This window comes from Aliiroseovarius sp. PrR006 (genome assembly GCF_010500215.1).
GTDB lineage: Bacteria > Pseudomonadota > Alphaproteobacteria > Rhodobacterales > Rhodobacteraceae > Aliiroseovarius.
Genome location: NZ_JAAGOY010000007.1, coordinates 879,946 through 934,732, shown reverse-complemented (window position 1 = coordinate 934,732; position 54,787 = coordinate 879,946). Strand labels below are relative to the sequence as shown.

The 54,787-nt window shown below is 58.9% G+C and carries 59 protein-coding genes, 1 tRNA gene and 1 pseudogene (2 of these 61 running past the window's edge); 26 read left to right on the top strand and 35 right to left on the bottom strand.

The annotated features are described in order from the left end of the window. The 4 genes from G0Q00_RS13070 to regB all read right to left on the bottom strand — a co-directional run. A protein-coding gene (locus G0Q00_RS13070) for an aminoglycoside phosphotransferase family protein (RefSeq protein ID WP_163039991.1) crosses the window boundary here: on the bottom strand, positions 1–959 show its 5' portion. Its footprint begins 34 nt before the window's first position; only the first 959 of its 993 coding nucleotides appear in the window; the start codon lies at positions 957–959; the stop codon falls past the left edge of the window. Continuing rightward, positions 956–1,450: a tRNA (adenosine(37)-N6)-threonylcarbamoyltransferase complex ATPase subunit type 1 TsaE gene (gene tsaE / locus G0Q00_RS13065; protein WP_163039989.1), complete on the bottom strand. Its 495-nt coding sequence runs from the start codon at positions 1,448–1,450 to the stop codon at positions 956–958. Before tsaE ends, G0Q00_RS13070 begins: the two co-directional genes overlap by 4 nt. Before the next feature lie 57 nt (positions 1,451–1,507). Continuing rightward, a complete protein-coding gene (locus tag G0Q00_RS13060; RefSeq protein ID WP_163039987.1) occupies positions 1,508–3,091 on the bottom strand; it encodes a PAS-domain containing protein in 1,584 nt (527 codons plus the stop codon). A 114-nt stretch (positions 3,092–3,205) separates the two neighbouring features. Continuing rightward, a complete protein-coding gene (regB, locus tag G0Q00_RS13055) occupies positions 3,206–4,618 on the bottom strand; it encodes a sensor histidine kinase RegB (protein ID WP_370458570.1) in 1,413 nt (470 codons plus the stop codon). 107 nt (positions 4,619–4,725) lie between these two features. On the opposite strand from regB, the gene G0Q00_RS13050 reads away from it, so the two are divergent. The 3 genes from G0Q00_RS13050 to G0Q00_RS13040 all read left to right on the top strand — a co-directional run bounded on the left by G0Q00_RS13050 (position 4,726) and on the right by G0Q00_RS13040 (position 6,330). After that, positions 4,726–5,352, top strand: a complete 627-nt coding sequence (locus G0Q00_RS13050) for an SCO family protein (protein WP_163039984.1) — start codon at positions 4,726–4,728, stop codon at positions 5,350–5,352. Between the two features lie 82 nt (positions 5,353–5,434). After that, positions 5,435–5,989 carry an ActR/PrrA/RegA family redox response regulator transcription factor gene (locus G0Q00_RS13045; protein ID WP_163039982.1) on the top strand — a complete coding sequence of 185 codons (555 nt, stop codon included), beginning with the start codon at positions 5,435–5,437 and terminating at the stop codon, positions 5,987–5,989. After that, entirely contained in the window at positions 5,986–6,330 is a 345-nt protein-coding gene (locus G0Q00_RS13040) for a hypothetical protein (RefSeq protein ID WP_163039980.1), read from the top strand. Before G0Q00_RS13045 ends, G0Q00_RS13040 begins: the two co-directional genes overlap by 4 nt. Before the next feature lie 30 nt (positions 6,331–6,360). Here the strand turns inward: G0Q00_RS13040 and G0Q00_RS13035 are convergent, their stop codons facing one another. After that, positions 6,361–6,957, bottom strand: a complete 597-nt coding sequence (locus G0Q00_RS13035) for an HD domain-containing protein (RefSeq protein ID WP_163039978.1) — start codon at positions 6,955–6,957, stop codon at positions 6,361–6,363. A gap of 135 nt (positions 6,958–7,092) precedes the next feature. Between G0Q00_RS13035 and ahcY the strand changes: the two genes are divergently transcribed. Continuing rightward, entirely contained in the window at positions 7,093–8,478 is a 1,386-nt protein-coding gene (ahcY, locus tag G0Q00_RS13030; protein WP_163039976.1) for an adenosylhomocysteinase, read from the top strand. A gap of 90 nt (positions 8,479–8,568) precedes the next feature. Here ahcY and G0Q00_RS13025 read toward each other — a convergent pair whose 3' ends face one another. After that, on the bottom strand, positions 8,569–9,450 hold the full coding sequence (locus tag G0Q00_RS13025; RefSeq protein ID WP_163039974.1) for a LysR family transcriptional regulator: 882 nt from the start codon (positions 9,448–9,450) through the stop codon (positions 8,569–8,571). Positions 9,451–9,605: 155 nt separating this feature from the next. On the opposite strand from G0Q00_RS13025, the gene G0Q00_RS13020 reads away from it, so the two are divergent. After that, positions 9,606–10,016: a GFA family protein gene (locus G0Q00_RS13020; RefSeq protein ID WP_163039973.1), complete on the top strand. Its 411-nt coding sequence runs from the start codon at positions 9,606–9,608 to the stop codon at positions 10,014–10,016. A 26-nt stretch (positions 10,017–10,042) separates the two neighbouring features. After that, positions 10,043–10,237, top strand: a complete 195-nt coding sequence (locus G0Q00_RS13015) for a DUF1059 domain-containing protein (protein ID WP_163039971.1) — start codon at positions 10,043–10,045, stop codon at positions 10,235–10,237. A gap of 43 nt (positions 10,238–10,280) precedes the next feature. On the opposite strand, the gene trpB is transcribed toward G0Q00_RS13015, so the two are convergent. Together trpB and lysM are read right to left on the bottom strand one after the other, a co-directional pair. After that, the gene (gene trpB / locus G0Q00_RS13010) at positions 10,281–11,489 is read right to left on the bottom strand and encodes a tryptophan synthase subunit beta (RefSeq protein WP_163039969.1); all 1,209 of its coding nucleotides are present in this window, start codon (positions 11,487–11,489) and stop codon (positions 10,281–10,283) included. Positions 11,490–11,642: 153 nt separating this feature from the next. Further along, positions 11,643–12,059, bottom strand: coding sequence for a peptidoglycan-binding protein LysM (lysM, locus tag G0Q00_RS13005; RefSeq protein ID WP_163039967.1), 417 nt, complete (start codon positions 12,057–12,059; stop codon positions 11,643–11,645). A 159-nt stretch (positions 12,060–12,218) separates the two neighbouring features. Between lysM and G0Q00_RS13000 the strand changes: the two genes are divergently transcribed. After that, positions 12,219–12,560 (top strand): DUF2853 family protein, encoded by a 342-nt coding sequence (locus G0Q00_RS13000; RefSeq protein ID WP_163039965.1) that lies wholly within the window; start codon positions 12,219–12,221, stop codon positions 12,558–12,560. A gap of 117 nt (positions 12,561–12,677) precedes the next feature. Here the strand turns inward: G0Q00_RS13000 and G0Q00_RS12995 are convergent, their stop codons facing one another. The 6 genes from G0Q00_RS12995 to tsaD form a co-directional block, all read right to left on the bottom strand. Further along, complete coding sequence (locus tag G0Q00_RS12995; protein WP_163039963.1) at positions 12,678–13,496, bottom strand: cyclase family protein; 819 nt, start codon at positions 13,494–13,496, stop codon at positions 12,678–12,680. Positions 13,497–13,834: 338 nt separating this feature from the next. Then, a complete protein-coding gene (locus tag G0Q00_RS12990; RefSeq protein WP_163039961.1) occupies positions 13,835–14,224 on the bottom strand; it encodes a DUF1761 domain-containing protein in 390 nt (129 codons plus the stop codon). A gap of 53 nt (positions 14,225–14,277) precedes the next feature. Next, the gene (locus G0Q00_RS12985) at positions 14,278–14,694 is read right to left on the bottom strand and encodes an EVE domain-containing protein (RefSeq protein ID WP_163039959.1); all 417 of its coding nucleotides are present in this window, start codon (positions 14,692–14,694) and stop codon (positions 14,278–14,280) included. Further along, positions 14,694–14,966, bottom strand: coding sequence for a YciI family protein (locus G0Q00_RS12980; protein ID WP_133485183.1), 273 nt, complete (start codon positions 14,964–14,966; stop codon positions 14,694–14,696). Before G0Q00_RS12980 ends, G0Q00_RS12985 begins: the two co-directional genes overlap by 1 nt. Then, positions 14,967–15,914 carry an NAD(P)H-dependent glycerol-3-phosphate dehydrogenase gene (locus G0Q00_RS12975; protein WP_163039957.1) on the bottom strand — a complete coding sequence of 316 codons (948 nt, stop codon included), beginning with the start codon at positions 15,912–15,914 and terminating at the stop codon, positions 14,967–14,969. Continuing rightward, complete coding sequence (gene tsaD / locus G0Q00_RS12970; protein ID WP_163039955.1) at positions 15,911–17,017, bottom strand: tRNA (adenosine(37)-N6)-threonylcarbamoyltransferase complex transferase subunit TsaD; 1,107 nt, start codon at positions 17,015–17,017, stop codon at positions 15,911–15,913. The genes G0Q00_RS12975 and tsaD overlap by 4 nt, the downstream gene beginning before the upstream one ends. A gap of 79 nt (positions 17,018–17,096) precedes the next feature. On the opposite strand from tsaD, the gene G0Q00_RS12965 reads away from it, so the two are divergent. From G0Q00_RS12965 to G0Q00_RS12950, 4 genes are all read left to right on the top strand, one after another. Next, complete coding sequence (locus G0Q00_RS12965; RefSeq protein WP_163039953.1) at positions 17,097–17,789, top strand: uroporphyrinogen-III synthase; 693 nt, start codon at positions 17,097–17,099, stop codon at positions 17,787–17,789. 117 nt (positions 17,790–17,906) lie between these two features. Further along, complete coding sequence (locus G0Q00_RS12960; protein ID WP_163039951.1) at positions 17,907–19,139, top strand: COG4223 family protein; 1,233 nt, start codon at positions 17,907–17,909, stop codon at positions 19,137–19,139. A 10-nt stretch (positions 19,140–19,149) separates the two neighbouring features. Beyond that, positions 19,150–20,625: a heme biosynthesis protein HemY gene (locus G0Q00_RS12955; protein ID WP_163039949.1), complete on the top strand. Its 1,476-nt coding sequence runs from the start codon at positions 19,150–19,152 to the stop codon at positions 20,623–20,625. 141 nt (positions 20,626–20,766) lie between these two features. After that, a tRNA-Thr gene (locus G0Q00_RS12950) sits at positions 20,767–20,842 on the top strand. 119 nt (positions 20,843–20,961) lie between these two features. On the opposite strand, the gene G0Q00_RS12945 is transcribed toward G0Q00_RS12950, so the two are convergent. Then, positions 20,962–21,915: a helix-turn-helix domain-containing protein gene (locus G0Q00_RS12945; RefSeq protein WP_163039948.1), complete on the bottom strand. Its 954-nt coding sequence runs from the start codon at positions 21,913–21,915 to the stop codon at positions 20,962–20,964. Between the two features lie 272 nt (positions 21,916–22,187). Here G0Q00_RS12945 and G0Q00_RS12940 point away from each other — a divergent pair, with 272 nt between their 5' ends. From G0Q00_RS12940 to G0Q00_RS12910, 7 genes are read left to right on the top strand one after another with little or no spacing between them, the layout of a single operon-like run. Further along, complete coding sequence (locus G0Q00_RS12940) at positions 22,188–23,939, top strand: hydantoinase B/oxoprolinase family protein (RefSeq protein WP_163039946.1); 1,752 nt, start codon at positions 22,188–22,190, stop codon at positions 23,937–23,939. 26 nt (positions 23,940–23,965) lie between these two features. Continuing rightward, positions 23,966–26,092: a hydantoinase/oxoprolinase family protein gene (locus G0Q00_RS12935; protein ID WP_163039944.1), complete on the top strand. Its 2,127-nt coding sequence runs from the start codon at positions 23,966–23,968 to the stop codon at positions 26,090–26,092. A gap of 47 nt (positions 26,093–26,139) precedes the next feature. Beyond that, entirely contained in the window at positions 26,140–26,844 is a 705-nt protein-coding gene (locus G0Q00_RS12930) for an ABC transporter ATP-binding protein (RefSeq protein ID WP_370458569.1), read from the top strand. After that, complete coding sequence (locus G0Q00_RS12925; protein WP_163039940.1) at positions 26,844–27,590, top strand: ABC transporter ATP-binding protein; 747 nt, start codon at positions 26,844–26,846, stop codon at positions 27,588–27,590. The genes G0Q00_RS12930 and G0Q00_RS12925 overlap by 1 nt, the downstream gene beginning before the upstream one ends. After that, positions 27,587–28,501 (top strand): branched-chain amino acid ABC transporter permease, encoded by a 915-nt coding sequence (locus G0Q00_RS12920; RefSeq protein WP_163039938.1) that lies wholly within the window; start codon positions 27,587–27,589, stop codon positions 28,499–28,501. Before G0Q00_RS12925 ends, G0Q00_RS12920 begins: the two co-directional genes overlap by 4 nt. 2 nt (positions 28,502–28,503) lie before the next feature. Next, complete coding sequence (locus tag G0Q00_RS12915; RefSeq protein WP_163039936.1) at positions 28,504–29,571, top strand: branched-chain amino acid ABC transporter permease; 1,068 nt, start codon at positions 28,504–28,506, stop codon at positions 29,569–29,571. A 32-nt stretch (positions 29,572–29,603) separates the two neighbouring features. After that, the gene (locus tag G0Q00_RS12910) at positions 29,604–30,752 is read left to right on the top strand and encodes an ABC transporter substrate-binding protein (RefSeq protein ID WP_239058437.1); all 1,149 of its coding nucleotides are present in this window, start codon (positions 29,604–29,606) and stop codon (positions 30,750–30,752) included. Positions 30,753–31,107: 355 nt separating this feature from the next. On the opposite strand, the gene G0Q00_RS12905 is transcribed toward G0Q00_RS12910, so the two are convergent. The 4 genes from G0Q00_RS12905 to G0Q00_RS12890 all read right to left on the bottom strand — a co-directional run bounded on the left by G0Q00_RS12905 (position 31,108) and on the right by G0Q00_RS12890 (position 35,403). Next, positions 31,108–32,526 carry an autotransporter outer membrane beta-barrel domain-containing protein gene (locus tag G0Q00_RS12905; protein ID WP_163039932.1) on the bottom strand — a complete coding sequence of 473 codons (1,419 nt, stop codon included), beginning with the start codon at positions 32,524–32,526 and terminating at the stop codon, positions 31,108–31,110. Between the two features lie 350 nt (positions 32,527–32,876). Beyond that, on the bottom strand, positions 32,877–33,314 hold the full coding sequence (locus G0Q00_RS12900; protein ID WP_163039930.1) for a hypothetical protein: 438 nt from the start codon (positions 33,312–33,314) through the stop codon (positions 32,877–32,879). A gap of 71 nt (positions 33,315–33,385) precedes the next feature. After that, positions 33,386–34,741, bottom strand: coding sequence for a HAMP domain-containing sensor histidine kinase (locus G0Q00_RS12895; RefSeq protein WP_163039928.1), 1,356 nt, complete (start codon positions 34,739–34,741; stop codon positions 33,386–33,388). Next, complete coding sequence (locus G0Q00_RS12890; protein WP_163039926.1) at positions 34,738–35,403, bottom strand: response regulator transcription factor; 666 nt, start codon at positions 35,401–35,403, stop codon at positions 34,738–34,740. The genes G0Q00_RS12895 and G0Q00_RS12890 overlap by 4 nt, the downstream gene beginning before the upstream one ends. A gap of 253 nt (positions 35,404–35,656) precedes the next feature. On the opposite strand from G0Q00_RS12890, the gene G0Q00_RS12885 reads away from it, so the two are divergent. Beyond that, positions 35,657–35,845 (top strand): hypothetical protein, encoded by a 189-nt coding sequence (locus G0Q00_RS12885; RefSeq protein ID WP_163039924.1) that lies wholly within the window; start codon positions 35,657–35,659, stop codon positions 35,843–35,845. 94 nt (positions 35,846–35,939) lie between these two features. On the opposite strand, the gene G0Q00_RS16015 is transcribed toward G0Q00_RS12885, so the two are convergent. Then, positions 35,940–37,181, bottom strand: coding sequence for a PqqD family peptide modification chaperone (locus tag G0Q00_RS16015; protein ID WP_163039922.1), 1,242 nt, complete (start codon positions 37,179–37,181; stop codon positions 35,940–35,942). 122 nt (positions 37,182–37,303) lie between these two features. After that, entirely contained in the window at positions 37,304–37,633 is a 330-nt protein-coding gene (locus tag G0Q00_RS12875; protein WP_163039920.1) for a hypothetical protein, read from the bottom strand. A gap of 209 nt (positions 37,634–37,842) precedes the next feature. On the opposite strand from G0Q00_RS12875, the gene G0Q00_RS12870 reads away from it, so the two are divergent. Further along, a complete protein-coding gene (locus G0Q00_RS12870; protein ID WP_203564983.1) occupies positions 37,843–38,478 on the top strand; it encodes a trimeric intracellular cation channel family protein in 636 nt (211 codons plus the stop codon). Positions 38,479–38,508: 30 nt separating this feature from the next. On the opposite strand, the pseudogene G0Q00_RS12865 reads toward G0Q00_RS12870, so the two are convergent. From G0Q00_RS12865 to G0Q00_RS12855, 3 genes and pseudogenes are all read right to left on the bottom strand, one after another. After that, a pseudogene (locus G0Q00_RS12865) lies at positions 38,509–38,640 on the bottom strand (carboxymuconolactone decarboxylase family protein); the annotation flags it as partial. Between the two features lie 23 nt (positions 38,641–38,663). Next, entirely contained in the window at positions 38,664–39,059 is a 396-nt protein-coding gene (cueR, locus tag G0Q00_RS12860) for a Cu(I)-responsive transcriptional regulator (RefSeq protein ID WP_163040396.1), read from the bottom strand. Positions 39,060–39,078: 19 nt separating this feature from the next. Continuing rightward, positions 39,079–41,589 carry a heavy metal translocating P-type ATPase gene (locus tag G0Q00_RS12855; RefSeq protein ID WP_163039919.1) on the bottom strand — a complete coding sequence of 837 codons (2,511 nt, stop codon included), beginning with the start codon at positions 41,587–41,589 and terminating at the stop codon, positions 39,079–39,081. A gap of 149 nt (positions 41,590–41,738) precedes the next feature. Between G0Q00_RS12855 and G0Q00_RS12850 the strand changes: the two genes are divergently transcribed. Further along, positions 41,739–41,939, top strand: a complete 201-nt coding sequence (locus G0Q00_RS12850; protein ID WP_163039917.1) for a heavy-metal-associated domain-containing protein — start codon at positions 41,739–41,741, stop codon at positions 41,937–41,939. A 1-nt stretch (position 41,940) separates the two neighbouring features. On the opposite strand, the gene G0Q00_RS12845 is transcribed toward G0Q00_RS12850, so the two are convergent. Beyond that, positions 41,941–42,393 (bottom strand): hypothetical protein, encoded by a 453-nt coding sequence (locus tag G0Q00_RS12845; protein ID WP_239058436.1) that lies wholly within the window; start codon positions 42,391–42,393, stop codon positions 41,941–41,943. Between the two features lie 163 nt (positions 42,394–42,556). On the opposite strand from G0Q00_RS12845, the gene G0Q00_RS12840 reads away from it, so the two are divergent. Continuing rightward, positions 42,557–43,159 (top strand): Crp/Fnr family transcriptional regulator, encoded by a 603-nt coding sequence (locus tag G0Q00_RS12840; RefSeq protein ID WP_163039913.1) that lies wholly within the window; start codon positions 42,557–42,559, stop codon positions 43,157–43,159. Here the strand turns inward: G0Q00_RS12840 and G0Q00_RS12835 are convergent. The 10 genes from G0Q00_RS12835 to G0Q00_RS12790 all read right to left on the bottom strand — a co-directional run bounded on the left by G0Q00_RS12835 (position 43,144) and on the right by G0Q00_RS12790 (position 51,623). After that, the gene (locus G0Q00_RS12835; protein WP_163039911.1) at positions 43,144–43,620 is read right to left on the bottom strand and encodes a DUF411 domain-containing protein; all 477 of its coding nucleotides are present in this window, start codon (positions 43,618–43,620) and stop codon (positions 43,144–43,146) included. The two genes, G0Q00_RS12840 and G0Q00_RS12835, sit on opposite strands and share 16 nt — an antisense overlap. A gap of 93 nt (positions 43,621–43,713) precedes the next feature. Beyond that, a complete protein-coding gene (locus tag G0Q00_RS12830) occupies positions 43,714–44,127 on the bottom strand; it encodes a c-type cytochrome (protein ID WP_239058455.1) in 414 nt (137 codons plus the stop codon). A gap of 74 nt (positions 44,128–44,201) precedes the next feature. Further along, positions 44,202–45,602, bottom strand: a complete 1,401-nt coding sequence (locus tag G0Q00_RS12825) for a multicopper oxidase family protein (protein ID WP_163039907.1) — start codon at positions 45,600–45,602, stop codon at positions 44,202–44,204. 4 nt (positions 45,603–45,606) lie between these two features. Continuing rightward, complete coding sequence (locus G0Q00_RS12820) at positions 45,607–46,506, bottom strand: cytochrome c (RefSeq protein ID WP_163039905.1); 900 nt, start codon at positions 46,504–46,506, stop codon at positions 45,607–45,609. A 9-nt stretch (positions 46,507–46,515) separates the two neighbouring features. Beyond that, a complete protein-coding gene (locus G0Q00_RS12815; protein ID WP_163039903.1) occupies positions 46,516–47,106 on the bottom strand; it encodes a cytochrome c in 591 nt (196 codons plus the stop codon). Between the two features lie 51 nt (positions 47,107–47,157). Next, complete coding sequence (locus tag G0Q00_RS12810) at positions 47,158–47,484, bottom strand: hypothetical protein (RefSeq protein ID WP_163039901.1); 327 nt, start codon at positions 47,482–47,484, stop codon at positions 47,158–47,160. A gap of 15 nt (positions 47,485–47,499) precedes the next feature. Further along, positions 47,500–47,934 carry a cytochrome c gene (locus G0Q00_RS12805; protein WP_163039899.1) on the bottom strand — a complete coding sequence of 145 codons (435 nt, stop codon included), beginning with the start codon at positions 47,932–47,934 and terminating at the stop codon, positions 47,500–47,502. A 23-nt stretch (positions 47,935–47,957) separates the two neighbouring features. Continuing rightward, complete coding sequence (locus G0Q00_RS12800; protein ID WP_163039897.1) at positions 47,958–48,527, bottom strand: L,D-transpeptidase; 570 nt, start codon at positions 48,525–48,527, stop codon at positions 47,958–47,960. Between the two features lie 592 nt (positions 48,528–49,119). Then, positions 49,120–49,998 (bottom strand): GTP-binding protein, encoded by an 879-nt coding sequence (locus G0Q00_RS12795; RefSeq protein WP_163039895.1) that lies wholly within the window; start codon positions 49,996–49,998, stop codon positions 49,120–49,122. After that, positions 49,995–51,623, bottom strand: a complete 1,629-nt coding sequence (locus G0Q00_RS12790) for an amidohydrolase (protein WP_203564982.1) — start codon at positions 51,621–51,623, stop codon at positions 49,995–49,997. Before G0Q00_RS12790 ends, G0Q00_RS12795 begins: the two co-directional genes overlap by 4 nt. Here G0Q00_RS12790 and G0Q00_RS12785 point away from each other — a divergent pair. From G0Q00_RS12785 to G0Q00_RS12770, 4 genes are all read left to right on the top strand, one after another. Beyond that, positions 51,610–52,650 (top strand): LysR substrate-binding domain-containing protein, encoded by a 1,041-nt coding sequence (locus tag G0Q00_RS12785; protein WP_370458580.1) that lies wholly within the window; start codon positions 51,610–51,612, stop codon positions 52,648–52,650. The genes G0Q00_RS12790 and G0Q00_RS12785 overlap by 14 nt on opposite strands. Positions 52,651–52,772: 122 nt before the next feature. Next, positions 52,773–53,771: a TRAP transporter substrate-binding protein gene (locus G0Q00_RS12780; protein ID WP_163039889.1), complete on the top strand. Its 999-nt coding sequence runs from the start codon at positions 52,773–52,775 to the stop codon at positions 53,769–53,771. 4 nt (positions 53,772–53,775) lie between these two features. Next, positions 53,776–54,264 carry a TRAP transporter small permease gene (locus G0Q00_RS12775; protein WP_163039887.1) on the top strand — a complete coding sequence of 163 codons (489 nt, stop codon included), beginning with the start codon at positions 53,776–53,778 and terminating at the stop codon, positions 54,262–54,264. Beyond that, positions 54,264–54,787: the beginning of a TRAP transporter large permease gene (locus G0Q00_RS12770; RefSeq protein ID WP_163039885.1), read on the top strand. Its footprint extends 736 nt past the window's final position; only the first 524 of its 1,260 coding nucleotides appear in the window; it begins with the start codon at positions 54,264–54,266; its stop codon lies beyond the right edge, outside the window. Before G0Q00_RS12775 ends, G0Q00_RS12770 begins: the two co-directional genes overlap by 1 nt.

The window sequence follows — 54,787 nt, the reverse complement described above, 5'->3', positions numbered from 1 at the left end:
AGATGGGCGGGGCTGGGTTCGGGCAGGATCGCGTTGAGTTGGGCGCGCAGTTTCGCAAGCGGCGGGTGGTGAAGGTCGGCTTGCAGCAGGGTCCAGACGCGCGGGATCAGGTCAACATAGTGCGGTTTGTCCATCTGTTGCGACAGCCGCGCGAAAATGCCGAGGATGCGCAGGTTGCGCTGTACAGCGACGAGGTGGAATTCGTCCTGAAAGGCGGTTTGATCGAGTCCACGCCGTTTTGCAAAGGCCTGCCGCGCCAACCCGGCCAGATCGTCCGATACATCGCGCCGCACATCGCGCAGAAGCGAGACTAGATCGTAGCTGGGCAAAGTGTTCACCGCGTCCTGAAAGTCGAGCAGTCCAACGCATGCGGTGCCATCGCGTTTTGGCAGCCAGTGCAGGTTCTGCGCGTGGAAGTCGCGCAGGGATGTGCGCAGGGTGGTGTCGAAGGGGGTGAGTGCGTCTTCGATGGCACCTAAAGCCTCGTTCATTGCGGTTGTGGATTGGGGCGTATAGTGCAGGAAAGCCAAGTCGCAAGCTTGCGCCATTTCGCTGATGCCATAGGTGACGACCGGCGCGGGCGTGGCGTCCAGAACGGTATGAATTACGTCGATTGCGCCAGAATAGAGACTATTTTCAAGCGATGCGTCGCGGTTGATCAGAGACGCGAAATCGTCATCCCCGAAATCCTCCAACAGCAGAAAACCACTTTGCAGATCCGCCGCATAGATCTTCGGGGCGGACAGGCCAAGTCCCGCAAGGTAACGCGCGATATCGACAAAGGATCGCATCGAGCCGCAGGTCGACGGCGGGGCGTCCATCAGGATCGCGGGGTGTGCGCCTTGCGCGCGGAAATAGCGGCGGGACGAAGCATCCCCGGTCAGGGGCAGAAAGGGCGCATCGGCCCAGCCGGTTGCGGTCAGAAATAGGTGGCGATCCTGCGCGCGGTCATCGCTCATGGCAGCGCCTTTTGAATGCGGGCTTCCCAGCTCTCTGCGGGGCCCGAGATCCGGACGTGTCTGAGATCGGGATCCTCGGAGGCATCACCCGATGAGAACTCCAGCAAAAGCGCGTTCTGCGGCATCAGTTCGCCCAGACGGTCGGGCCATTCGACAAGGCAAATGGCGGTCTCGAACGCGTCGATCAGGCCCAGCTCTTCCACCTCGTCCGGGTGCGTCAGGCGATAAAGGTCGGAATGCCAGATCTCGCTGATTGTGTCGTCATAGGTCTGGACCAGTGTGAAAGTGGGCGAGGGAACGTCCTCGGCCAGCCCTTGCGTCGCAAGGCGGAATTGGATCACCGCGCGGGCAAAATGGGTCTTTCCTGCGCCGATCCCACCAGACAGCAGGATCACGTCGCCCGGCACCAGTTGGCGGGCAAGTGCTTCGGCAAATGCGGTGGTTTGATCCGGGGTGGAAAATGCAAGATCATGATGAAAGGCGTGCGTCATGGCACGAGTTTTAGACGCCCTGCGCGTCGGTGCAAGGGTGGATCACCTCACCTTGTGTCAGGGGGTCAAATGCATCGCGGAATTCGGCGCAGGCTGAAGGTCGCGCTGGGCGGGGCGGACGTGGAAACGGGCCATTGTGGCGCCGCGCACCAAGGGGACAAAATGGCAGTCGACCTGCCGCCCGTCCAAAAGGGCGATATGGTCAGACCATATTTGACGTTCGCCGTGGGTGGCCACGAATTCCTTCAGCATGCGCCAGACCGGCGTGTCGCCAGCGGTGCCGCGCCATGTGCGGATCGCGTCGCCAAGATTGATGTCCTCAAGCGTGGTCGACGGGTCGTTGCCCCACAGCTTGGTATAGGCCGCGTTCGACATCGACAGCACACCGCCCGGCGAAAAGATAGCGATCGCGTCCTCGATGCAATCCAGCGCGGATTGGCCCATCTCAAGCTCGCGGCGGAAGCGGCGGGTTAGCGAGATTTCCGAGGTGATGTCTTCGAACAGGAAGGCCACAGCCCCGTCAGGATGCGGGCGTCCTGTGATGCGATAGGTCTGGCCGGTGGGCAAGGACCATGTTTCCTCGTACGTGCCATTCACGGCGGCGCTTTCCAAATCCGCCATCTGTTGCCGCCACGAGACATAGTCCTTGGGTTCCGGCATCATCCGCTTTTCACGCAGACGGTCGAGGAAGGTAAACAGCGTGGGTTTGCCCACAAGGAACGAGGCATCCAGCGCCAGAATGTCGGTCAGGGCCGGGTTGAACAGGTTCAGTTGTCGTTTGCGGTCGAAAATGGCCAGACCGATGGGAAGATGGGCAAAGGTTTTGGTCAGGGTCGAGACGAACTCGGTCCGTGACTTCTCGGCATTTACCACGCGATCCACGGGAATGGCGGTCAGCAGGGTCTCGGTCCCCACAGGGGCATCGTGAAGCTCGAACCAGTGGCGTTCGCCGTCGGTGGGCAGCTGGACGGCCACGCGGCGCGGGGTTTCCAGGGTTTTGGCATCCTCAAGCCGTGGCCGATCAAACAGCTTTTGCGGGGGCCAGCTGGCGACCTCGTCCGAGGCGTTCGGGTCGGCGGCCTGATCCAGATAGGTCTTGTTGGCCCAAGTGATTTTGCCGCTTGCGTCCTCGCGCCACATCATGACCGGTGCGTGACGCGCAATCGCGCGTAGCCCATCCAGCTCGTCCTGCATGGCGTCAAAGCTGATGCGGTCGACGATGGGGGCTGTGCCCTCGGTGCCGGACGTAACCAGTTGGATCCGGGCCAGCCCATCGCGCCATTCCGCGTCGATCCGATGCGCCCCGTCGATGGATGGGATGGAAAGCGAGCCAAGCTCGGCCAGATCCGAGATCTGCTCGGTCAGTTTGGGAAAACGGGCATTCAGGATCAGCGACAGATGCTGCCAGTCCGAGCCCGAACCGTGCCGCGGCAAGGCGTCAAGAATTTGCCGTCCTGCCGGGGTCACATCTGTCAGTGACTGATCATCGAACAGGAAGACGACGCTGTCCTTTTCCTGTGCGGTCCGTTTGCGTAGCTTTCGGTCCCGTGCTGGGTCGAGCAGCGACAGGATATAAAGCGCTGCAATCGAGATCGTGAGGGCCGTCAGCACCAGCCCCACCGCATAAAGAGTATTGATCATGTCCACACCTGTCGTTTCGGCGGTCTGCCACCCGCGTTATCAACGGGTTAACCTTAAGCTAGTGTGGTTAACGAAGGTTTAATCTGGCTGAACGCCTTGATCGCACAGGGTTTTTCAGCCCGTGTCGTGGGTAAAGTGGATATTCTCGCCCAGCGCGCCGCTGGTGTCCGCGGCCTCGAGCCCGCGTGTGTCGCGCCGCCACTCGACCTGTGCAATCGCGCCAGATTTTTCGCGCGGGTGAGGGCGACCGGTATAGGGCGACGAGGCGTTGGCGAAATGCAGTGTGGCCCCTGTGCGCTCCAACAGCGTCTTGGCGATGAACAGTCCCAGCCCCATGCCCTTATAGGCCTGCCGTTGGCCGCGTTCCGCCTGCGATTTGCGGCGGCGAATGAAGGGGTCTCCGATCCAGCCCAGAACCTGCGGGGAATACCCTTTGCCGTCGTCCAGAATGCGGATGGTGATGCGCTCGTCATTCCAGCACAGCTCGATCCAGACCTTGGTCGAGGCGAAATCCACCGCGTTCTGGATCAGATTGCGCAGCCCGTGAATGATCTCGGGGCGGCGCATCAGGATGGGCTGCTCAGCGGGATCCGCTTCGACACAGACAATTTCGATCTCAAGCGCTTTGCCACGTTCGCGGTGGGGCTCGGCGGCTTCTTCGATCAGTGCGATCAGGGGGGCGTGCTTGACCAGCATGTCATCTTTGCCAGCCCGGCCCATGGATTGCAGGATATCCCGGCAACGGTCGGCCTGTTCGCCGATCAGACGGGCGTCGTCGCGTAGTTCGTCATCGCCGTCCAATTCCTCGACCAGTTCAGACGACACCAGCTTGATTGTCGCCAGCGGGGTGCCGAGTTCGTGTGCAGCGGCGGCCACCACGCCGCCCAGATCGGTCAGGTTCTGTTCGCGGGACAGGGCCATCTGCGTGGCCAGCAGCGCTTCGGACATCGACCGCATCTCGGACGAGATCCGGTGCGTATAGAGCCCGATAAACCCGACCGAGATCGTGACCGAAGCCCACAGGCCAAAGACGAACAGGTCGGGCATCTGCAAAATGCCCGTCGCGGTTTGAAGCGGGATGTTGATCCATGTGACCAAGCTGGTCGCGGCAATAGCCACGGCCCCCACCATAATGGTCGAGCGCGTCGACAACGCGGTCGCGGCAACAGTCACCGGGGCAAGGATCAGCACCATGAACGGGTTATGAATGCCGCCGGTCAGGAACATCATCAGGCCCAACTGCAGCGTGTCGAAGACCAGAATGCCGGTGGCTTGACGTTCGTTTAGGCGGGTGTTGCGCGGGAAAAGCGTGCTGGACACTAGGTTGGCAATCACCGCGATGCCGATGGTGGCAGACACCAGGCCGAACGGGATCTGGACCGTAAAGAACTGAACAGCAACGGCAATGGCCGCGATCTGTCCCGCAATTGCTGCCCAGCGCAAAAGGATCAGCGTCCGCAGGCGCACCCAACTGCGTTGCTGGCTTCCAACGGCGGCATCAGTGGCCGGGTCTGTCTGGAGTTCCACCATTTGTGATCAGAAGAATTTGCTTTTTCGGTTGCGTCAATGTGTTCTCTTGCTAGTCGTGACGAAAGGCAGGATCAATGCCTGCGCGAACAAACCGGAGAATTTCTATGCAACGCATCTATGCTGTGACGGCCGCAACGGCGATTGTGGCGCTTGTCGGGGTGACATGGTTTGTCACCAGTGGGGAAGACGATGCCTTTGCCGAATGTCGTGCCGGCGCCATCGGAACCGGCGTTGCCTCGATCGGGGGTCCGTTCGAGCTGACGGATGAAACCGGTGCGCTCGTGACCGAGAAAGACGTGATCACCAAGCCCACGCTGGTCTATTTCGGCTATACGTTCTGCCCGGATGTTTGCCCTCTGGACAACGCGCGCAATGCCGCCGCGATGCGCATTCTGGACGGTCAGGGCTATGACGTGCAGGCGGCCTTTATCTCGGTCGATCCGGAACGCGACACGCCCGAGCATCTGGCGGATTTCACCAGCTACATGCATGACGATATGATTGGCCTGACCGGCACGCCCGAGCAGGTCAAAGCAGCCAGCCAAGCCTACAAAACTTACTTTCGCAAGCAAGAGCCGGAAGAAGGGATGGAAGAGTACTATCTGATGGATCACTCGACCTTCACTTATCTGATGTTCCCGGACAGCGGATTTGCGGATTTCTTCAAGCGGGATGAGACACCTGAATCCATGGCTAAGCGGGTAAGCTGCTTCATTGACGCTGGTGCATAGCAGGCATCGCAGCGTCAAAATTGACCTTACGGTCATAAATACCTACCTATCATGAAGCAGACGCAAACCGGAGGTTGCTGCGATGACCACTGAGGAACTCAAGCCAATTGGCGAAGACGCGTCCCTGTTGTTGGTAGACGACGACGAACCGTTCCTGCGCCGTTTGGCACGCGCGATGGAAAAGCGTGGGTTTGCGGTTGAGACCGCAGGATCAGTCACCGCCGGCAAGGCCATCGCCACCGCCCGCCCGCCCGCCTATGCCGTGGTCGATCTGCGGCTTGAAGATGGCAACGGGCTGGATGTGGTGGAAACCATTCGTGACCGGCGCCCAGATGCCCGCATCGTGGTTCTGACCGGCTATGGCGCGATTGCCACTGCGGTTGCGGCCGTCAAGCTGGGCGCAGCGGATTATCTGTCGAAACCCGCAGATGCCAATGACATCACCGCCGCGCTGCTTGCCATGCCGGACGAGCTGCCACCGCCGCCGGAAAATCCCATGTCCGCCGACCGCGTCCGCTGGGAGCACATCCAGCGCGTGTACGAGCTTTGCGACCGCAATGTCTCGGAAACTGCGCGCCGTCTGAACATGCACCGTCGCACACTTCAGCGCATCTTGGCCAAACGCAGCCCGAAATGAGGTCGCCGCTCGCGGGTCTGATGGGCCTCTTGCTGCTGTCCGCCTGCGTTCAGCCCGGCGCGCCTGTACGCCAGCCCCAGCAAACCGTCACCATTGCGCCGGACGCGCAGGGACTTGCCGTTCTGCCCAGCAATCAACGAGTGGATTTTGGACGCTCTTCCAAGGGTGTGATCCCCGCCTTGACCCGCGAGCTTGGTCGGCCAAATGCACTGCCGTTGACCGGGTGCCCCACCGACATCACCCACCGCCTGCGCTGGGCGGAATTGGAGCTTAGTTTCACACCCGAGCGGTTCGTGGGTTGGAAACGCGGTACAGAGCAGCGCGGGCGTGTCTGCGTCTAGGCGTTCTAGGCCGGATTAGTCTCTGAGTGACTACCCCATCAGCTCCAGCAGGCTATTATGGCGGGCGGTGAAATCCGCGCGGACCTCGGCCGGGGGACGCAGGGTGATATCCAGTCCTTTGGTGATCGTGGGATCCGGCACGCCAAAGAACTTTCCGGCCTCTTCAACACTGAACCCGGCGATCTGCGTGGCCTCTAGAAAGGCCGAGACCTTGTCCGCCCGTTTGATCGCCTTCTTCACGGCCACAGGGATTTTCGCAGGCAGGCCAAAGCGGATGTGGATGGCGGCGGTCAGGCGATCGTCCAGCTCTCCATACCCCGCACCGACCGAGGCTTTCACGGGTGAGATCATGTCGCCAATCACGTATTCCGGCGCGTCATGCAGAAGGGCGGCCAACTGCCATTTGACCGGCGCTTTGGGGTTCATCCGCGTGTACAGCGCTTCGACCAACAGGGAATGCTCGGCCACGGAATAGGGGAAGTCGCCATATGTCTGCCCATTCCAGCGCGCCACAAAAGCAAGACCGTGGGCGATGTCTTCGATCTCGATGTCCACAGGCGTCGGATCCAGCAGGTCCAGCCGCCGACCAGAGAGCATTCGTTGCCAGGCGCGGGGTTTAGCGGGCATTTTCGGTCCTTTTTGCGGGTTTCGCTTCGCAATGTCGCCTTTTTCACGGGCAAGTCAATTGGCCTTCATTGCGTGTTCGCGGTTAGAATGCTACGGCACGCGCAACAGTAACGGGATCAGGATCGGAGAAACACCGTGACCCAAGATTATATCGTCAAAGACATCGCTCTGGCCGAGTTCGGCCGCAAAGAGCTGGACATCGCTGAAACCGAAATGCCGGGCCTGATGGCCCTGCGGGACGAGTACGGCGAAAGCAAGCCGCTGGCGGGCGCTCGGATTGTCGGCTCGCTGCACATGACCATTCAGACTGCGGTTCTGATCGAAACGCTGGTCGCGCTGGGCGCCGATGTGCGCTGGGCGTCGTGCAACATCTTCTCGACGCAAGACCACGCCGCTGCCGCGATCGCGCAGGCAGGTGTTCCGGTCTTCGCGATCAAAGGCCAGTCGCTGGAAGAGCATTGGGATTATCTGGACCTGTCGTTCCAATTCCCGGAAGGCCCGAACCTGATCCTAGACGATGGCGGCGATGCGACGCTGTACATCCTGCTGGGTGCCCGCGCTGAAGCTGGTGAAGAACTGGGCGTTCCCGGCTCCGAGGAAGAAGAAGTCATCCACGCGCAGATCAAGAAGCGTATGGAAGCAAGCCCCGGCTGGTTCACCAAGATGCGTGACCAGATCCACGGTGTTTCGGAAGAGACCACCACCGGCGTGCACCGCCTGTATGATCTGGTGAAGAACGGCCAGCTGCCCTTCCCGGCGATCAATGTGAACGACTCGGTCACCAAGTCGAAATTCGACAACAAATACGGCTGTAAGGAATCGCTGGTCGACGGCATCCGCCGCGCCACCGACACCATGATGGCTGGTAAAGTTGCCGTTGTCTGTGGCTATGGCGATGTGGGCAAAGGCTCGGCTGCGTCGCTGCGCGGTGCTGGTGCCCGCGTGAAAGTAACCGAGATCGACCCGATCTGTGCGCTGCAAGCCGCGATGGACGGGTTCGAGGTGTTGGCGCTGGAAGATGCCGTCGCAGACGCCGACATTTTCATCACCACCACCGGCAACAAAGACGTTATCCGCATCGAGCATATGCGCGCGATGAAGGACATGGCGATCGTTGGCAACATCGGCCACTTCGATAACGAAATTCAGGTGGCAAACCTGAAGAACCACAAGTGGACCAACATCAAAGAACAGGTGGACATGATCGAGATGCCTTCGGGCAACCGCATCATCCTTCTGTCGGAAGGTCGTCTGCTGAACCTTGGCAACGCCACCGGCCACCCATCCTTCGTGATGTCGGCCAGCTTCACCAACCAGGTTCTGGCGCAGATCGAGCTGTGGACCAAGGGCGATGAATACAACAACGACGTCTACATCCTGCCCAAGCATCTGGACGAGAAAGTCGCCCGTCTGCACTTGGATCGGATCGGCGTGAAACTGTCGTCGCTGAACAAGGAACAGGCGGATTATATCGGCGTCTCGACCGACGGCCCGTTCAAGCCGGAACACTATCGCTATTAAGCGCGCCGCAATTCCTAAACCATAGACCGCCGCCCGGATGCTCCGAGGCGGCGGTTTTTTTTACCTCAGGCAAGCCTCGGGACGGAGTTGTTACGCCGTTACTGTTTCTGCCTGTGATCTCAACCACTTGATGAAGATTCGGGCCTCGGGTCTCAGGTGATCCTGCTGGGTTTCGATGTGGTAGGTTCCAAAGCAACGCTCCGAAAACAGCTCCACAACTCTGCCGGCGGCAAGGTCATTCTGAAAGAACGCGCGCGCCGTATAGGTGATGCCATCCCCCCGGCGAACTGCGGTCATGATAAGGTTCCCCGGCATGTGGTTCACCGTCAGCGGATGTTCCGGAACGACGCCATGGAAAGTGAACCAATCGGCCGCCTCGTTCGTGCCCAGTTCCTGAAGCCAAGGCAGATCAACCAGAGAAGCCGGATCGCGCAGATCCTGTCCCCCGACAAGCGCGGGCGCGCCGATCACGATCATGTCGGTGATCAGGACGGTATCGACATCCTCTCTGGGCCAACGATGGTCGTGATAGCGGATCGCCACGTCGATCCCGCCGGGTTTAAGCTCTACCACTTCGGATGTCGGGTTGAGCATCAAGGTGATATCCGGATGGGCCCGTTGAAATTCGGCCATTCGCGGCATCAACCACTCAACGGCAAAGGCTGGCGACATGGTCACCTGAACGGGACGGTTTGCCGAATCCTCGCGCAATCTTTCCACGCCCCGGCTGATGATCTCGAAACCCGTGCCCAGCTCGCGGGCCAAGCGCATGCCTTGATCGGTCAGTTCAATGCCCCTGCCAAGCTTCGTGACCAGAGACGTTCCCAGGTGCTTTTCTAGGGACTTGACCTGCTGGCTGATCGCGGCCTGCGTCACGTTTAGCCGCTTTGCGGCCAAAGTGTAACTGCCGGTGTCAGCGACGGCTGAAAAGGCGCGCAGGCTGTTCAGCGGTGGAAGTTTCATCCAGTCCATATAATAGATTCTCTAATGAGTACTTATGATTATTGAATCGCATGAGGCAGGCGTTTTGGCAATAAATGAAGGGAAAATCCACGGATAGATGGCCGAAATCCTTTGTTAAGTAAGAAATGTCGGCCAGAGATGATGAGCCTGAGGTCTTGGAAGCAATGGAAAAATTTAACGGTGGGTGTTACTGCGGCGCGGTCCGCTATCAGATCAATGGCAAACCCAAATGGTCCGGCCACTGCCATTGCCGCTCGTGTCAGATGGCGCTTGGTGGTGCCTTTGTCACATGGGCGAAGGTCGCGGGAAAAGACTTTACGGTAACCAAAGGCGTGATCAAGACTTTGGAGAAAACGCCGGGAATTATCCGCGGGTTCTGCGGGGACTGTGGGACCACACTGACCTATGCCGCCGAGACCGAAGTCGAGGGGCAGGATTGGAGCGCGGATGCCTGGTTCGCAGCTGCGACGCTTGATGATCCGTCAATCGCCGACCCAAAAAGTCATGTCTTCGTTTCTCATCAGCAGCCTTGGATCAAGCTTGACGACGGTCTGCCGACATTTCCGGAATTCTAACGCAACTCAGCATCAGGGAGAGCAAGATGACAACTGCATTTTCATACGCCTGCAAGGACTGTGAAGGCATGGAGGACTGTCCGGGAAAGGTCGTTGCCGCGACCGAAGACGAAGTGTGGAAGCTGATGGAGCTTCACGCGGTCGTCGCCCATGGTGAGGATCCCAGCTCGTGGGACACAGAAACGCGGAAGTACCTGAAAACGCTTATCAAGGAAGTTTAGACCGCAAACCGGCACGAACCGGTTTGCGGGACGTCTTATTTGATTACAGGTCTTCGCCAAACCCGAAGTTTTCGGTCACGTAATCGATGTCCTTGTCACCACGACCCGACATGTTGATCAGGATCGACTTGCCCGGATGCTTCGGCGCTTCGCGCATTGCGAAGGCAACGGCGTGGGCGCTTTCAAGTGCCGGGATGATGCCCTCGGTGCGGCTGACCGAGAAGAAGGCGTTCAGCGCTTCTTTATCGTCACAGGCGGTATAGTTCGCCTTGCCGGTGCGATAGAGGTGCGCGTGTTCCGGGCCAACACCCGGATAGTCCAGACCCGAGGCGACGGTGTGCACGGGGGCCGGCTCGCCGTTTTCGTCCTTCAGAACCATGGTGCGGAAGCCGTGGATGTCGCCGTCTTCGCCGAAGGTGATGGTCGCGGCGTGCTCGCCCAATTTCGACGAGGTGCCCATCGGCTCGACGCCATAGAGCTCCACATCATCATCGTCGATAAAGCCCGAGAACAGGCCCATCGCGTTCGACCCACCGCCCACACAGGCGGCAACGATATCGGGCAGGCCGCCGGTCATCTCAAGGAACTGATCGCGCGCTTCGACGCCCACGATGTGCTGGAAATCACGAACCATCATCGGGAACGGGTGCGGACCCACGACCGAGCCGATGGCGAATAGGGCTTCGTCAGCTTGCTCCATGTAGCTGCCGAAACAGCTGTCCACGGCCTCTTTCAGCGAACGGCCACCAAAGCCCACGGGAACAACCTCGGCGCCCAGCAGCTTCATGCGGGTCACGTTGGGGGCTTCCTTGGCGATGTCGATCTCGCCCATGTGGATTTCGCATTCCAGACCGAAGTAAGCAGCGGCTGTGGCCAAGGCCACGCCGTGCTGACCCGCGCCGGTTTCTGCCATCAGCTTTTTCTTGCCCATAAACTTGGCCAACAGACCTTCGCCCATGCAGTGGTTCAGCTTGTGCGCACCGGTGTGGTTCAGGTCTTCACGTTTGGCATAGATCTGCGCACCGCCGCACTGCTCGGACAGGTTCTTCAGGTAAGACACCGGGGTCGGGCGACCTTGGAAGTGTTTGCGGATGTGGCGCAGTTCGGCGATGAAGTCGGCCGACTTTGAAATCCGGTCATAGGCTTCGCGGATTTCTTTGAAATGCGGCTCCAGCGGGGGCGGCAGCATTGCTCCACCGTATTCGCCGAAGAAACCGTCACGTGTCGGTGTGGATTTAAGATAAGACGCCATTCCTGTGTTCCCTCGTGTCTATTTTGTCCACGGGATGAGACAGGGAAATGGCTTGCGTCACAAGTCGAAAGTTGCGGTTTACAACGATTATCTAGAATAAAATTGCGGCCTCGCGAATGCGAAGCCGCAGGAAATTGATGTGTGCTGCTGAAATCAGCTGGGAATACGCAGGTTCTGGCCCGGATAGATCAGGTCAGGATCCTTCAACATCGGTTTGTTGGCTTCAAAGATATCCTTGTAGCGGGCGCCGTTGCCCAGAGTTTTTTCGGCAATCGCCCAAAGCGTGTCGCCTTTTTCAACGGTGTGGAAGGTCGGCTCGCCCTCAAGATCGGCTTCGACCTCGGCCACGCCTTCGACATTGCCGACCGCCAGAATGACCTTTTCACGCTCTTCCGCGCTTAGGTTTTCGCCGCCTTTGACGGTGACTTTCTCTCCATCGACCTGAATATCCAAACCCGACGTGTCGATGCCCAGATCTGCAACTTCCTGGTTCAGCGTGTCAGCGGACGCGGCTTCGTCTCCGCCAAACAGCGATTTACCGGCACCCTTTACGAAACTCCAAAGGCCCATTTTGTTCTCCTAATGCAATATATGTCGCGGGTAGCCTGAGCCAGATAGGCGAAAAAACATAGGGGGAAAGCTGCGGCAAACTTTTCCTTTGTGGAAAATCGGATTGCGCCTAGAGTTTCGTGGAATTGATTTGAACGTCCATAAAATTGGGAGACACAGATGGGAAAGCGTGACGACTTGATCGCGAAATATGCAGATGATCTTAAGAATAAATGCGGCATGTCGCCGGATATGGATCTTTTGACCAAAGTGACGATCGGCTGCGGCCCGGCAATCTATAATGACGATGCTTCAACCGTGGCTGCGACGCAGGAAAGCGAGCTTGAGACCGTCAAAGAAAACTTCCTGATCAAGAAGCTGGGTCTGGCCGATGGTCCGCAGCTGATGGATGCGATCAACGCCGTGATAGAAACCTATGGCCGCAGCGAGCGCAACAAGTACCGCGCTGTTGTGTACTACATGCTGGTGAAGCATTTCGGCAAAGAAGCCGTCTACGGCTAAGCGCACCACATACCAAGGTATCACGCGGTCCAGAAATTGGGCCGCGTTTTTGTTTTCAGTTCATTGTGGTCGTCCGGGCCAAACCTTGACGAGAGGTTCTTGCCCGAGCCGAGAACCTTACAGCATTGCAAAAATTCGGGCAGGCCCGCCCGATCCACCGCGATGGGTCGGCGCGCCAATCACAAGGGTCGCGCCCGCAGCCGGCACCTGATCCAAGTTGGCGATGTTTTCGATGCAGAAACGACCCGCTGGCAGCCACGCATAGTGGGTGTCGAAAGTCGTCGAAGCACCGATATCAATGGATAATGTGTCTGAAGCAAGCGAGGCGGCTTTGGTCTCTTCAAGCAACATCTGGGTCGCCTCGATGTGAAAGCCCGGATAGTGCTGCATGCCTTGGTCATCTGCACCGCGATACTTATCGGTTGCAACATGTGCCCCCCATCCGGAATGCATTGCGACACAGGCCCCGTCAGGAATTGGCCCATGGCTGGCGATCCAAGCCTTGATGTCATCCGGCGTGACGCTAGTGTCAGCATCTTCGGCGGCTCTTGCAGCGATGTCCACGACGCATAGCGGTGCAATCAGCTGAGAGACCGGAATTTCATTCACTGCAGCGCCATCAGCCGAGAAATGTAGCGGCGCATCAATATGCGTTCCAGTGTGCTCGTTCAGTGTTATCCGAGAAACATTGAACCCGTGTTCTGCAAAGTTGAACATCGCTTCTGATGATATGCCGGGTGTTCCGAAATATGTCGGGAAGTCTTCAGAAAGCTCATACGTCATATCCTGAACCGAGTCGTGCCCTGCGGCCATGGCAGGTGTTGTCTTGGATGCTCCTACAGCTGCGACTGCGCCCATTGCGGCTGCGGTTTTGAAGAAACTTCTTCTTGAAAGCATCCGATCCTTAACGGAGTTAATAATACATAGATCACACATGTTATTTCTCCCCAAAGAAAACATTATAGCACATTTTGAGTGCTCGAGAGAGTGTCGGGTGTTTCCGGTGCCTAGTCATCGCCAGAGCTTCGAGGTCAGGGGTTTTTGATCACATGAACCGGCGGGACAGATCTATTGCCGGGTTAACAAAACCTTCGAATAACATATTGGTTTTGAATAGTTTTGAATGTGAAACGAGATTGATTTTCGCTTAGATATCCCGCTACATAATACACGAAGACCAGGACGGTCGGACCTTGAATTCAGAGACACGTGCGGTGCTGAGGGAGCACGTGGGGTGAGGAAGGGGTCCGAGACGTCGGGCCCCTTCTTGTTTCTCACATCACGCCCAGAACCAGCCCGATGATGGTGCAGCCTCCAACAGCATAGCCCCCATCCATCCAGATTAGAGACTTCGAGCGGTCGCTGAACATGACGTTGTTGATCATCCACGGCGCGACCACAAAAAGCCCAAGGCCCAGCCCAGCGATCAGGCTTTTGCCGGCGCCATCAATGCCCGCCATGCTGAACATGTGCCGCATCATTCCAGCAACAACCAACGCGCCCACAAAGGCCACGATATAGGGTTTTGGGTCGGATGCGTTATGGGGCTTGCCTGCGTCGTCCGTTTGGATGCCTGAGGCCGCAACCCATTGTTTTGAAAGTGCCATGTACCAGACCGCGCCGAACGCGTAACCCGCGATGGCGGCGACGATGACTTCCAGCATGTGATTTCCTCCTGTTCGACTAATCTTATGCGACCAGCCGGGCAGGGGGGTTGTCAAGCGTCGCCCGCCAGCTCCAACACGATGGCCCATTCGGCCTCGGTCACCGGTTGCACGGACAAGCGGGTGTTGTTGACCAGCACCATATCGGTCAGACGCGGATCATCTTTGCACATGGCCAGCGTCACCGGCTTGGGCAGCGCACGCACAGCTTTGATGTCCACGCAATCCCAGCGTTCATCGTCGGTGGTGCTGTCCTGATGGCTTTCCGCGATCACCTCGACGATGCCGACGATCTCTTTTTCTTTCTGCGAGTGGTAGAAGAAGCCAAGATCGCCCACTTTCATCGTGCGCATGTGGTTGCGCGCCTGATAGTTGCGCACGCCGTCCCATTCCTCGCCTGCGTCACCCTTGGCGACCTGTTGGTCCCAGCTCCAGGTCGAGACTTCGGATTTGAACAGCCAATACGCCATTAGCCGACCACCCGGTTCCACTGCTCGATGCGCACGTCAGCAAACAGACCGGCCTTGGCATAGGGGTCGCCGTCCGCCCACGCTTGCGCGGCGGCCATGTCATCGACGTCCAGCACCAGAAGCGACCCGCACATCATACCGTCGGCATCCAGAAACGGGCCTGCCTGCGCGACAACGCCAGTGTCCTTGATATAGGCCAGATGCGCTTCGCGGTTGGCTTTGCGGGTTTCGATGGCACCGGGTTTGTCAGTGCAGATGACGGCTACGAGCATTCATTCCTCCTTGAGCGGCCGTGACAAGAGCATGTCGACAGCTTCGTTTATGGTCAGTTGATTGTCCAGCACGGCGACGACCATCTGCGCGATGGGCATTTCGATCCCGGCGTTTTGGGCAAAGTTAGAGACTGCTTTGGCGGTGGCGCGCCCTTCGACGGTCGTGCCTTCGGGCAGGGGGTCGCCGCGTCCAAGCGCCAGCCCAAAGCTATAGTTGCGGGACTTTTCGGACGAGCAGGTCAGCGTCAGATCGCCAAAACCAGACAGGCCGGACAGAGTGTCAGGCTGCGCACCTTTCAGGGCGGCAAAGCGTTGCATCTCGGCATATCCGCGGGTCATCAGGGCGGCACGGGCGCTTTCGCCCAGACCTGCGCCAATGGCGATGCCGCAGGCGATGGCGACGACGTTTTTCAAAGCGCCCCCGATCTCAACCCCGATCAGATCACTGCTGCGATACACGCGGATGTTGTTCGTGGACAGCGCGGCTTGCAGTGTTTCACCATTTTCACAGGCCAAGGTCAAAGCAGTCGGCAATCCGGCAGCGATGTCGACTGCAAAGCTGGGGCCAGACAGGATCGCCGGGGTGGCCGAGGGGCAGACCCGCTGAATGATCTCGGCCGGACCAAGCCCGGATTGCAGATCGACGCCCTTACAGCAGGCAACAAGCGTTTTGCCCTGAAATAGGGTCGTATTCTCTTCCAGAAAGCCGGCTAGCTTCTGCATCGGGACGGCCAATAGAATGATGTCGGACGCTTGCACTTCGTCGATGTTTTCAAGCACCGTTAGGCTGTCAGGGAATGCAAAGCCCGGCAGGCGGCGGGTGTTTTCGCGCGCGGTGGCCATGTCGCCCGGGTCGCGCGCCCACAGGCCAACGGCACGGCCGCTTTGCGCCAAAGAGATCGCCAAGGCCGTGCCAAATGCGCCTGCGCCCAGAACCGAAATGCTCATGCCTTTGCCCCTTTTTTTCCTGATCCCAACATTGCTGGGGCACGCTGGTCAAGCGGCCATCGCGGGCGGGCTTGCAGGGTCATGTCATCTTGCTGCCCCGCGCGGAACCGCTCGATCCCGGCCCAAGCGATCATCGCAGCGTTGTCGGTACACAGCGCCAGAGGCGGGGCCAGAAAAGCGGTGCCAGTTTGCGCACATACAGTCTCTAATTCGCCACGAATGGCCATATTTGCCGCCACACCCCCTGCCACGGCCAAGGTGGGCTGGGCGGGGTTCAGGGAAAGATATTCTTTCAGCGCACGGCGCGATTTCTCGGCCAGAACATCGCGCACGGCAGCTTGGAAGCCAGCGCAGAGGTCCGCGCGATCCTGCACCCGTAGCCCGCCATGTTCTGCCACCAGCCGGTCACGTTCGCGCAGAAGGGCGGTTTTCAAGCCCGAGAAGCTCATGTCGCAACCGGGACGATCCAGCAGCGGGCGCGGGAATTTGAAGCGTTTGGGGTCGCCGTTCTTTGCCTCGGCCTCGACCGAGGGGCCACCGGGTTGGGGAAGGCCCAGAAGTTTGGCGGTTTTGTCGAAGGCTTCGCCGGGCGCATCGTCGATGGTGCCGCCAAGGCGGGTGAACTCGTCGGACCCTTTGGCGATCAGGAACTGGCAGTGCCCGCCCGAGACCAGAAGCATCAGATAGGGAAACGCCGCCTGATCCGTCAGGCGCGGGGTCAGGGCATGGCCCGCAAGGTGGTTCACGCCGACCAAGGGTTTGCCCGAGCCGACCGACAATCCCTTGGCGCACATGACGCCCGCCAGCACGCCGCCGATCAGGCCGGGGCCTGCGGTGACGGCAATGGCGTCGACATCCGTCAAGGCCATATTCGCCTGTGTTAGAGCCTGCTCCACGCAGCTATCCAGCTTTTCCGTATGCGCCCGCGCGGCGATCTCGGGCACAACTCCACCGAAATCGGCGTGCAGCTCGGTTTGGCCAGCGACCACAGAGGACAGCACAACAGGCGTCTGTCCGGGCGTGTGGCTCACCACCGCCGCAGCCGTATCATCGCACGAGCTTTCCAGCCCAAGAACGGTAAGGGGTTGATCAGTTTCGGTCATTGCTCTTGCGATCTGTTGCGGGAACGGGTCGGTTGGGGGTAACACCTAGATAGTTCGCAGACAATCCCGGCCTCTTTATATGTCCAAGCTCCCGATCCTTGTCCTGACGCGCCCAGAGGCGGCGGCGCACCGGTTTTTGATGCAAGTCGAAGCGGCAATGGGGCGGGACGTGCCGCATGTCATCTCGCCGATTTTGCAGATTCAGCCTGTTGGAGTGTGGCCCGAGCTGACTGAGGTTGAGGTCATCTTGACTTCGGAACATGCAGTGCGTGGGGACTTGACCGGCATCACCGCCCATTGCGTCGGTAGTCGCACAGCTGAAGCGGCACAGGCGCAAGGTGCGCAGATTCAGACCGTCGCGATAAATGCAGAAGCGCTTTTGCAGGATTTGAGCACACGGCCTGCCGACTATGTACATCTCTGCGGCTCGCACAAAGCGGTCGATATCTCGGCCCGTTTGACTGCGGCGGGGCTGTCGTGTCGCGATCATCAGGTCTATGCGCAGGAAGCGCAGCCCCTGAGCGAACAGGCGTGCGCCGCATTGGAAGGGGAAGACCCCGCCCTGCTTCCCCTTTTTTCACCCCGTTCGGCGCGTTTGGTTGGGGAAGCCATTGCGAAACCGGGCCGGCACCTCCACGTAATTGGTATGAGCGATGCGGTTGCAGCGGAATGGCATGCGACCACCGGCAACACTGCAAAAATCGCCGATACCCCTACGGGTGATGCGATGGTGAGCGGGATTGTCGCAGCATTGGGCGGTCACGTCGCTTGAGCAGTAACAAGGCAAGCGATAGGCTGTTCTACGCAGCTGCAGCATTTTAGAGCAAGATTCGAGGGGTTCGTTATATTGGCCAAGTCTCCGAAAACAGCCAAGGCAAAGGCGGAAACGGTGGAAGACGCCGTTGTCGTTGAAGAAACCAAGCTGGACGAGGAACAGGATACGACTCCTGACAACCCGACCGAGGACGTGAGCGAACCGGAGTCCGAGCAGGATGAAACTGCGGGAACCGATGACGTCGAGGCGGCTGATGGCGAAGAACCGCCGAAAGAAGAAGATACCGCTGAGGAGGCTCCTGAAGAAGTTGAAGCCCCGGCAGAGCCCACCCCAACCCCTGTTTCCGCAGCCCCCAAGAAAAGCGGGTCCGGCTTTGTGCTACTGCTTCTGGGCGGCGCAGTCGCCGCTGCCATCGGATTTGGCGCCGCGCGCTTCCCCGATCAATGGCCGTTTGGGCAGCCTTCTGAGGACCCGATGGTCGCCGAGATGGCCGCGCTTCAGGACCGGATTGCAGGTCTGGAAAGCAACACAGCCGCGCAGGGCGACAGCCTGAGCGCTTTGGCCGCGGATGATGGGCTGGATCGGCTGCGGGACGAGACCGCAGGCACGATGGACCAGTTGCGCACGCAGCTTGACGGCATGACCGCCAAGCTGGACGAGCTTGAGAACCGTATTCACACAGTCGAGAAACTGCCTCAGGGTTCGGGCATGGAAGCGGCTGCGGCTGCTGCGGCTGCGTATGAGCGTGAATTGCAGCAGATGCGCCAGATGCTGGACACCGAGCTTGCGCGCATCACCAGCCAAAAAGAAGACGCGCAGACGTTGGAAGTTTCCGCTGCTGAAACCGCACGTGCGGCGGCTGCACGCGCCGCAATGGCGCGGGTGCATGCGGCGCTTGAAACCGGCCAGCCCTTTGGGGACGCGTTGTTTGATCTGACCGAGAATGCAGGCCTTGCCGCGCCGGACGCGCTGTCGGCTATTGCGGCAGATGGTGTCGCTACCCAACAAACGCTCCAGTCCAGCTTCCCGGAAGCTGCGCGCGCGTCACTGGATGCATCCATCCGCGCCGCTGTGGAAGCGGGCGAAATGGATCGGGTGTCTGCATTCTTCCGCACCCAGTTGGGCACCCGGTCGTTGGAACCGAAAGAGGGCGACGATCCTGACGCCATCCTGTCGCGCGCCGAAGCGGCATTGAAAGCTGGGCAGCTGGACACCGCGTTGACGGAACTGGCCGCGATGCCCGACGCCGGACAGCCAGCGCTGGCCCCGTGGATCGCAAGTGCTACGCAGCGCCGCGATGCCTTGGCCGCAGCAGCCGATCTGTCCCAGCAAATGAACACGAACTGAGGAACCGCCGATGCTTTGGTCTTTGATTAAGATTGTCCTTTTCATCGCAGCGATTGCACTTTTGACAGTGGGCGCTGGGATCCTCATGGAAACCGAAGGTGGCGTGCGCATTGCCATCGGCGGGACTGAATTCAACATGGAGCCCCTACAGGCCGTTATCGCCGGGGTGCTTCTGGTGATCGCGATTTGGCTGGCGCTGATCGTGTTTGGGCTGCTGGTTGCCTTTGTGCGCTTCGTGAATGGCGACGAAACCGCGATTTCCCGCTATTTCGACCGCTCGCGTGAACGTAAGGGCTACGAGGCGCTGGCCGAGGGCATGATGGCGATTGCCTCGGGCGAAAGCTCGACCGCGATGTCGAAAGCCGCCCGGGCTGAAAAGTATCTGCGCCGCCCGGAGCTGACCAACCTGCTGACTGCGCAAGCGGCCGAGATGTCGGGCGACAAGCGCAAGGCGGCTCAGGTCTATAAGCGGCTGTTGAAGGATGAACGCACACAGTTTGTCGGTGTGCGCGGGATCATGAAGCAGAAGCTGGAAGAGGGTGACACCGAGACCGCGATGAAGCTGGCCGAGAAAGCCTTTGCGCTGAAGCCGCGCCACGCGGAAACGCAGGACGTTTTGTTGGGTCTTCAGGCGCAGAACAACGACTGGGCCGGTGCGCGCAAGACGCTGGGGGCCAAGCTGAAATACGGCGCCTTGCCGCGTGACGTGCACAAGCGCCGCGATGCGGTTCTGGCTCTGTCTGAAGCCAAGGGTGTGATGAAGGAAGGCAACCCGATCGAAGCGCGTGTCGCTGCGATCGAAGCCAACCGCCTGTCGCCCGATTTGGTCCCCGCTGCCGTGATGGCCGCACGTGGGTACATTGCGGGTGGCAAACCGAAATACGCCTCGCGCGTGTTGGTCAAAGCATGGTCGGCGCAGCCCCACCCGGATCTGGCCGCGGCCTTTGCTGATATTGCGTCGGACGAAACGCCCGCCGAGCGGATCAAGCGCTTCCGTGCCCTGACTAAGCATCAAGACGGCAACCCGGAAACCCGCATGCTGCTGGCCGAGCTGAACATCACAGCCGAGGATTATCCCGCCGCCCGCACCGCGCTGGGCGATCTTCCGGACGCGATGCCCACCCAACGTGCGCTGACGCTGCTGGCGGCGATTGAGCGGGGCGAGGGCGCCTCGGGCCACGATGTGCGCGCCACGCTGGCCCGCGCCGTGACCGCACCGCGTGGACCTCAGTGGGTCTGCGAAAGCTGCAACCACGTACATGCCGCGTGGCTACCGGTCTGCAACAACTGCGATGGGTTTGACACGCTTGCATGGAAACAAGCGCCCGAAGCTGAAGGCGCCGTTCCGACAGGCGCCGAGATGCTGCCCTTGGTGGTTGGCGACGCCCCCGTGGCCGAAGTTGAGGATGCGGAAGAGCTGGGCGGCGAACCTGCGGTTCTGGACGGTGAAGTCGTGAAAGAGGCGGATGATAAACCCGCCGCATAACACTCAAGTCGGGCGGCGCGAATTTGGTGTCGCCTGATAATCTGACGGTCAGATCAGACGCATTGTTTTCGCTTGCGCAAAGATCGTGTCGCGTCTAAAACCCCCAACGCTGCGGGGCGGAAATCGCCCGGCAACATGTGGGCCGCTGTAGCTCAGCTGGTAGAGCACGTCATTCGTAATGATGGGGTCGTAGGTTCAAGTCCTATCAGCGGCACCACCCCTTCCCAAAACAGATCTGACGTTGTGCGCATTCGTGCGATTATTCAGGGTAAGATTGGCCTTTGGTCCACAGCCCGAACAATCGGTTTTTCTGATCGCTTTCAGAGATCCGGAAAGCTATCCGCTGATCTCTGCTTTGAAGGCAGATGGCGTAATCCCAAACTTGGTTTTGAACAAACGCGAGAACTGCGCCTGATCTGAAAAGCCAAAACGATAGGATACTTCCGAGATCGGAAGCCCGGGCGCAGAGGCCAGACGATCCCGCGCTGCGATCAGGCGCTGATCCCGTATTTGCTGACTGACCGTGCCATTCACATCCTTGAACAGGTCATGCAGATAGCGCTTCGAGATACCGCAGCTTTCGGCGATCAGATCGGGGGACAAGTTCGGGTTTTTCAGGTTCTCGCGGATGAATTTCTCGACCCGAGAAATATGTGCGGTGCGAACTGCAGAGAGATTGCTTGAACTTGCGTCGACCGTCTCGTCAAGGGCAAGCCCAAGCAGTTCCAAAAGCTGGCGCCCCACGGTTTCACCCGCAGCCGCTCCGAAATCCGCAAACTTCGACTGGGCCTGATCCACCATCGAGGCGAACAAGCCAGCCGTGCCAGAGGTTGCATTGAACACTTTTGCGCAAAAGCGGTCGGGTTGGCGCACACGCTCTTCCAGCGCTTTGCGCCCGACCTTCAGGACGAACAGGTCATTGGGGTTTTCATAGAGAAACCGATATGGCTCGTCGCCGCGTTCAAGGATGAAGCCGCCCGGATCGCACCGCACTTCGCGCCCCAACTGGCGGAACTCGACCGATGTCGCGCGTGGCAGGGTGATTAAATACTCTTCTTCCCGCGCCTCACGGATATGTGCGCGCCGCCGCTCGTAACTCAGCGGATCAGACGTCAGCCGGGACAGGCCGACATGCCCCATCGACATCCGGCTCAGCTGCCCATTGAAATGGATGGGATCACGGAACTGAAGTTCCAGTGGAAAATACGCATCGTTTACCACCGCGTTCCATTTACTGGAGCGGTGCTGCGGCTCTGTCGTGGCCGTCGAGAATGTGAACTCGGCGGTCATATGCGTCTCCTCCCAAGCCTGACCATAGCCAAGCCTCCCTATAAAACAAAGGAATTTGGATGTTCTGCACTCTGCTGCAAACGGTTCTGCGCTGAGCGGCAAATTGTTCTGCACAAAGTTGCAAACGCTTCTGCACTTAGCGTCAAGACGATCCCGACAAGTCGCGACAAGCTGGGATCACAAGTTCGACGTGCAGGAGGAGCACGCCGGATCGAGAGGTCAGATGCTCTCATCAGGCGGCCCCTTTGCGCCCATGCAAAGGACCAGAACGAATGGCTAATAGACAAGTTGACCCCATCACGCTTTCGGTGGTGCGCGGCGTATTGGAAACCACTCAGCGCGAAATGACGCTGGCCCTAGAAAAGACCGCGCGCAGCTCGGTTTTCAATTTGGCGCATGATTATTCTACGGCGCTGTTCAACCACACACCCGAGATGATTTTGCAGGGTCAGGATATTCCGATTCACCTTGGATCGTTGATCCCGGCGATGAAGTCAGTCGCCAATTTCTTCGAGGGTGACATCCATGAAGGCGACCTGATCCTACACAATGATCCCGCCTATGGTGGCAGCCACATCATCGACACCTGCATGTATTACCCGGTGTTCTATGAAGGCGAGCTGGTGTTCTGGACGGTCTGCAAGGGGCACCTGACGGACATCGGCGGGCCGGTGCCTGCGGGCTACAACCCCGAAGCCAAAGAGATCTTTGCCGAAGGGCTACGCATTCCGCCGATCAAGCTGTGGGACAAGGGCGTTCCGCGCGATGACATCATGAACATGCTGCTGACCAACATGCGCGCGCGGCGCGATCAGGAAGGCGACTTCAATGCGCTGATCGGAGCGTGTCAGGTTGGCGCGCGCAACCTGACTGCGTTGATGGACAAATACGGCAAGGACGTGGTGCAGGAATGCATTGCCGAACTGCTGGACATGGCCAACGCCCATATGAACGGCCTGATCAGTCAGGTGCCTGACGGTACCTATTCGGGGACCGCCATTCTGGAAGATGCAGGTCACGGCTTTGGTGATTTCGACATCACCGCGGCGGTGACGATCACCGGTGACAGCTGCCATATCGAGATCGAAAGCCCGCCGCAGATTCCGTATTTCATCAACTCTTACGAGGGGAACAGCTACTCAGGTGTTTACTTGGGCCTGATGATGTTTGCCCAGTTGCCGCCGCCCTATAACGAAGGGCTGTATCGCAACGTGACGGTCGATATGGGCAAGAAGGGCACCCTGTGCAACGCGCAGTCGCCCGCGCCGCATATGAACTGCACCACCACGCCAATGGAAACGCTGACCGACGCGGTGCGGCTGGCCTTTGAACAGGCCGCGCCTGACAAAGTGTCTGCCAGCTGGGGCCATGCCAACGGGTGTAACATTGCCGGGTGGGATAGCCGCCATGACGAAGAATACGTCACTATGGTGCTGGCCTCGATCATCTCAGGCGCGGGCGCCACGGCAAGCCAAGATGGCTGGCACGCCTGCGGACCGGAGTGCTGTTTTGGCGCACTGACCTCGGGCGACATTGAGATGCTCGAGCACTCTTATCCGATCATCATCCACGAATATGGGCTGATGGAGGACAGCGGTGGCGCGGGCAAGTTCCGCGGCGGATCCGGCACACGCTGGGCGGTCGAGCCGCTGGACACCGACATGACGCTGGTCACCTTCGGCGAAGGGCGCCGCATTCCGGCCATGGGGGCCGCCGGGGCAAAATCCGAAATGGTCCACAAGAAGGTTGGCCGTCTTGAGATCACCCGCGATGGCGAAACCCAGATCATCACCGACAACGTGATCGAAACCATCAAACCCGGCGAGATCGCCGCCAACCTGAACCCCGGCGGTGGCGGCTTTGGCAACCCGTTTGAACGCGATCCCCTGAAGGTGGTCGAGGACGTCCGCAATGGCCTCGTGTCCATCGAAGGCGCGCGGCTGGATTACGGCGTGATCATTGCCGACGCCGACACACTTTCCATCGACGAAGACGCCACAGCCAAAGCCCGCGCCGCGGCCTGAAGCCCCTGACTGAAAGGAACAATACTATGCGAACCCAATATCGTCTGGGCATCGACGCCGGCGGCACATTCACTGACTTCATTCTTGCCGACAAAAAGGGCGGGACACGGATCTTCAAGGTTCTGTCGACCCCAACCGAGCCGACCAAGGCCATCAAGAATGGTCTGGCTCTGATCACTGAAGAAACCGGGCTGACGGCGCAGGAAATCGTGTCGAACTCGGACCTGTGCATCAACGGTACCACGGTCGGTCTGAACGCGCTGATCACCCATACCGGGGCCAAAACCGGCCTGATTGCCACCAAGGGGCATGAGGACTCGATCGAGATCCGCTTGGGTCACAAGGAAGACGGCTATCGCTATGACCCAGACTATCCGCCCGCGACCATGCTGGTGCCGCGCCACCTGCGCAAAGGTGTCAGCGAACGGGTGATTTCAGACGGGTCGGTGAAGACACCGATCAACGAGGAAGACGTGCGCGACGCCTGCCGTTACTTCATCGCTGAAGGCGTTGAATCGGTTGCGATCAGCTTTGTCTGGTCAGTGCTGCACCCCGACCACGAAAACCGCGCCGCCGAGATCGTCCGCGAGATGATGCCCGATGTGCGCCTGACCGTGGGTAGCCAGCTGTATCCGCAGGTGCGCGAGTACACCCGCACCTCGACCGCCATCGTGAATGCCTATCTGGCGCCGATCCTGCAACGCTATGTCGAAGCCATCGACGCCTATTTCCGTGAATTGGGTAGTCAGCACCCGGTGCGGTACTTCCAGTCCAATGGCGGGCTGGCGCTGGGCAAAGTGGTGTCGGATCAATCCGTTTATGCAATCAACTCTGGCCCGGCATCTGCACCACAAGCGGCACTGGACGTGGCCGAGCCTTGGGGTGACAAAAACATCATCACCTGTGACATGGGCGGCACCTCGTTTGACATCACCCTGACCAAGGACGGGCAGGCCAACGTCAACAAGAACATCGATTTCCTGCGCTATCGTATCGGTATCCCGATGATCCAGGTGGAAACCTTGGGCGCGGGTGGCGGGTCGATCGGCTGGATCGACTCGATGGGCCTGATGCAGATGGGGCCGCAATCGGCTGGATCGGAACCTGGGCCTGCCTGCTATGGCCAGGGCGGTGAGAACCCGACGACGACAGATGCCAACCTTGTGCTGGGCTATCTGAATGCAGACGGGCTGGTCGGCGGGCGTCTTCCACTGGACATCGACAAGGCGCGTGGCGCGATCAAGACGAACCTTGCCGACCCGCTGGGCATTTCCGTCGAAAAAGCCGCCTATGGCATGTTCACCATCGTTAACAACAACATGGTCAACGCCATCCGCCGGGTGTCGGTCGAACGGGGCTACGACCCGCGTGATTTCGTGCTGATGGGCGCTGGTGGTGCCACGGGTGCGCATATCACCGCACTGGCGCGTGAAATGGGGATCTCGAAGGTTCTGATCTCGAAACTGGCCTCGGGGCTATGCGCCTATGGGCAGATCATTTCGGACGTCAAATACAACTACATGGCGCCCGCGCCGATCCGTCTTGAGGGGGCTGCTGCTGCAAAGAAACTGGACGATCTGTTCACCTCGCTCGAGGCGCGGGGCAGGGTTGATTTGGCGGGTGACGGTTTTTCAGAAGACCGCATCTCGATCCGTCGGTCGCTTGATATGCGTTATGTCGGTCAGGTGCATGAATGCACGGTCGAGATTGATCCGTTCGAGGTGACGGAAGCCACGATCGAAGACATCAAGGCCGCGTTCCACGCCCGTCACAAAGAGCTGTACACCTATGACGAACCGCATAACGCGGTCGAGATCGTCAACGTGGAAAGCACGATTGCCGGTCACGTGGACAAGCCTGAACGCATGACCATTGCTGCTGGCAAAGGGGCGCACGAAACCCTGAAGGACACCCGCCCGATGGTGTTCAATGCCGATGGCATCGCGCAGGACACACCAGTCTATGACGGGTCTGCGATGGGCGCCGGGGACACGCTGCATGGTCCTGCCGTGATCGAAGAGGTCACGACCACCATCGTGGTCGAGCCCGGCTGGACCGTGAACCTGCACGACACTGGCGTCTACGTTCTGACTGCGGATGCGGAAACCGATCGCGGCCCGCTGGAACAGATCAAAGAACTGGCCGAGGTCTGAAGATGGCGCGGCGGAAAGAAACGGGTTCCTCCCTGGCGGCGTCCGGGGTGACAGTGGCCTTCGGCGGGTTCAAAGCCCTGACCGATGTCACACTGACGATCACCCCGGGCGCGGTTCATGGGCTGATCGGCCCGAACGGGGCCGGTAAAACCACCATGGTCAACACGTTGACCGGGTTTCAAGCACCGACCTCGGGCACTGTGACCCTTGGGGACCGGAATGTCGGTACCTTGCCGCCGCACCAGTTGCGCCGGGCGGGCGTGGCCCGCACCTTTCAGGCTGGCCGCTTGTTTACCGGTCTGGACGTTCTGGACAACCTTGCTGTCACCGGCGTTGGGCTGGGGCACACCCGCGCGGCCTCGGAAGCCGAGGCATTGCGGTTGCTTAGCTGGATGGGCGTCCTCCATCTGGCCCAGCAACCCGCAGCGGGGCTCCCTTACACCGATGAGCGCCGCGTCGGCATTGCCCGGGCGCTTATGTTCTCCCCCAGCTTCCTTCTGCTCGACGAACCGGCGGCGGGCATGTCCGAAGCCGAGGCCGCCGATCTGGCCACGCTGATCAAACGCGTCGCGGACGAGCTGGGCATCGGTGTTTTGCTGATCGAACACAATGTTGGACTGGTTCTTAGCGTCTCGCACCACGTCTATGTCCTCGACGCAGGGCAGGTGATCGAAGAAGGCGACCGCGCGCTGATTTTGGCCAGCCAGAAAGTGCGCGATGCCTATCTTGGCGCCGATAGCGAGGCCGCGTGATGACCAAGCTTGGAGTATATGACCTTGAAGTGCGCTATGGCAAAGTTCCGGCGCTTGGCGGGGTGACGCTGCACCTTCAGGAAGGTGAACGCCTGTTCGTGTCGGGGCCCAATGGCGCGGGAAAATCCTCGCTGCTCAAGGCCATCGCGGGCGCTGTGTCCAGCAGCCACGGGCGGGTTGAGCTGGACGGCGACATCATCACCGGAAAAAGCGCCGAGGCGATTGCGCGATACGGCCTGTCGATGGTGCCTGAAGGGCGCGATATCTTCAGCACCCTGACCGTCGAGGAAAACCTTCGCGTCGGCACCGGTATCCGCGCCGACAAACAGGCCATTGAAGGTGACATTGCCGAAATTTACGACGCCTTTCCCATCTTGGGTGAACGCCGCCATGCCAATGCCGGGGCGCTGTCGGGCGGGCAGCAACAGATGCTGGCCATCGGGCGTGGGCTGATGACCAACCCGAAACTCATGATGGTGGACGAGCCCTCGCTGGGGCTTGCGCCGAACATCGTTGACCAAGTTTACGACACGCTTGTCGCCCTGCAACAGGAGCGCGGCCTGACGCTGCTGATCGTCGAGCAAAGCTCGGCCCGGGCGGCACGGGTTGGCGGGCGCATGGTGCTTCTGCGTGGTGGTCAGGTGGTGGGAGACGGCGACGCGGCCGAGTTCGCCGAGCGTGACCTTCTGAAAGAAGCCTATTTCGGTCAGGCCGATCAATCCAAATCTACGGAGGAAGCACTATGAATGCTGTCCCTCAGCTGTTCTTCGATGCGGCCTCGCTGGGTGGGATTTATGCCATGGCGGCACTGGGGATCGCGCTGATCTTCGGCGTGATGAACTTGGTGAATTTTGCCCACGGTGAATACATCGCCTTTTGCGTCTTTGCCTTGATCGTGCCGTCGTCGGATGCAGTGGCGGTGATGTTCTTGGGCAAGGCGCCCGCGATCCTGCTTATCCCTGTCCTGCTGGCGTTTGGGGCGCTGATCGCGGTGGCATCGGAATACGTTGTCTTCCGACAATTGCGCAACGCCAATCCGGTTGCGATGATGATCTCGTCCTTTGCACTTGGTTTTGTCATACAGAACGCCCTGTTGGCGGTCTATGGCAGTCGGCCCAAGGCAATCAGCTTGTGGCCTGACCTCAACACCCCGGTCTCAGTCGTCGGCGCGTCTGTCCCGCTGTTGCAGCTTATCGTCATCATCACCACGCTTCTGGTGGTCAGTGTGCTGGCGCTTTTGTTGAAGAAAACCCGCGTTGGCCTTGAGATGCGCGCCGCGGCCGAGAATTTTACCATGGCACGGCTTTTGGGGGTGCGCGCAAATGTCGTGATCACCGGAGCCTTTGCCCTGTCCGGCGCGATGGCCGCAGCTGTGGCGATGATCATGGTCACCCAGACCGGTGTCGCGGATGTCCGAATGGGCGGGCAGATCATGCTTGTGGCCTTTATTGCGACGGTGATCGGCGGGCTTGGATCACTGCCCGGCGCGGTTGCGGCAGGCTTCCTGATCGGGGCTGTGTCGGTCGTCTTGCAAGCCGCTTTGCCGCTTGAGGCACGACCGTTTCGCGACGCTTTCCTTTACACGCTGGTGATCGTCAGCCTGCTGCTTCGTCCGCAGGGTCTGTTCGCATCGGCCTCTGCCAAGCCGAGGGTTTAATCATGATGGATACACACCGCCAGAACCGACTTCGCGCACTGACCACTCCTGTCATCCTGATCGCAATCCTATTGGCCTTTGTACTGATCATCACGGCCACGGGCGACAAGTCCTTGGCACGCATGGCGGCGCAAACCCTCATCCGAGTGACCTTCGTGGTCGGGCTGTGGATCTTCGTCGGAAACTCAGGCGTGGTCAGCTTTGGGCACGCCGGATTCATGGCAATCGGAGCCTATTGTTCCGCGTGGCTAACGCTGCGCCCTCAGATGAAAGGCATGTTCCTGCCCGACCTGCCGCCTTGGTTGGCTTCAGCTGAGTGGCCACATCTGCCTGCCACGGTGGTCTCGGGTCTGCTGGCGGCTCTGGTCGCCCTGATCGTGGGCGCGGCCATCCTGCGTCTGTCGGGCATCGCGGCTTCGATCGCCACCTTCGCCTTCCTCGCCATCGTGAACACGGTCTATTCGAACTGGGAGGGTGTGACGGGCGCGACGTCTTCGGTCGTGGGTTTGGACCGCTACGCAGATGAATGGGTCACGCTGATCTGGGCCTGTGTGGCGGTGGCTGCTGCTGCTATCTATGCCAACTCAGCCTCGGGACTGGCGCTTCGGGCAACCCGTGAAGATGAAGTCGCCGCAGCGGCGTCTGGTGTGAACATGTACCGCCACCGGCTTTTGTCACTGGTGCTCTCGGGCTTTTTCACCGGCGTCTCGGGCGTCCTTCTGGGCCATTCCTTGGGCGTCCTGAACCCCAACAGCTTCTACCTTGGCATCACCTTCATCACCCTCGCGATGCTGGTCGTCGGCGGCATTGGCAGCCTATCGGGCGCCGTGATCGGTGTGCTGGTCCTGTCTGTGCTGATCGAAGGGCTGGTCCGCTTCGAGCGCGGGATTGATATCGGGGGCGCCAGCTTTGCGCTGCCCAGCGGCGCTCAGGAAATCCTGATCGGCATCATCATGATCCTGGTGCTGATCATCCGCCCAACCGGCCTGACCGGTGGCCGCGAGCTTCGCCTGCCCGCATTCAGGTGGCGCGTACGACATTCCAAACAAGAACCACAATCTACCAACTGAGGAGAAAACCTATGAAATGCTTAGCAACCGCTATGACTATAAGCCTCGCAACGGCTGGTGCAGGTCTGGCAGACGATATCACCGTCGGCTTTGCCATCGCCAAGTCAGGCTGGCTTGAGGCCTATGACACACCCGCCACCACGGCCGCCCGCATTCGGATTGACGAGATTAACGCCGCCGGTGGGTTGCTGGGGCGCCACATCTCTTGGATCGAAGCTGATACCAAATCCGATCAGGCCCAGTCCGCAAGCGCCGGTCTGCAATTGATCGACGAAGGCGCCGATATGCTGGTCGTCAACTGCGACTATGACTTCGGTGCACCGGCGGCCTTGGCGGCCGAGGGGGCTGGACTGAACTCGTTCTTCCTGTGCGCGGAAGACATCAAGGCGGGCATTCAAGGCGTCGGCCCAAACAGCTTTTCGGCCTCGGTGCTGGCAGCGGTGCAAGGCGCGACCATGGCCGAGTGGTCCTTAGGCGAACGCGGGGCGAAAACCGGATATGTGCTGCTGGATACCACGATCGAGTACAACAAAGGCATATGCACAGGCTTTGATTGGATGTTCCCCAATGCCGGTGGCGACATCGTCGGGCGTGACACCTTCAAAAACGGTGATGCTTCGATCGCCAGCCAGATCACCCGGATCAAGGCGCTTGAGACTGAACCGGACGTGATCATGCTGTGCAGTTATATTCCCGGCGCAGCCTCGGCTGTGCGGCAGATCCGTGCCGCGGGGATCAACTCGCTGATCCTGAACGGCTCGGCTGTCGATGGCTCCTATTGGCTGGACGCCACGCCCAACCTGTCTGGTTTCGTGGTGCCCGTGCAGGGTTCGATCTATGGCGATGATCCGCGCTCGGACGTCGAAGCCTTCAACATGGCCTATGAGAAAGCGACCGGCAGCCGTCCTGCCAGCCAATACGCCTATCCGGGCTATATCCTGATCGACCTATGGGCCAAAGCGGTCGAGCGAGCTGGTAGCCTTGATGGTGCGGCTGTCACCGCCGAGCTTGAGAAGATGCGCGACGAACCCACGGCGTTCGGCCCGCGCAGCTTCTCTGATGCCATCCACCACCAGAACTCTGCCGAGATGCAGATCATTGAAATCAAGGATGGAACCCCCGGGGTGGCTGGCAACTGGAGGATCAGTACTCCGGTTCCGCTGGAGGTCTTGCTGAACTAATCTGGACCATCCTAGTCAGATAGCAAACCTAGACGTCTCTCATGTGATATGAGGGGCGTCTTTCCTATGATCTGAACGCTGAAAACGATCTCAGAAACAGCGGTTGATTTGGGTCGGTCGGCACCAATCTGAGTTGCCAATGCTTCTCGGCGATCATGTTGATCTATAAGGCAAAGCGGACTGCCCTTGCCCGAAGCCCGAGGGCAGTCAATCTAGCATGTTCGCGACGCATCCACAGCGACGGCTTTCCACGCGATTACCAGATGCGGCGCGCCCGTGATCGGCAGAATTCAGTCATACAAAAAAGGGCGGCTGGTATGCACCGGCCGCCCTTGGTTTTTCGGTTCGCGTCAGGTCAGAACGTATAGTCCAGACCGACCGTCGCACCCAAGGCGTTCCAGCCGTTGCCGCCACCATCAACGAAGACCGACCCGTTGATCAGCAGGTTGTCATCGTTCTTGTAGTCCAGACCGATTTCAACGCGGCCAGAGTGGCCTTCGGTTGCCGACGCAGCGACGCCACCGTTGTTGAAGTCATATGTCCAGATCGACTTGGCGCTGAGGTTGGCCGTCAGGATCGCGCCACTGCCAACAGTGTAGCTGCGCGAGATCGTCGGGCCGAGCTCGAACGATCCAAAGGACGTGGTCACCGGGGTCACAGCGATGTTGTTGCTGTCCAGATAGGCATCGGTGGTTTCTTCAAACCACGACAGGCGTGCTTCGGGCTGGATGGTCAGATCGCCGACCTGAAAATCGCCGATCAGGGCCGCGGTTGCCAGCCAGCGTTCCGCGCCAACTGTGTCGGTGTAGGTGCCAAAGGGCGAAACGTCGTTCGACGACCGACCCCAGGCCACGCGGGCATCCAGATACAGGTTGTCGTGAACGCGTTTGGTCAGGTACGGGCCAACCATGAAGCCGCTGCCCGAGATTTCGGCGCCAGCGCCGCTTAGGCGGGCATGGTCAAGCTGTAGGCCCAGACCGATCAGAAGATCGGAATTCACCAGACGGTCAACACCCATGTGGATGATGTTGAAGTCACCATCCATATTCCCGGCCGAGAACTTTGCATGTGCAGCTTCGATCCAGAGGTCATAGGGCGACGTCGGTGCGACGGCGTTGGACGAGGCCAGAAAGCTGCCACCGGCAGCCGCTTCGCCTTCGGGCGCGGTGCTGTTGCGGCTGGCAACTTCGCCCGCGGCAGCAACATTGCGGCTGCGGCTGTTCAGGCGACCGATGCGGCGTTCCAAGTTGGGACCGTTCTGAATGATCAGACGGCCACGCGCTTCGGACAGGGTCGCGATCAGCGCTTGTGCCTCGGCGGCAGGATCAATGATTTCGAGGTCAATGAATGACGAGACCGCACCGCTTCCAGCTTGATAGTACGTGGTGATCACGATCTGGTGCGGCCCGGGGGCAATATTCCCCGGAAGCAAAACCGTACTGTTGATCGAGAACACGTCGGTGCTGTTGCCATCGGCAATATTGGTGCCCGACGCCAGAAGCGTCACGCCATCAAGATAGATTTCCCACACGGCGGTCACGGGACCGTGTCCAGCGTGCCAGATGGTGTAGTCGAAACTGACGTCGATCGAGTCACCCGGCTGTGCGGTGGCTGTGGACGCCGAAATGTTCGAGTTACCGTAGTTGCTGTGCGCCTGGGCTTGCGTGGCGCTGAACAGGCCAACGGCCAGCACAGCGACAAGTGCGCGCATTCCTTTGAACATGCCGGGCACACCCTTCCAGCCCTGCGTGTTCATCCCTTGTTTAGTGGCCATCCCCTAGCTCCTTATGGCTCAAATATTTATGCCTTTTGGCGTAATTGGCAGGCATCAGTCATGACGAGAGGTCCAGGGTGAGCATTTGTTTCCATGCGCTTCTATTGGCGCAATCTGTGTGCTTCTTTGCCCGAGAAATACCGTCAAGATAAAATTGTTACCCTAGGGTTAATTTCTATTAACCTTTGAAGGGGACGGGGTGGGCGATTTCTACTCAAAAGGCGAAAAATCCCGGACGGGATAATTATGCTACAAAAATGTTCATCTGTGGTAGAGCTTGCGAAATACAATGGAACCAGCGGTGGATCGCTGGCTCCGCCTAAAAGACTAATCGGACTGGGAGGCACGCCTTATTTGATGCGCGTCAGATCCCAGAACGCCCCGTCGCGAAACAGGCGCAATACAATCGCAGCCGATTTGGGGGCTGAAACCCCCTCGGCGGCGAATTTGTTTGGGGGGGTGAATTGCAGGTCCAGATCGGTCTGAGCGGTGCCGTCCACCAACAGTGCGTCGACGGTGATGTTCTGGGCATCACGCGGTTGCAGCTCCAGATCATACAGATAGATCGCAATCTCGTTTTCTGAACGTACCAGCTCGATATGGTTGTGCTGCGTAATGTTCACCTTTCCGCCGTGACGCCCTTGGTGATCGGGGCTTTCATGGGCGATGGCGGTCCCAGTCGTGGCGAGCGCAACCGCAAGTGCTGCGAAGAGTTTCGTGATCTTGGGCAGAACCATATCGTTTCGCCTTTTCTGGTCGTTAGAGTGGCACATCAGCGAGGTCGTCATCACGTTCCACATTATCGCGGCGGATGTCGACCTAAAAGAACTGGCGCGCAGTGTTTCCGTTGCCAGCTGCATCATATCCCGTCTGATGGCGCATCGCTGGGGCGTATCAAGCACACCTTCACGCCGCCCAAATCGGACTGATCCAGCGACAGGGCGCAGCCATGTGCCTCGGCCATGCGCTGTGCGATACTCAGCCCCAAACCCGTACCCGGCTGGTCCGGGTCCAGCCGAGTCCCGCGCGCCAGCACCGCATCGCGTTCTTCTTTCGGGATGCCGGGGCCGTCGTCTTCGACGCTTAGATACACCTGCATTTGATCTTGCCCGCCACGCACGGCAATCCGGCTGCCCGACCACTTCACTGCGTTGTCCAGAAGATTGCCCAGAAGCTCGGTCAGGTCGTATTCGTCAAAGGGCAGATACAGAGGACGGGGGAGGTCGATTTGCCACTGGATGTGCTCGGTGCCGGGTTGGCGGCCAAGTGCTTTGCGCAGGCGGTCGATAATCGGGCCTGCATCGCATTTCAGCAGCGCCTGCTGACTGTCGCGGGTCGAGGCCAGTTCCCGTTCGACGATGTGTTGAATGCTGGTGACTTCCGTCATTAGGTCGTCGGCAAGTTTATCTTGGCCAGACCGCCGCACCTTGCGCTCGATCCCATGCATGATCGTCAGCGGGGTCTTCAGTCCGTGGGCCAGATCGCCAGCACGCGAGCGGGCGCGTTCCAGCGCCTCGGCATTGACGTTCAGAAGCTGATTTACCTCTTCGACCAGCGGCAGAACCTCGGACGGATAGTCCGACGACAGCCGCCCGTTTGGGGTGTGGGACACATGGGCGATCTCGGACTGGATTTTCTGTAGCGGCTTGAGGCCAAGGCGCACTTGAAACCAGCTGGCGATCATTAGGAACAGCCCCAAGATGCCCAGCCAGAAAACCGAATTCGTCGTGAACCGAGAGACAGACATATCCAGATCCGCCCGGTCGATTGCCACGGCTAGAAAGACCTCTTTCCGCGTGTCGCCGTCACCCATCGTGATGATCCAGCTGGCCACGGCGACGGCATCTCCGCTGCCTGTTGTCACGTCGATGAAAGTGATTAATCCTGCGGTTTGCGGACGGGCCAGTTCCAGCGGTGCGGCCCAGAAGGATGGCGATAGAAGCGGTTCGGCGTCATCAATCTGCACTTGCCAGTAATAGCCGGACAGCACCTGATTGAAGCGCGGGTCGGGGATCGGAGTGACCTCGATCGTGCCCTCAGCGGTGGCCGAGACATTCCCGCTGAGCTGGATCAGATAGGTCTCAAGCTCGTCCCGTGCGCGGTCTTCGAAATAGAGACGAAACAGGAAGTTAAAGACGATGGCGGTGGCCACCAAGGCAATCGCTGTTGTCATGGCGGCGGCCAGCAACAGGCGAAGGCTCAGGGATAGCTTCATGCGTCTTCCCCGGCGATTATGTATCCGAACCCGCGACGTGTTTCGATTACCCCGCCGCCGATCTTGCGACGCAGGCGCCCGACCAGAACCTCGACCGCGTTGCTGTCAGGTTCCTGATCCCGGTAATAGATATTCTCGACCAGCTCTTCCTGGGTCACCACCTCGCCGCGATGATGCAGCAGATAGTTCAACAGCCGATATTCCAAGGGCGTGACTTTCAACGGACGTCCGTCAACCGAGACACGCATCTGCCGCAGATCCACCCGCAGCGATCCGGCTTCAAGGATCGTGGCCTTCTGGCCGGTCGACCGGCGCAACAGGGCGCGCAGACGCGCGATCAGCTCCTCCATCTGGAAGGGCTTGCCCAGATAATCATCCGCACCCGCGTCGATCCCTTCGACCCGCTCGTTCCAGTTCGCGCGAGCGGTCAGCAGGATCACGGGCAGGTCCAGCCCTTCGTCCCGCCAGGCGCGCAACACAGACAGGCCGTCGCGCGTGGGCAGGCCAATATCGAGGATGGCCGCGGCATAGCTTTCGGTGCTGCCCAGAAACCAGCCTTGCTCGCCATCATTTGCGATTTCGGGGATCAGCCCCTCACCTTCCAGAACATCTGCGATCAGCTCGGCGATCTTCTGTTCGTCTTCCACGATGAGGATACGCATTCAGCACTTCCGTATGCTTGTGATCCGCCCCGAGCCCGCATCAACCGAGACCGAGACGACCGCGCCGGACTGATCAACGATCAGCACTCTAAACTTCGTTTGCTTTCCTGTGTCAGAAAACCCGACTTGCAGCAACTTGCCCGGCTGTTTGGATTGTACGTTTTTCAAGATCTCTTGTAGCGGCCGCGCCTTGCCGCGCGTAATCGCGCGTTGGGCGCGTTGATAGTCCTGGCGCGAAATCTGGGCGTTCCCAGTGATAGGAGAACTTCGGCAGGTTCCCGGTCCGCTGGGTCCGCTTGCGCTGGTCGGAGCTCCACCGTCCGGACCGCTCGGTTCACTGGATGCGCTGGCTGGAGTAGGCGGTGACACCGGGCTGACCGAGGACGAAGAAGAGGCGGGGCTGGACGAAGAGGATGCGCTAGAAGACGATGCGCGCGCCTGACTTAGTCCGACAATGCTGGGGGCCATATAAGCACTGGCGGCCCCCAATCCTAGCCGGATCAACGCGGCGCGGCGTGATATGCGCTTGCCGTCACTCATTGTGCCGCCACGCTTTGGGGTGCAGGAGTAATCAGACGCGCGCGGGCCAAGCTGCGCATCAGGTTCTCGCTGTCTGTGGAAATCTGGTCGACCGGCACGTCGGGAAAGGCCTCGGATAAAATCTCGACGATCTCGTTCAGGTCGGTCGGTTCTTCCAGCAGGTTCCAGATCGCTGCCGACACTGGGTTCAGTCGGAAAATGCCAATCCCGGATCCGTCGGCCAAAAACGCTTCGTCCCCCACCACGCTTTCGGTTACGCCATCGGCCTGTGCATAACAAAGCTCTTTGACGAAGGCGAGGGCAGGGTGGATCGGCTGATCAAGCGGGGCCTGACGGTCATCCTGTGCAAAATCGGTCAGTTGCGCGGCCGGAAGGTTTGCCAGGTCGGGATGGGTTGACAGGTATTCGGCGGCCTCTTCGGCGCAATGATAGCTCAGCCGATAGATCGGCAAGTGGCGCGATAAAAGGTCGACCGACCGCAGGATCGCCCCGGCATGGCGCGTGCGGGCGAAGTTTTGCGTGATCAGGCTGGCCAGCGCGTCTTCGCGCTCCATCGGGCTGAGCTGCGGCGGCTGCGGCGCGTCGCTACGCTCGAGCATCACCATCGCGCCTAAGGGCATGGTCTCGCCCCATGGGGCAACCGGTGCATTGGAAAGGTATTTGTATTGCCGGTTGGACGGGCCCGGATCCTGGGCAACGTCGGTATGAAACGCGTCGCTGAAGCCTTCGGGCACAGGCAACCGCAGGCGCGGTTGAATGCCGTTCGCGATGCCTGCGCAGCTTTGGGTCTTGGCATCCACGCGGACAGGCAGAAAATCGTCGGAATACAGGGGTCTACCCAGACGCGCCAAGGCAATAGCCAAGGTGCTTTTGCCAGCGCGTCTGGCATTTGGCATCACCACAAGACGCCCATTAAACTCAATTGCTGCGGCGTGCAGACACAGAAGGTCCGGGTCCGAGCGCAACCGCTCCCACGCCATTTCGGCGATGATGTCGCAGACCGTGTTGACCCCATCCCAGGTGCGGGGCGTGTCGGGCTGGTCTGCGCGGATCACGTGCCAGCGGTCTGGTCCGGCGGGACGGATGGTCACGAAGGGTGGATTGCTTGGTGGAGTGTTCAGGGTGTGGTGCGGCCAAGCAGACAGGACCGTAGGCAACATCGCTGCAACCTCGTCTGCGTTTTCCAACGCGACGGGAGGCTTCAGTCCTTCAAAGTGCACATATTGCGGTTCCACCACGCTCCGCTCCTACTTGTCGCTGATCATACCAGCGATTTCCCCGTGCGCGTCAACGCAATCTGGCCTGCCCACAACCGATATGCGGGCAGGCCATTGATCAGGTGGGGATATCCTGGATCAATTTAGCTTTCACAAACTTTAACACCGTCTTCGCGTTCAACAACGGTGCCGCCGCCGGCTTCGCATTCTTCAGCCGTTACCACACGGGGACCGCTGGGGCCGCTGGACTCGGACGGTACGCTTGCTTCGGACGGCTCGCTTGCCTCGGACGGGTCACTTGCAGGCGATGGATCACTGGCTTCCGACGCAGCACTTGCCGCCGACGGAGCGGACGATGCGTGTGCAGCCGACAGCGTGGTCAGCGCCGGTACCGAATAGGCGGCCAATGCCAGCCCACCAATGCGGGTCAGCGCCTTGCGCCGGGAAAATACCTTGTCGTCTTCTTTGGTCATGTGCTCTGTCCTTTACTTTTCGTTCCGGCGCCATTGATTCGGACGCCTCAACCCCTGATAGCAGTTCGGACGCGTCAAATTCCTGAATGAGAGTGTCAGCGTTTTGTCAGATTGCGATCCCGGACCATCATCCGTATCGAAAACGGCCAGCGATGAGCTGAAGGTAAAATCAATCGTCACCGCTGCCTGCGACGGCTAAGTTGCAAGTGATGGAATCGCTTACACTCCTCTTCGTGCCGCTCTCGCTGATCGCAACTGCAGTGATGGCGGCCTCGGCTGCAATCCAGGCGCGCCGCTTCAACCTTGATCTGTTCGGCGCGACTGTTCTGGGTGTTGTCACTGCTGTTGGCGGTGGCACGTTACGTGATGTGCTTCTGGGGCTGACCCCTGTGTTCTGGATCTCGGACTTGCGCTTTCTTCTGGTGGCGGTCCCGTCTTCGCTATTGAGTTTCCTTATCGCCGCACGCATGCCGACAGGCAACGGGCGGCGGCTTGCACTTCTGATGTATCTGGATGCGGTCGGATTGGCGCTGTTCACCCTGACCGGTGTTCAAGTCGCGCTAGAGGCCGGTGTGGCGCCGGTTCTGACGATTGTGATCGGTTGCGTGACTGGCACGGCCGGTGGCATGATCCGAGATCTCTTGTGCAACATTACCCCAAGCGTCTTGCGTGAAGACCTGTATGCTACGATCTCGTTGGCAGGAGGTGCCGCCTATTTGGCGTTCTCCCAGTTTATGGGGGAATCGACGGCGACACTTGTAACGTTCGGCCTCATCCTTCTTGCGCGCCTCGTCGTGCTGTGGATGAATCCCCCAAAGCCGGACCAAGAAGCTTCCCGGAACTAGGCCGCGCTTAGTTTCGGAAGCCAACACCGTTTATTCGCTTTCTTCCAGCACCTTGCGGGCCGCGCGGAAACACTCCAGTGCCTGTGGCACGCCACAATAAATCCCGATGACATGGATGATCGCGCGGATTTCTTCCTTGCTGACGCCGTTTGTGAAGACGCCGCCGACCAGCCCATCAGGCGAGCCTAGCGGCGGTCCTCACCGCTGAGACCTTCAAGAATGGGGCAATCAGGGCGGTGGTCGCCTGCACACTCTTTAGACAGATGGCTCAGCGTGGCGTGCATGGCTTGAAGATCATTGATTTTCGCCTCGATCTCTTTCAAGTGCTTGCTTGTGATCTCTTTCACATCTGCACTGGCGCGTGTTTCATCCTCGTAGAGGGCAAGAAGGTTTCGGCAATCATCAATGGTAAAGCCCAAGGCGCGCGCGCGGCTGAGAAAGGTCAGCTTGTGCAGGTCGATTTCGCGAAAGACACGGTAGTCGTTTGTATCCCTAAGCGGTTTAACCAGACCGATATCCTCGTAGTAACGAATGGTCTTTGCGCGAAGACCGGTGCGTTTGGACACATCTCCGATGTTCAAGTTCATGGTAGCCTCCCCTTCAGTTGGCGGCGGTGGCAGGTTTCAAAGTCGCTGGGCGCGTGGCTGATGGCAATGCGTCTGCACCAATTGCAGGCCTGACCCAGCGCAGTCGCAAGGCGTTTGACAGGACGAACACGCTGGACAGCGCCATTGCACCGGCGGCCAGAACCGGTGACAGAAGCAGGCCAAACGTAGGATATAGCACCCCGGCGGCCACCGGGATCAGGAGTGTATTGTAGCCGAAAGCCCAGAACAGGTTCTGGCGAATGTTGCGCATGGTCCGGGCCGAAATGTCGAACGCGTTGACCACGCCGGTCAGATCGCCGGACATCAGCACCACATCTGCGGCTTCGATGGCCACGTCGGTGCCGGTACCAATGGCGATCCCCACATCGGCCGAGGCCAAGGCAGGGGCATCGTTGATCCCGTCCCCGACAAAGGCCAGTTTGCCACGTTCCCGCAGGTTGCCAAGGGCCGTAACCTTACCCTCGGGCAGCACCTCGGCCACGACTTGATCGATGCCCAAACTGCGCGCGATGGCATCAGCTGTGCCCTGATTGTCGCCTGTGATCATGGCGACTTTCAAACCCAAATCGTGCAGAGCGTTAATCGCTGCGGGTGTCGTGGGTTTGATCGGGTCCGATACGGCGATGGCGGCGGCAATCTTGCCGTCGATCGCGGCATAAAGTGGGGTGCGTCCTTGCTGCCCCAGCTCGGTTCCGGTGTTGCCGAGCTTGCCCAGGTCAATGCCGTCACGCGCCATCAGTCGGTCCGCGCCGATCAGAATGTGCCGCCCTTCCACAGTCGCGGTGACTCCGTATCCTGTGATTGACGCGAATTTCTCGACGGTTGGAAGGGACAGACCACGCCCGTCGGCCGCCCGCAGGATGGCCTCGGCAATCGGATGCTCGGATCCGGCTTCAACGGCCGCAACAACCCGCAAGACTTCATCACGATCATAGCCATCTGCCACAATCAGGTCGGTCAGTTCCGGCCTCCCGGCGGTCAGCGTGCCGGTCTTGTCCAGAGCAACCACCTGTGTTTCGCCCAGCATTTGCAACGCGTCACCTTTGCGAAACAACACCCCAAGCTCGGCGGCGCGTCCCGTGCCCACCATGATCGAGGTGGGGGTCGCCAGACCCATTGCGCAGGGGCAGGCAATGATCAGGACCGCAACCCCTGCGACCAGAGCGAAGCTCAGCGCGGGATCGGGGCCGAAGATCAGCCAGGCCACGATGGTCACTGCAGCCACGCCCATAACGGCAGGAACGAACCAAGCGGTAATTCTATCCACCAGACCCTGAATCGGCAGCTTCGCGCTCTGCGCCTGTTCCACCATCTGAATAATCTGGGCCAGCATCGTGTCGGCACCCACCTTGGTCGCCCGGAAGCGCAGCGCGCCAGTGCCGTTCACGGTGGCCCCGACCACTTCGGCCCCAGCAGTTTTTTCTACTGGAACCGGCTCGCCGGTGATCATGCTTTCGTCAACATAAGAGCTTCCAGACAGGACTTTTCCGTCGACGGCGATTTTTTCACCGGGGCGTACATGGATCACGTCGCCCACTGCTATGTCATCAATCGGAACTTCAACGATGTCGTCACCCCGTTCGACCCGGGCCGTTTTGGCCTGTAGCCCGATCAGTTTGCGGATCGCTTCGCCGGTGCGGCCCTTAGCGCGTGCCTCAAGCCAACGGCCCAGAAGGATCAAAACGACAATCACTGCCGCAGCCTCGAAATAGACATTTGCTGTGCCCTCGGGCAGCAGGCTGGGTGCAAAGGTTGCAACGACTGAAAAGCCGTAGGCCGCCGAGGTCCCCAAAGCGACCAGAGAGTTCATGTCTGGAGCGCCCCGAAACAGCAGCGGAAACCCCTTGGTGTAGAAGCGCAACCCGGGCCCGAATAGCACGATCGTCGTCAATACGAACTGCAGAAGGCGGCTGGTCTGCATGCCAATGCTGCGTTCGATCCACATGTGCATGGCCGGAAACAGATGGCTGCCCATTTCAATCACAAAGACGGGCAGAGCCAGTATGGCAGCCACAAATGTAAGTTGCCCCAGCCGGGTGATCTCGGCCAGTTTTCGGCTCGCCTTATCGGGATCGCTTCCTTGCTTGACCTGTGCCGGATAGCCCAAGTCACTTGCCACACGGGCCAAGTCCGCTGGAGCGACGACCCCTTCGGCGTATCTTACATGCGCAGTTTCGGTGGCCAGATTGACCGATGCGGTCAGAACTCCGGGCACCGCGGTCAAGGCACGCTCGACACGGCTGACACAGCTTGCACAGGTCATTGCTTCGATTTGCAGTGTGACCTCGGCCATCTGGGCCGGGTATCCGGATTGCTCTAGCGCGTCAGCCAAGGCCGTCAGGGTTGCGGGTTCGGAAAACACGATGTCAGCGCTTTCGGAGGCCAGATTGACCGCAGCGCTATCGACGCCTGGAACGGTCGTCAAAGCCTTTTCGACGCGGCTGACACAAGATGCGCAGGACATGCCGTCCACGGACAGCCGGATTTGGGATTTCTCGGACATGGGACCCTCCACTAACCGGGTATTCGAGTCGAACATGGGGGTTCCAGTAAGGGGAGGGTCAAGGGCCGAACATCACGTTTTCTTGAGCATTGACCTTCCCCCATGGGAAGCCCCACCTGCAACCGTGAAGCCACAAGAGGAGCCCTTGAATGCGTAGATTCCACGTCCCCGACATGAGCTGCGGACACTGTAAAGCCGTGATCGAGAAAGCTGTTCTAACCGCAGATGGGCAGGCGCAACTGGCGTTTGACCTCGACGCCCACGAGGTCAGAATCACCAGTGAAATAACGGATCACGAACTGCTCGCCATACTTGCCAAGGAAGGCTATCCAGCGACAATTTTGGTTTAGATCAATGCGCCATGGAACCTGTCGCCATCCCCAAGTGATGGGGTTGGTGGTGATTTCCAATGGCCATAAGGCCGAAGAAGCCCAGCGCCCGGATTATCTCAGCGTCTTTCGATGAGGTAACGGTCCAAACAATTTCATCCCCGTTCAAAAGCACCTGACTTGTCCAGCCCGTGTCAGCACTTAACACCGGCGCATGCGCAGGGACCATGCGGGATACCGCGCCTCCTCCAGCACCGGTGGTTTGCACGTGGAACCGTGCGCCTTTTGGCACGTCTTCTGTTGTCACTTCGGCATGCGTCACCAAGTCATCCATGTCGATCAGATGCTGGCGCAGGGCCGCAATATCGACCGCCGACCAATCTGTTTCTGGGTCGGCGCGCAGCAAGGCAACGATCTCGGCAATCGCGGCAAACGCGCCCTGACCGGGCTCGGCAGGCAAGACGGTCTGCGGCATATCACCCGAATGGTCGTGACTGTGCTGTGCGTAAATCGGCGCGGCCGAAAACAATGTGACGACCGCGAATATCGTGTGTCGGACCATGATTGACCTCTTGATCGAATGTGTAGCCCCAAAATGGTGGTACCTATTTGGCCAATTGAATATGATTTGAATCACAATGAGCGATTTGATCCCACTCCCTGCGCCATTTGATGGCCTACCCCTGTCCGATCTGCCGCGCCGCAGTTTGACGTGCGGAGAGCATCTGTTTCATCAGGGCGATAGGGCGCGCGGCATGTTCTTTGTTGAACAAGGAGAGGTGCGTCTGGTGCGCCACACGGAAGCGGGGCAGCTGGTCACGATGTTCAGGGCAGGGTCAGGCGACACGCTGGCCGAGCCATCGCTATTCAGCGACCATTATCACTGTGACGCCATCGCTGACCGGGACAGCACGGTTCGTGTTCTCGACAAGGCCATCGTGCTGGGCGCCATGACTGAGAACACTACTTTTGCAATCGGTCTGGTTCAACGGCTTTCGGCGCAAGTCCAGTCTTATCGCCGCAAGCAGGAGCTGCTGGCGATCCGGTCTGCGCGGGACCGGGTTCTTGCGGGCCTTGCGGATGGGTGGATGACCGGAACGGTGGTGGCTTTCGCCAGCGACCTTGGGCTGAGCCACGAGGTCGTCTTTCGTGTGCTGTCGGATCTGGTACGCGACGGGCAGGTCGAACGCCCCGCCCGCGGCGTCTATCGTCTAAAACGCACCAATCAGGCGGCGTCGTAGTTGTTGAACACCTCGGTGCTGCCATCCTTGCGGATCAGGTAGACGGCATAGGCTTCTCGCTCGTTCTCAGGCCCCATGCCGGGTGAACCAAAGGGCATTCCGGGAACGGACAGCCCCACCGCGTCAGGGCGCTCGGCCAGCAAGCGACGGATGTCAGCGGCGGGTACATGCCCTTCGATGAAGTACCCGTTCACCACGCCGGTATGACACGACACCATGTCCTGCGGGATGCCGTTCGTTTCCTTATAGTGCGACAGGGCGTCCCACGAGGCATTCTGGACTTCCAAGTCGAAACCTTCTTGCTGCATGATTGCCATCCATGCGCCACAGCAGCCGCAATCCGGGTCCTTCAGAACCTGTATCAGCGGGCGAGACGAGGCAATCGCCGGTGTGGCAAGTCCGATGCAAGAGGCGCCAAGCCCCGCAAGAAACAGGCGCCGGTCAAGTGTCGGGTTGGTCATGTCTTTTCCTTTGTTGTTCGCGCAGACGGCATGATCTTGGCTTTCAAGGCCGAGGCCGCCGCGCCATGTCATGGCATTGGTCGGGCCGGGCAATCATGAACCGCCCTGCATTTGTTCACCTGTGGTGCGTGTGGCCTGCATCTGGCGGATGCGCTCAGGCCAGGTGGATTTTATGAAGGCCAGTATGTCCCAGATTTGTTGATCGCTTAGACTGTCTTCGAACCCCGGCATGCCGCTGACAAATCCAGATACACCACGCGTTTCAAGCGCAGCTTGGCCACCGCGTTTGGTATAGTCAAACAGCAACGCATCGCCGTGGTGCCAAGTGTGACCGGTTTGATCATGGGGCGGGGCAGGAAGGATGCCGTCGTCGTCTGGGGTGCGCCAGTCGGGTTGGCCCTCAAGCTTCGCGCCATGACACGCGGCACAACTTTCTGCATACAGCACTTTTCCCGCAACAGGATCCGAGTCCACGGGCTGCTGTGCTGGCTGGGCTTGCGCATCCATGGGGCTGAAGGCCGTGATCGCGATGCCGAAGGCCGCCAACCCGGCAGCGCATAGCGCAACAAGCTTTCCGCGTTTCATCCGGCCACCCGTATCCAGGTTTTCATACCTGCCTTTTGGTGGGACAGCATGTGGCAATGCAAAAGCCAGTCTCCGGGGTTGTCCGCCCGAAACACGATGCTACGCGTTTCCCCGCGATCCATCAGAAGTGTGTCGCGCAAAGGACCAAGCGAGCCATCGGCCAGACGTTCCTGAAAATGGTGCCCGTGCAGGTGCATGGCGTGTGGAAACGCCGTGTCGTTCTGCATTGGAATTTCGACGATGTCGCCAACGGCAACTTCAACCAATGGAGCTTCGGGCAGACCTGCGACGCCGTTGAAGGTCCAAACCTGCCCTTGTTCGACCAGTTGCTGGATCGACAGGCGTTCACCCTTCCAAATCCCCTGACGCAGCCCTCCCATCGCGCCGCCTTCCATGATCAAGCGTGCCTCGGTCGTGGCCTGTGCTGTCTCAAGGGGGACAAGCGGATTGGATGGCAGAGGGTTGATTGCCCCACGTGCAGAGGAACTGCTCGTGCCCGAAATCTGGATATCTGCAAGTACGAAGGCCTCGTCACGTTCATGGATTGCAATCAGCGCCTCGTCACCTTCGTCAGCAGTGACATCCACGATGAAATCCGCCCTTTGAGCCGGACCAAGGACAACGTGGTCGGTGTGTTCGGGCGTTCGCAGGGGCATTCCGTCCAACGCCACGATGGCGCCGCTTAGGCCATGAAGGCCGATCTTCATGATGCGGTCCACCGCGACGTTGACCAGCCGTAGCCGCACGCGATCATGGCGGCGCAGTTGCGATATCTGTGGCAACAGGGATGCCTGCACGAAGTTTCCGATCCGTCCCGCATGGGTCCAGTCATGCATCCGGTCGAAATCGTCGATGATCTCTCCGTTTTCACGCAGCCGCCAATCATCCAGCACCACAGCGATATCGTGGTCGACCTCTGGGGGTTCGGCCTCATCGACAATCAACAATCCATAAAGCCCCCTTGCGATCTGCTCGGTGGATTGGTTGTGTGAGTGATACCAGAATGTGCCCGCATCGGGCGGCGTAAAGGCGTAGTCAAACTGGTCGCCGGGCGCGACGGCGTCCTGTGTCATACCCGGCACCCCGTCCATCGCATTCGGCACCCGCACCCCGTGCCAGTGAACAGAGGTGGGCTGTGGCAGTTCATTCACCAGCGTGCGTGTCAAGCGTTCGCCCTGTTTCAGACGCAACAGGGGGCCAGGTACCCCACCGTCATATCCCCAGATCGGCGTCTCGGGGTATTCGGCAGGCAGAATGCGCGCACTCGCAGGGCGGGCCACCAACCGAGGCATGGTTTCGGCATGTACAAATCCCGGCGTCGCAGCGAGTGCGGCGGCTCCGGCCAGAAATGTGCGGCGGTTCAGTTTTGGTCCCTGAGGCTTTTGTATTGGGTTCATTCGCTTATCCACCCTCGTGTTCATCCATCAGATATGTCGCGATGGCGGTACGGTCTGCTTCGGTCAAAAAGCTTGTGCCATACAGTACAACCTCGCCCATGGTCCCGCCAAAGGCGTCGCCCTCGGGCGTGATGCCGGTGCGCAGCGCGTAAGCAAGGCTTGCCACATCCCATCCCCTTCTAATCAGGGTATCGTGGTCAATCGCGGGAGCTTTCTCGCCGCCGGGCAAGCTGTCGCTTCCTTGAAAATGCTCGGTATCCGAGTTGCGGGCCCCTGCGAAATTCCGCCCCGTATGGCAGGCGGCGCAATGGGTGGCGCCTTCGACCAGTTCGCGGCCACGGTTCCAGATCTCGCCTTTGCCTGCCACGGGTTCGGTCCGGGGTGGTTCAAGATAGGCCGCACGCCACAGCTTCAAGCCCCAACGCTGGTTGAAAGGAAACTGCATTTCGGGCGCACGCGACGGCGCGGCGACGGGGGGTACTGTCTGGAACGCAGCCCAAAGGTCGGCGATCTCTTGATCCGTGAAGTTCGCATAGAACGGGTAGGTAAAGGCCGGGTAATAGGCGTACCCTTCGGGCGAGACCCCTTCGCGCACAGCGCGGGCAAACTGAGCTTGAGTCCAGCCACCGATCCCATGGTCGGGGTCAGTGGTCAGGTTTGGGGAATACAGCGCCCCGAACGGTGTCTCAAGGGCTAGCCCCCCGGCAAGGGGCGCGCCTCCGCCAGCGATGTCGGTGTGGCAAGCGATGCACCCGGATGCGCGCGCAAGATACGCGCCGCGTTCCACATTGCCCTGCAGCGTTATCGGCGTGGGGGGGAGGCCTATTGGCCATGCTATCAGTGCCGACAGGCTGGCCGAGGCAGCCACCACCCCAGCCAATCCCAGACGATAGAGTTTGCGCATCTTCTTGGCCTATTTCTCAGCCCGGAAACGGGTGTGGCACGCAGAACAAACCTGACTCATCATGGTAAAGACGCCATCGGCTGGCATATCGGCGAAGTCCATCATGCCTACGCCTTGGCCGCCCATCATACCGCTTCCCATCATGCCACTGCCCATCATGGTGCCCCCTTGGCCAGCCATCATGCTGCCGTCAGCAGGCGCGTTCCCGGCCATCATCAACCCGTTATCGGACGCCGCGGCCAGCCCGTCGGCCATCACACGCAATTGCTCGGCCAGCGTCGCAAAACTCTCCCAGTCCTGCCAGATTTCCAGCTTCGCCTCGGATGGGGCATCCGTGCTGCCTTCGGGGAACAGCTTCGTCATGGTCGTTCCGGCATGTTGGCTGATGTCGCCTGCACGATCACGCACCACGTCGGCGTCATAGTCGACTTTGCCCTGCATCATCGGCGTCAGAACCTTCATGGCCTCTTTCATGACGCCCATGCCATCCATGCGTTCCTTGACGATGCCCGTGGCACCCCCATGCGCAAGAACGGACTGGCCTGCCACGGCAAGTACGGACGCAACCGTTGCGCCCACGAGTAGTTTTTTGGTTTTCATCGGATTTTCCTGATTGGATTGTTTCTCAACGCCATCGGCGCGCGGAAGATATCAATTCAGAAGGCGGGGAGGCGGTGGATCGAACCCGGATATGACGGGAAGGCCCAGAGTCTCGCCAGGCAACGCATAGCGCTCGCGATGCGCGATTGCACCTGCAGGCAAAGAGTTGTGCTGGACAATGGCAGGGCCGGTACAGAAGGCACCTCCAAAGCAGTGTCCCTGATTGTCAGCGGCGAAATAAACGGTGTCCGACTGCTTGGTGATCGCTGTTTCGGAAGGCGCATGTGTGCCATGCGCTTCAGCAACGCCACCTGACAAAAGCAGGCTGGCGACAAATACGCTGACCATTACGAACATCGGCCCGACCCATCTGCGCATTTCATCAAGCACCGTTCAGTTGATCCCGTTCTCGCGTTGCAATTCTCTGACGTAAGCAATGATGTTCGCAACATCGGCCCGGGTCAAGCCGTCGACCGGCGGCATGTTGCCGAAGCCCCAATGATGCGCGGGTACACCCCTTTGTACAGCCAGCACGAAGGCCATATCCGCATGATGGCTGGGCTCATAGATCTTGTGCACAAGCGGCGGTGCGATGCCCTGCTGCCCCGCTGCATCGGGCCCGTGGCAGTCTGCGCAAACCGCGTCGAAGGCACGCTTTCCCATCACCGCCTTTACGCTCAACTCGGCAGGCAGTTGCACGGTCACCATCGGCGCACCTGCGGCAATTTCCGCTGCGGGGTTTGCCCTGTCATTCGACCCGCCCCGCGTCAGAAGAAAGATGACGATGAGGGCTGCGATCCCGATCAGGCTCCACGTCTTGATGGTCATTTCCTATACTCTTTCCGTGCGGGTCAGATCAGCTTGACCTGCGTGCCAACCTTCGCAAGCGCGAACAACTCGGCGATCTTCTCGTTATAAAGTCCGATGCAGCCGTTCGAGGACCGTCGCCCGATCTTGCGCGTGTCGTTGGTGCCGTGGATCCGATAGTATTGCCAGCTAAGATAAAGCGCGTGTGTCCCCAAGGGGTTTTGCGGCCCGGGGCCGACATAGTCTGGCCATTCCGGATTGCGTTTCTTCATCGAAGGCGTGGGCCGCCATGACGGCCCGTCCACCTTACGCACCACGCGTGTGTATCCAAGGCGTGTCAGGTCATCGCTTAACGGCACGCTGGTTGGATAGATCTTGGCAACCGTCCCATCCTCGGACCAGTATTGCAGCATGCGCGACGTGGTGTCCGACAGGATCACCCCGTTTTCCAGATTGTCGAAATGGTCTTGCCAGCGGTGCATGCGGAACGAGGAAATGTTGCGTTGTGTTTTGACTTCGACCTGCTCAGACTGGGCAAGGAGCATTGGCGCAGGAAGGGCGCAACCTGCTGCCAATCCCGAGAGAAAACGCCTTCTGGATGTGTTCAAGTGCATGGCTCCTCATCAAGCTGCCTCGTCTCAGGAACCTCTGCTCCTTTCGATACAATAGCCGGCTTCCCCCGGGGGAAGGTCAACACTTAATGCGGTCACAAATCGATGAAAGGTCGGTCCGGTAAAAACTGCAGATGTTCAAAAAAGCGCTCAACGGGGACGACCGGGTTTCGCAACTCTGCCTGCGATCATTACCCGCGCCACTTCCTGATTTCCGCGCGTACCATCCGGACTTGGCCGCTCGTCGTTTGGCACTCCAATAAGAAGGTTGTGCACAAGGTAAGCGAGGCCTTGGAATACGCTGAGAGGAAGGTGCAGGAGGCTTCAGTCATGCGCCAAGGGGGAGATAGCCCAGTTACCCGAATGCTTTGATCATCCAACCCTTGGGCGAACTGTGTGAACTAGCCGGGTCAATTTTGAGAAAAGTGTCGCGTATACATTCATCACGTTAACAAAAGAGGTAGGTACCAATTTCGCGGTGTCTTATTGCTTGCTCGAGCTCAGGAGTGTTGGAAACCCTCTGCATTGTCACAATGTGTACTTCAAGCCTATTTAGAGCACAGCCAGCCAACACGTATTTTACCTTCGCACCACATCATGTTGCCCACCAGGCCTCACAGGCGGACTTGTCAAAGCGCATGGTGGACCCGATACAGACCATGATCGTCTGCTCACAGCTTACTTCCGGCATAATCGAAATTGTCGAACCGACAACCTGAACGCGCCACCCCGAACCATCTGGGGAACGTACAAAACCTTTGGCTCGGTAGATTCCTCGAGGACGTTTCAGCATCAGCTCTTTCAAATCATTGCGATCCAGACAGACATCACCCTGATACTGCCATTGAGTGTAGGTCGGGTGGTGGGTGCCGAGCACATTCTTCGGGGGGGATGAAAGATCGCTGAATGTCAGGCCGAGTAGGCTTTGCATATCGTCTGCGAGAATTACTTCGCTGTCCGACAACCTTTCCAAAGTGTCTCGTAAGTCGATTGGCAAGTCAGACGATTTACTGACAACAAGCAAATCCGCACATGCGATCTGGTCGCCAACCTGAGCACAAATCATCGGATCGGCGAGCAGGTCGTCGATATTCTCGGCATCAACCACTGTGACGATGCCGTTGTAGGTTAAATCGGGGTCGGAGATCGCAGTGTTCGCTATCTTCTGTGGATTTGCGATTCCGCTGGCCTCGATGATCAAATGGTCGGGCCGAGGGGTTCGCTTCATCGCGTCCGAGATGGCCATGTACAAATCATTGCCCATTGTGCAGCACACGCACCCATTGGTCAGGGCGATTGTGTCCTCGTCTGCGCTTTCCAGCAACTGTGCGTCAATATTGATCGCACCGAAATCATTGACCAATACCATTACGCGCTTGCCATGTTCGGCAGCGAGAAGGCGGTTGATCAGGGTGGTCTTGCCCGCTCCCAGGTATCCACCAATTACTGTTACGGGCAGGCTGCTTTCACTCATATCCGATGGACCCCTCCACCCAGAACGGTGCCCAAAACAGCAATCTTGTTCAATTCCGTCGGAGCAACCTCATAGGGGTTTTGATCGAGGATTGCGAAGTCCGCGGCCTTGCCGACTTCAATGCTTCCAACTTCGTCTTCCAGATGCAAGCTATGCGCCGCGCCAAGCGTGATGGCGTAGAGCGCCTCGTCGACGGAAATCTGCAAATCCTCGCCGAGAATCCGGCCGCTCATGGTCTCGCGGTTTACTGCGCACCACGCAGTAACTAGCGGGGCCAGAGGCGTCACAGGCGCGTCCGAGTGGATTGCCAGATTTATCCCAAGGTCTAATGCCGTTCTTGCAGCATTCATCCGTTCCGCGCGCTCTTCCCCGATTGTCAGCGCGACATGTTGATCCCCAAAGTACCAAAGATGGTTCGAGAACATGTTCACGCTGGCACCATGCTCTGCACATCGCTTTAACTGATCATAATCCATCATCTGGCAATGCTGGAGGATGTGACGCCGATTATTCTCGGGGTGTTTTTCTTTCGCGGCTTCCAACGCATCCAGAGCAACTTCAGACGCTTCGTCGCCGTTCACATGGATATGCATCTGCAAGCCTTCGCGTTGGAACACCTCGCACATGGCAAAAATTTCGGCAGGGGCGGTGTTCCATATGCCGTTTGGTTGACCGCCGACATATCCCGGCGCTTTGACCCGTGCGGTCCAGCCCTGAATCGACCCGTCCGTCATCAGTTTCACTGACCCAAGACGCAAGCGATCCGTAGATTTTGCGCTCCAGGCTTTCGCTTTGGCGGCAGTTTGTTCGGGATCTGCACCTGCTGCTCCGATTGCGGGAACAATGCGAACAGGGAAATTTGGCTCCGAGGTGATCCGAATCATTTCGTCCAGATCGTCTTCGGTCATGGTTGAATAGAGATCGGTGATCGTCGTGACCCCCGCGTTTCTGGAAACCAGCCCGTAGTCACGAAGGGACTGCTCGCTCTGGGCCAACGAGCGGAAATCAATGCCGAGCCGATGCAGGATCGGAAACATAGCCGCCATTTCCTGCAATTCGCCAGTGGGGTGACCGTTATCGCCCATCACAACGCCTTCGACCTCGGTGAACTCGTCAAACCCGGCGAGCGCCAGCGCCGGAGAATTCACGCACATGACGTGGAAGTTCGAATAGAGGATAGCGATTGGTCGCTCGGTGCTGATTGCGTCCAGATGACCCTTGTTCAGACGTTCACCCGGCAAGAAGATTGGATCGAAGCCCCACCCCACCAGAGGTGTGTCCGGGCTCAGTGCACGTTCATGCTTGGTCAGTTCGGATATGACCGTTTCTATGTCGGTGCGGCCCTTGTGCAGAATGCCGTGTGGGTCAACCCGATCATGAAATCCTGTGTAAGCGTATTTCCACATGGCGCCAGCCATCAAATGCGCATGTCCTTCGACAAACCCCGGCATCAGGACTGCATCAGCTAAGCTGTCATTCAAGGTGCATTCGCCGAGGTCACTGGCGCAATCCGCACCGCCAACAGCAATGATCTTGCCGTTTTGAACGGCAACATGGGTTGCCTCGGACCTGCTTGGGTCCATTGTGACAATCTTTTTTGCCTTGAAAACAGTGATCTTCGACATTGCCGCCCTCATTTTTTCACATCGTTACCTTATCCTTGAACATGGGAAAATTAGATTTAATATCAAAAGAAGATACATTTCATGTGGGTTCTTCATGCGCTTTACGTTCAAACAGCTTAGATATTTCGACGCAGCCCTTAGAACCGGGTCCATCGCGAAAGCTGCGGTCGAGCAGAATATCTCGCAGTCATCGATTACGGCGGCCATCGACTTGATTGAAAAAACCACCGACTCTGAACTTCTGCGCAGAATGCCAGCCAAGGGGATCGTTCCGACGGAGTTGGGTGTGGAGGTGGGCGCGCGTGTGCAGCAGTTTCTCGAGCAAGTTCGGATATTCGAATCCGATGTGTTGTCCATCACAGGCGATCCCGCGGGCACACTGAAGCTTGGCTGCTATGCGCCAACCGCGCCGTACATTCTGCCGCCGATATTGAAACGTATTGCGCAAGATTACCCAGAGATCAGTATCGATCTACGCGAAGGGGACATGCAGTCCATTTCCGAGCAGCTGAACAACGGCATGGTGGATCTGGCTTTGACCTACCGAAGAGAAACGCCCGACACGCAACCATTCGCACCAATGTTCAGAGCAACCCCAGTTGCGTTGATTCCGGACGCTTCCCCTCTTGCGCAACAAGAGAGCGTTTCTTTGGAGGACTTGGCAGAGCATCCGATGGTCTTGTTGGATTTGCCAGGAACCCAAGCCTACTTCAGCGGCCTTTTTCAAGCGCATGGCCTGCGTCCCAACATTGTCCACAGAACAAAAAGCTCGTCTGTCTTGCGCGGTCTCGTCGCGGCAAATTTCGGCTACGCCATTATGAATATCTGCGGCCCGAATGATCGAAGTGAAGGGAACGGATATATACCCCGGCCCATTCGGGGTGATTTGGATGCGCCGCAATACGGCGTGGCGTATACGCAGGCCTCTCATAGATCCGCATTGGTGAAGGCAGTTCTGAAGACCTGTGAAGAGATTTCTTCGCTTGGCGAATTCGATCATCTTCTCGTTTCCAGTTCACCCGATTAAGAAGCGATTTCTCGTATCCACTATTTTTTAGCGCTTACCTGCGCATAAAAGACTGTTTTCTAATGGTAGGGGTGGAAGATAGTTTCTGACCAAGGAACTCGAGGAACTCTTGGGAGGAAAGAATGAAATCGACGACTTGGATTATTTCAGCGGCAGTCGCAGCAACAATGGTCGGTTCCATTGCTCATGCAGACGCGATGAAGTTTGCAACTGCGGCCCCAAATGGCACGCCTTGGGTGACACATTACGAAAAGTCAGCTGAGAACTTGGCCGCGAATTCTGATGGTGCGCTGACCATGGAAGTGTTCGGTGGCGGACAGCTTGGTGCAGAAGTTGAAACCATCAAGCAAACTGCGCGGGGCCGTCTGGACGCCGGAAACTTCTCGGTCACAGCAGCGGCGGTTGTCGTGCCCGAAGTTAACATGCTGGTATCACCGTTCTTCTGGGACAGCTTCGAACAGGCTGATTGCGCGCTCGACAATCACTTGCTTCCGGTTTTCGACGAGTTGTTCGAGGCGCGTGGATTGAAGATCATTCAGTGGACCGAGCTGGGCTGGCAAATCCTGTTTTCGAAAGAGCCAGTGACCTCGGTCGAGCAGGCCGATGGCTTCAAAATGCGTGTTGCTCCGGCAAAGAACGCAGACCTTCTTTGGCGCGGTGTCGGCGCGGCAGGTGTGCCTTTGCCGTTCGCAGAAGTGGCTTCATCGCTTCAAACTGGCATCGTGGATGGTGGCGAACTGCCAACCATTTCGTATATCGCGACCGGTCTGCACAAAGTTGCACCTCACATGACGCGTACCAACCATATCTACCAGCCATCGGTAACCCTGATGAGCCTGAAGACGTGGAAGAAGATGTCGGCGGAAGAGCAAGAAACCTTCATGAGCTCAATCGAATCCTCGGCTGCGCTTCGCACGTCGGTTCGTGGGGCAATCTCATTCTTCGAAGGCAAGATGCAAGAGGAAGGCGGCACCATTCATGACCTGAGCGATGAAGCGCGCACGGCTTGGGCGGCTAAATTCACCCATGACATGCAGCAAGAGCTGATCGACTCGGTCGGTGGCGATTCCCAACGTGTCTTTGACGAAGTTGTCGCCGCGCGCGCAGCTTGCTCGGGTTGAAACGATGGAGCAGTTTCTGAAGAACCTGCTGCGCTTTGAAACGATAGTTGCCGGGGCGTTCTATACGATCGCCGCGGCAATTCTCTTTGCGGACGTCATATCGCGCGAAATCTTCTCGCAATCCATTTGGGGAGGTCAGCGGATCGCCGTCCTGCTTGCCAACGCTGCTGCACTGATCGGCATTGCTGTGGCTGTCGCATTGCACAGACATATCCGACCGTCGATTTTGGACAATGTGGTGCCAGAGCGGTTCCTGCCGTCAGTCCTTCGGATCGGCAATCTGGTCAGTGCTGCTGTGATGTTCGCGGGTGCGTATTTTGGCGCACTTCTGGTGCTCGACAATAAAATGATGGGATTCACGACGCCTCCTTTGGATCTTGAGATCTGGATCCCGCAATTGGCGCTTCCCTATGGCTTGGCATCGGCAGGACTGAGATACCTGATCTTTGCTGCCAAACCCGACCTGCAACCCCAAGAGCAGGAGGTCATGTAATGTCTGCTTCCGTTATACTTCTGGCGATCATCATTTTGCTGCTGGCGCTGCGTCAGAACATCATGATTATTCTTGCTGTGGCCGTAAGCTATATGCACCTTGTTTGGGGTGATGGAGATATTCTCTATCTGCTTGAGGACGCATGGATTGCGATCGACAAAGAGGCGCTGCTGTCCATCCCGATGTTCATTTTGGTCGGCGCTGTCATGACCCGCGGCTCTATCGCCGAGAAGCTAATCGACATCGCCATTGCCCTAACCCGTAATCTAAGAGGGGGCCTTGGGGCAGCGTCGATCTTGTCCTGCGCCGTGTTTGCAGCGATCTCTGGATCATCGCCTGTAACGCTGCTCGCCGTTGGGGCTGTTCTTTATCCTGCTCTACTGCAGCAGAACTACCCAAAATCATACGCTCTGGGCGCCCTGACCAGCGGCGGCACGTTGGGCATCATTATTCCTCCGTCCATTCCCCTAATTATCTTCGGCATTGCGACCGAGACATCAATTGTGGATCTGTTTCTGGCGGG

What these genes read in the sequence shown, in the direction of transcription:
- tsaE (WP_163039989.1), bottom strand. Translation starts at nt 1,450, where the DNA reads ATGACGCACGCCTTTCATCATGATCTTGCATTTTCCACCCCGGATCAA.
- G0Q00_RS13060 (WP_163039987.1), bottom strand. Translation starts at nt 3,091, where the DNA reads ATGATCAATACTCTTTATGCGGTGGGGCTGGTGCTGACGGCCCTCACG.
- G0Q00_RS13050 (WP_163039984.1), top strand. Translation starts at nt 4,726, where the DNA reads ATGCAACGCATCTATGCTGTGACGGCCGCAACGGCGATTGTGGCGCTT.
- G0Q00_RS13045 (WP_163039982.1), top strand. Translation starts at nt 5,435, where the DNA reads ATGACCACTGAGGAACTCAAGCCAATTGGCGAAGACGCGTCCCTGTTG.
- G0Q00_RS13040 (WP_163039980.1), top strand. Translation starts at nt 5,986, where the DNA reads ATGAGGTCGCCGCTCGCGGGTCTGATGGGCCTCTTGCTGCTGTCCGCC.
- G0Q00_RS13035 (WP_163039978.1), bottom strand. Translation starts at nt 6,957, where the DNA reads ATGCCCGCTAAACCCCGCGCCTGGCAACGAATGCTCTCTGGTCGGCGG.
- G0Q00_RS13025 (WP_163039974.1), bottom strand. Translation starts at nt 9,450, where the DNA reads ATGGACTGGATGAAACTTCCACCGCTGAACAGCCTGCGCGCCTTTTCA.
- G0Q00_RS13020 (WP_163039973.1), top strand. Translation starts at nt 9,606, where the DNA reads ATGGAAAAATTTAACGGTGGGTGTTACTGCGGCGCGGTCCGCTATCAG.
- G0Q00_RS13015 (WP_163039971.1), top strand. Translation starts at nt 10,043, where the DNA reads ATGACAACTGCATTTTCATACGCCTGCAAGGACTGTGAAGGCATGGAG.
- trpB (WP_163039969.1), bottom strand. Translation starts at nt 11,489, where the DNA reads ATGGCGTCTTATCTTAAATCCACACCGACACGTGACGGTTTCTTCGGC.
- lysM (WP_163039967.1), bottom strand. Translation starts at nt 12,059, where the DNA reads ATGGGCCTTTGGAGTTTCGTAAAGGGTGCCGGTAAATCGCTGTTTGGC.
- G0Q00_RS13000 (WP_163039965.1), top strand. Translation starts at nt 12,219, where the DNA reads ATGGGAAAGCGTGACGACTTGATCGCGAAATATGCAGATGATCTTAAG.
- G0Q00_RS12995 (WP_163039963.1), bottom strand. Translation starts at nt 13,496, where the DNA reads ATGTGTGATCTATGTATTATTAACTCCGTTAAGGATCGGATGCTTTCA.
- G0Q00_RS12990 (WP_163039961.1), bottom strand. Translation starts at nt 14,224, where the DNA reads ATGCTGGAAGTCATCGTCGCCGCCATCGCGGGTTACGCGTTCGGCGCG.
- G0Q00_RS12985 (WP_163039959.1), bottom strand. Translation starts at nt 14,694, where the DNA reads ATGGCGTATTGGCTGTTCAAATCCGAAGTCTCGACCTGGAGCTGGGAC.
- G0Q00_RS12980 (WP_133485183.1), bottom strand. Translation starts at nt 14,966, where the DNA reads ATGCTCGTAGCCGTCATCTGCACTGACAAACCCGGTGCCATCGAAACC.
- G0Q00_RS12975 (WP_163039957.1), bottom strand. Translation starts at nt 15,914, where the DNA reads ATGAGCATTTCGGTTCTGGGCGCAGGCGCATTTGGCACGGCCTTGGCG.
- tsaD (WP_163039955.1), bottom strand. Translation starts at nt 17,017, where the DNA reads ATGACCGAAACTGATCAACCCCTTACCGTTCTTGGGCTGGAAAGCTCG.
- G0Q00_RS12965 (WP_163039953.1), top strand. Translation starts at nt 17,097, where the DNA reads ATGTCCAAGCTCCCGATCCTTGTCCTGACGCGCCCAGAGGCGGCGGCG.
- G0Q00_RS12955 (WP_163039949.1), top strand. Translation starts at nt 19,150, where the DNA reads ATGCTTTGGTCTTTGATTAAGATTGTCCTTTTCATCGCAGCGATTGCA.
- G0Q00_RS12945 (WP_163039948.1), bottom strand. Translation starts at nt 21,915, where the DNA reads ATGACCGCCGAGTTCACATTCTCGACGGCCACGACAGAGCCGCAGCAC.
- G0Q00_RS12940 (WP_163039946.1), top strand. Translation starts at nt 22,188, where the DNA reads ATGGCTAATAGACAAGTTGACCCCATCACGCTTTCGGTGGTGCGCGGC.
- G0Q00_RS12935 (WP_163039944.1), top strand. Translation starts at nt 23,966, where the DNA reads ATGCGAACCCAATATCGTCTGGGCATCGACGCCGGCGGCACATTCACT.
- G0Q00_RS12925 (WP_163039940.1), top strand. Translation starts at nt 26,844, where the DNA reads ATGACCAAGCTTGGAGTATATGACCTTGAAGTGCGCTATGGCAAAGTT.
- G0Q00_RS12920 (WP_163039938.1), top strand. Translation starts at nt 27,587, where the DNA reads ATGAATGCTGTCCCTCAGCTGTTCTTCGATGCGGCCTCGCTGGGTGGG.
- G0Q00_RS12915 (WP_163039936.1), top strand. Translation starts at nt 28,504, where the DNA reads ATGATGGATACACACCGCCAGAACCGACTTCGCGCACTGACCACTCCT.
- G0Q00_RS12910 (WP_239058437.1), top strand. Translation starts at nt 29,604, where the DNA reads ATGACTATAAGCCTCGCAACGGCTGGTGCAGGTCTGGCAGACGATATC.
- G0Q00_RS12905 (WP_163039932.1), bottom strand. Translation starts at nt 32,526, where the DNA reads ATGGCCACTAAACAAGGGATGAACACGCAGGGCTGGAAGGGTGTGCCC.
- G0Q00_RS12900 (WP_163039930.1), bottom strand. Translation starts at nt 33,314, where the DNA reads ATGACGACCTCGCTGATGTGCCACTCTAACGACCAGAAAAGGCGAAAC.
- G0Q00_RS12895 (WP_163039928.1), bottom strand. Translation starts at nt 34,741, where the DNA reads ATGAAGCTATCCCTGAGCCTTCGCCTGTTGCTGGCCGCCGCCATGACA.
- G0Q00_RS12890 (WP_163039926.1), bottom strand. Translation starts at nt 35,403, where the DNA reads ATGCGTATCCTCATCGTGGAAGACGAACAGAAGATCGCCGAGCTGATC.
- G0Q00_RS12875 (WP_163039920.1), bottom strand. Translation starts at nt 37,633, where the DNA reads ATGACCAAAGAAGACGACAAGGTATTTTCCCGGCGCAAGGCGCTGACC.
- G0Q00_RS12870 (WP_203564983.1), top strand. Translation starts at nt 37,843, where the DNA reads ATGGAATCGCTTACACTCCTCTTCGTGCCGCTCTCGCTGATCGCAACT.
- G0Q00_RS12855 (WP_163039919.1), bottom strand. Translation starts at nt 41,589, where the DNA reads ATGTCCGAGAAATCCCAAATCCGGCTGTCCGTGGACGGCATGTCCTGC.
- G0Q00_RS12850 (WP_163039917.1), top strand. Translation starts at nt 41,739, where the DNA reads ATGCGTAGATTCCACGTCCCCGACATGAGCTGCGGACACTGTAAAGCC.
- G0Q00_RS12845 (WP_239058436.1), bottom strand. Translation starts at nt 42,393, where the DNA reads ATGCCGCAGACCGTCTTGCCTGCCGAGCCCGGTCAGGGCGCGTTTGCC.
- G0Q00_RS12840 (WP_163039913.1), top strand. Translation starts at nt 42,557, where the DNA reads ATGAGCGATTTGATCCCACTCCCTGCGCCATTTGATGGCCTACCCCTG.
- G0Q00_RS12835 (WP_163039911.1), bottom strand. Translation starts at nt 43,620, where the DNA reads ATGACCAACCCGACACTTGACCGGCGCCTGTTTCTTGCGGGGCTTGGC.
- G0Q00_RS12830 (WP_239058455.1), bottom strand. Translation starts at nt 44,127, where the DNA reads ATGGATGCGCAAGCCCAGCCAGCACAGCAGCCCGTGGACTCGGATCCT.
- G0Q00_RS12825 (WP_163039907.1), bottom strand. Translation starts at nt 45,602, where the DNA reads ATGAACCCAATACAAAAGCCTCAGGGACCAAAACTGAACCGCCGCACA.
- G0Q00_RS12820 (WP_163039905.1), bottom strand. Translation starts at nt 46,506, where the DNA reads ATGCGCAAACTCTATCGTCTGGGATTGGCTGGGGTGGTGGCTGCCTCG.
- G0Q00_RS12815 (WP_163039903.1), bottom strand. Translation starts at nt 47,106, where the DNA reads ATGAAAACCAAAAAACTACTCGTGGGCGCAACGGTTGCGTCCGTACTT.
- G0Q00_RS12810 (WP_163039901.1), bottom strand. Translation starts at nt 47,484, where the DNA reads ATGCGCAGATGGGTCGGGCCGATGTTCGTAATGGTCAGCGTATTTGTC.
- G0Q00_RS12805 (WP_163039899.1), bottom strand. Translation starts at nt 47,934, where the DNA reads ATGACCATCAAGACGTGGAGCCTGATCGGGATCGCAGCCCTCATCGTC.
- G0Q00_RS12800 (WP_163039897.1), bottom strand. Translation starts at nt 48,527, where the DNA reads ATGCACTTGAACACATCCAGAAGGCGTTTTCTCTCGGGATTGGCAGCA.
- G0Q00_RS12795 (WP_163039895.1), bottom strand. Translation starts at nt 49,998, where the DNA reads ATGAGTGAAAGCAGCCTGCCCGTAACAGTAATTGGTGGATACCTGGGA.
- G0Q00_RS12790 (WP_203564982.1), bottom strand. Translation starts at nt 51,623, where the DNA reads ATGTCGAAGATCACTGTTTTCAAGGCAAAAAAGATTGTCACAATGGAC.
- G0Q00_RS12780 (WP_163039889.1), top strand. Translation starts at nt 52,773, where the DNA reads ATGAAATCGACGACTTGGATTATTTCAGCGGCAGTCGCAGCAACAATG.
- G0Q00_RS12775 (WP_163039887.1), top strand. Translation starts at nt 53,776, where the DNA reads ATGGAGCAGTTTCTGAAGAACCTGCTGCGCTTTGAAACGATAGTTGCC.